General features: G+C 64.3%; 52 protein-coding genes (1 of these 52 only partly in view). 19 read left to right on the top strand and 33 right to left on the bottom strand.

Annotation, left to right across the window (positions count from 1 at the left end):
• Nucleotides 1-594: the 3' portion of a glutathione S-transferase family protein gene (locus tag ACHWUQ_RS03240; protein ID WP_312411260.1), read on the top strand. 90 nt of this gene lie to the left of the window's left edge; the window shows 594 of its 684 coding nt (coding positions 91-684); its start codon lies off the left edge, out of view; the stop codon is at nt 592-594.
• Between the two features lie 23 nt (nt 595-617).
• Here ACHWUQ_RS03240 and ACHWUQ_RS03235 read toward each other — a convergent pair whose 3' ends face one another.
• Both ACHWUQ_RS03235 and ACHWUQ_RS03230 read right to left on the bottom strand, forming a co-directional pair.
• A complete protein-coding gene (locus ACHWUQ_RS03235) occupies nt 618-1,664 on the bottom strand; it encodes a hypothetical protein (protein WP_373449804.1) in 1,047 nt (348 codons plus the stop codon).
• A 231-nt stretch (nt 1,665-1,895) separates the two neighbouring features.
• The gene (locus ACHWUQ_RS03230; RefSeq protein ID WP_369459644.1) at nt 1,896-2,843 is read right to left on the bottom strand and encodes a LysR family transcriptional regulator; all 948 of its coding nucleotides are present in this window, start codon (nt 2,841-2,843) and stop codon (nt 1,896-1,898) included.
• A 101-nt stretch (nt 2,844-2,944) separates the two neighbouring features.
• Here ACHWUQ_RS03230 and uraD point away from each other — a divergent pair, with 101 nt between their 5' ends.
• Together uraD and ACHWUQ_RS03220 are read left to right on the top strand one after the other, a co-directional pair.
• The gene (gene uraD / locus ACHWUQ_RS03225) at nt 2,945-3,490 is read left to right on the top strand and encodes a 2-oxo-4-hydroxy-4-carboxy-5-ureidoimidazoline decarboxylase (RefSeq protein ID WP_312530309.1); all 546 of its coding nucleotides are present in this window, start codon (nt 2,945-2,947) and stop codon (nt 3,488-3,490) included.
• Nucleotides 3,491-3,509: 19 nt separating this feature from the next.
• On the top strand, nt 3,510-4,487 hold the full coding sequence (locus tag ACHWUQ_RS03220; protein WP_394680335.1) for a Bug family tripartite tricarboxylate transporter substrate binding protein: 978 nt from the start codon (nt 3,510-3,512) through the stop codon (nt 4,485-4,487).
• Between the two features lie 78 nt (nt 4,488-4,565).
• Here the strand turns inward: ACHWUQ_RS03220 and ACHWUQ_RS03215 are convergent, their stop codons facing one another.
• Nucleotides 4,566-5,465, bottom strand: a complete 900-nt coding sequence (locus ACHWUQ_RS03215; RefSeq protein WP_394680334.1) for an amino acid ABC transporter substrate-binding protein — start codon at nt 5,463-5,465, stop codon at nt 4,566-4,568.
• 152 nt (nt 5,466-5,617) lie between these two features.
• Between ACHWUQ_RS03215 and ACHWUQ_RS03210 the strand changes: the two genes are divergently transcribed.
• Genes ACHWUQ_RS03210 through ACHWUQ_RS03200 form a run of 3 tightly spaced genes read left to right on the top strand, consistent with a single transcriptional unit; the run spans nt 5,618 to nt 8,238 of the window.
• Nucleotides 5,618-6,484, top strand: a complete 867-nt coding sequence (locus ACHWUQ_RS03210) for a MurR/RpiR family transcriptional regulator (RefSeq protein ID WP_239809595.1) — start codon at nt 5,618-5,620, stop codon at nt 6,482-6,484.
• A 9-nt stretch (nt 6,485-6,493) separates the two neighbouring features.
• Nucleotides 6,494-7,738, top strand: coding sequence for a multifunctional CCA addition/repair protein (locus tag ACHWUQ_RS03205; RefSeq protein WP_394680333.1), 1,245 nt, complete (start codon nt 6,494-6,496; stop codon nt 7,736-7,738).
• Complete coding sequence (locus ACHWUQ_RS03200; protein ID WP_394680332.1) at nt 7,738-8,238, top strand: rod shape-determining protein; 501 nt, start codon at nt 7,738-7,740, stop codon at nt 8,236-8,238. Before ACHWUQ_RS03205 ends, ACHWUQ_RS03200 begins: the two co-directional genes overlap by 1 nt.
• 4 nt (nt 8,239-8,242) lie before the next feature.
• On the opposite strand, the gene ACHWUQ_RS03195 is transcribed toward ACHWUQ_RS03200, so the two are convergent.
• From ACHWUQ_RS03195 to ACHWUQ_RS03185, 3 genes are read right to left on the bottom strand one after another with little or no spacing between them, the layout of a single operon-like run.
• Complete coding sequence (locus ACHWUQ_RS03195; protein ID WP_394680331.1) at nt 8,243-9,871, bottom strand: SpoVR family protein; 1,629 nt, start codon at nt 9,869-9,871, stop codon at nt 8,243-8,245.
• Entirely contained in the window at nt 9,868-11,139 is a 1,272-nt protein-coding gene (locus ACHWUQ_RS03190; protein ID WP_312411282.1) for a YeaH/YhbH family protein, read from the bottom strand. Before ACHWUQ_RS03190 ends, ACHWUQ_RS03195 begins: the two co-directional genes overlap by 4 nt.
• A gap of 56 nt (nt 11,140-11,195) precedes the next feature.
• On the bottom strand, nt 11,196-13,118 hold the full coding sequence (locus ACHWUQ_RS03185) for a PrkA family serine protein kinase (protein ID WP_239809599.1): 1,923 nt from the start codon (nt 13,116-13,118) through the stop codon (nt 11,196-11,198).
• Between the two features lie 503 nt (nt 13,119-13,621).
• On the opposite strand from ACHWUQ_RS03185, the gene ACHWUQ_RS03180 reads away from it, so the two are divergent.
• Nucleotides 13,622-15,559 (top strand): PhoX family protein, encoded by a 1,938-nt coding sequence (locus tag ACHWUQ_RS03180; RefSeq protein ID WP_394680330.1) that lies wholly within the window; start codon nt 13,622-13,624, stop codon nt 15,557-15,559.
• A 92-nt stretch (nt 15,560-15,651) separates the two neighbouring features.
• On the opposite strand, the gene trxC is transcribed toward ACHWUQ_RS03180, so the two are convergent.
• On the bottom strand, nt 15,652-16,089 hold the full coding sequence (gene trxC / locus ACHWUQ_RS03175; protein ID WP_394680329.1) for a thioredoxin TrxC: 438 nt from the start codon (nt 16,087-16,089) through the stop codon (nt 15,652-15,654).
• Nucleotides 16,090-16,157: 68 nt separating this feature from the next.
• Nucleotides 16,158-17,024, bottom strand: coding sequence for an endonuclease/exonuclease/phosphatase family protein (locus ACHWUQ_RS03170; protein ID WP_394680328.1), 867 nt, complete (start codon nt 17,022-17,024; stop codon nt 16,158-16,160).
• A gap of 120 nt (nt 17,025-17,144) precedes the next feature.
• On the opposite strand from ACHWUQ_RS03170, the gene ACHWUQ_RS03165 reads away from it, so the two are divergent.
• Together ACHWUQ_RS03165 and ACHWUQ_RS03160 are read left to right on the top strand one after the other, a co-directional pair.
• Entirely contained in the window at nt 17,145-17,597 is a 453-nt protein-coding gene (locus ACHWUQ_RS03165; protein WP_394680327.1) for a GNAT family N-acetyltransferase, read from the top strand.
• Nucleotides 17,598-17,776: 179 nt separating this feature from the next.
• Nucleotides 17,777-18,295 carry an AAA family ATPase gene (locus tag ACHWUQ_RS03160; protein ID WP_394680326.1) on the top strand — a complete coding sequence of 173 codons (519 nt, stop codon included), beginning with the start codon at nt 17,777-17,779 and terminating at the stop codon, nt 18,293-18,295.
• Between the two features lie 23 nt (nt 18,296-18,318).
• Here the strand turns inward: ACHWUQ_RS03160 and ACHWUQ_RS03155 are convergent, their stop codons facing one another.
• From ACHWUQ_RS03155 to ACHWUQ_RS03140, 4 genes are all read right to left on the bottom strand, one after another.
• A complete protein-coding gene (locus tag ACHWUQ_RS03155) occupies nt 18,319-19,026 on the bottom strand; it encodes an SDR family oxidoreductase (protein ID WP_394680325.1) in 708 nt (235 codons plus the stop codon).
• A 36-nt stretch (nt 19,027-19,062) separates the two neighbouring features.
• Nucleotides 19,063-19,263 carry a zinc-binding dehydrogenase gene (locus ACHWUQ_RS03150; protein WP_394680363.1) on the bottom strand — a complete coding sequence of 67 codons (201 nt, stop codon included), beginning with the start codon at nt 19,261-19,263 and terminating at the stop codon, nt 19,063-19,065.
• 41 nt (nt 19,264-19,304) lie between these two features.
• The gene (locus ACHWUQ_RS03145; RefSeq protein WP_394680324.1) at nt 19,305-19,940 is read right to left on the bottom strand and encodes a TetR/AcrR family transcriptional regulator; all 636 of its coding nucleotides are present in this window, start codon (nt 19,938-19,940) and stop codon (nt 19,305-19,307) included.
• A gap of 66 nt (nt 19,941-20,006) precedes the next feature.
• A complete protein-coding gene (locus ACHWUQ_RS03140; protein ID WP_394680323.1) occupies nt 20,007-20,897 on the bottom strand; it encodes a LysR family transcriptional regulator in 891 nt (296 codons plus the stop codon).
• Nucleotides 20,898-21,076: 179 nt separating this feature from the next.
• Here ACHWUQ_RS03140 and ACHWUQ_RS03135 point away from each other — a divergent pair, with 179 nt between their 5' ends.
• On the top strand, nt 21,077-22,168 hold the full coding sequence (locus tag ACHWUQ_RS03135) for an agmatine/peptidylarginine deiminase (protein WP_394680322.1): 1,092 nt from the start codon (nt 21,077-21,079) through the stop codon (nt 22,166-22,168).
• Nucleotides 22,169-22,569: 401 nt separating this feature from the next.
• Here ACHWUQ_RS03135 and ACHWUQ_RS03130 read toward each other — a convergent pair whose 3' ends face one another.
• From ACHWUQ_RS03130 to ACHWUQ_RS03075, 12 genes are all read right to left on the bottom strand, one after another.
• The gene (locus ACHWUQ_RS03130) at nt 22,570-23,403 is read right to left on the bottom strand and encodes a carbohydrate ABC transporter permease (protein ID WP_312530281.1); all 834 of its coding nucleotides are present in this window, start codon (nt 23,401-23,403) and stop codon (nt 22,570-22,572) included.
• A complete protein-coding gene (locus tag ACHWUQ_RS03125) occupies nt 23,400-24,299 on the bottom strand; it encodes a carbohydrate ABC transporter permease (protein WP_394680321.1) in 900 nt (299 codons plus the stop codon). The genes ACHWUQ_RS03130 and ACHWUQ_RS03125 overlap by 4 nt, the downstream gene beginning before the upstream one ends.
• Nucleotides 24,300-24,383: 84 nt before the next feature.
• Nucleotides 24,384-25,670, bottom strand: coding sequence for an ABC transporter substrate-binding protein (locus ACHWUQ_RS03120; protein WP_394680362.1), 1,287 nt, complete (start codon nt 25,668-25,670; stop codon nt 24,384-24,386).
• 86 nt (nt 25,671-25,756) lie between these two features.
• Nucleotides 25,757-26,782 carry an ABC transporter ATP-binding protein gene (locus tag ACHWUQ_RS03115; protein WP_394680320.1) on the bottom strand — a complete coding sequence of 342 codons (1,026 nt, stop codon included), beginning with the start codon at nt 26,780-26,782 and terminating at the stop codon, nt 25,757-25,759.
• A 158-nt stretch (nt 26,783-26,940) separates the two neighbouring features.
• A complete protein-coding gene (locus ACHWUQ_RS03110) occupies nt 26,941-27,135 on the bottom strand; it encodes a DUF2905 family protein (RefSeq protein WP_133855076.1) in 195 nt (64 codons plus the stop codon).
• 37 nt (nt 27,136-27,172) lie between these two features.
• Nucleotides 27,173-28,786: an amidohydrolase gene (locus tag ACHWUQ_RS03105; RefSeq protein WP_394680319.1), complete on the bottom strand. Its 1,614-nt coding sequence runs from the start codon at nt 28,784-28,786 to the stop codon at nt 27,173-27,175.
• Between the two features lie 357 nt (nt 28,787-29,143).
• Nucleotides 29,144-31,138, bottom strand: coding sequence for a BCCT family transporter (locus ACHWUQ_RS03100; RefSeq protein ID WP_394680361.1), 1,995 nt, complete (start codon nt 31,136-31,138; stop codon nt 29,144-29,146).
• Nucleotides 31,139-31,493: 355 nt separating this feature from the next.
• Complete coding sequence (locus tag ACHWUQ_RS03095; protein ID WP_313330817.1) at nt 31,494-32,396, bottom strand: ABC transporter permease; 903 nt, start codon at nt 32,394-32,396, stop codon at nt 31,494-31,496.
• Between the two features lie 38 nt (nt 32,397-32,434).
• Complete coding sequence (locus ACHWUQ_RS03090) at nt 32,435-33,460, bottom strand: ABC transporter ATP-binding protein (RefSeq protein ID WP_394680318.1); 1,026 nt, start codon at nt 33,458-33,460, stop codon at nt 32,435-32,437.
• A gap of 1 nt (nt 33,461) precedes the next feature.
• Nucleotides 33,462-34,589 carry an ABC transporter substrate-binding protein gene (locus ACHWUQ_RS03085; RefSeq protein WP_394680317.1) on the bottom strand — a complete coding sequence of 376 codons (1,128 nt, stop codon included), beginning with the start codon at nt 34,587-34,589 and terminating at the stop codon, nt 33,462-33,464.
• Nucleotides 34,590-34,825: 236 nt separating this feature from the next.
• Nucleotides 34,826-35,794 carry a TauD/TfdA dioxygenase family protein gene (locus tag ACHWUQ_RS03080; protein ID WP_394680316.1) on the bottom strand — a complete coding sequence of 323 codons (969 nt, stop codon included), beginning with the start codon at nt 35,792-35,794 and terminating at the stop codon, nt 34,826-34,828.
• A gap of 331 nt (nt 35,795-36,125) precedes the next feature.
• Nucleotides 36,126-37,199 carry a class I SAM-dependent methyltransferase gene (locus ACHWUQ_RS03075; protein WP_394680315.1) on the bottom strand — a complete coding sequence of 358 codons (1,074 nt, stop codon included), beginning with the start codon at nt 37,197-37,199 and terminating at the stop codon, nt 36,126-36,128.
• A gap of 78 nt (nt 37,200-37,277) precedes the next feature.
• Between ACHWUQ_RS03075 and ACHWUQ_RS03070 the strand changes: the two genes are divergently transcribed.
• From ACHWUQ_RS03070 to ACHWUQ_RS03045, 6 genes are all read left to right on the top strand, one after another.
• Complete coding sequence (locus ACHWUQ_RS03070) at nt 37,278-38,054, top strand: SDR family oxidoreductase (RefSeq protein ID WP_394680314.1); 777 nt, start codon at nt 37,278-37,280, stop codon at nt 38,052-38,054.
• A 26-nt stretch (nt 38,055-38,080) separates the two neighbouring features.
• Nucleotides 38,081-38,455: a dihydroneopterin aldolase gene (locus ACHWUQ_RS03065; protein ID WP_116926667.1), complete on the top strand. Its 375-nt coding sequence runs from the start codon at nt 38,081-38,083 to the stop codon at nt 38,453-38,455.
• Between the two features lie 4 nt (nt 38,456-38,459).
• Nucleotides 38,460-39,455: a tRNA 2-thiocytidine(32) synthetase TtcA gene (gene ttcA / locus ACHWUQ_RS03060; protein WP_239809616.1), complete on the top strand. Its 996-nt coding sequence runs from the start codon at nt 38,460-38,462 to the stop codon at nt 39,453-39,455.
• 133 nt (nt 39,456-39,588) lie between these two features.
• Nucleotides 39,589-40,314 carry a hypothetical protein gene (locus ACHWUQ_RS03055; protein ID WP_312411354.1) on the top strand — a complete coding sequence of 242 codons (726 nt, stop codon included), beginning with the start codon at nt 39,589-39,591 and terminating at the stop codon, nt 40,312-40,314.
• Nucleotides 40,315-40,324: 10 nt separating this feature from the next.
• Nucleotides 40,325-40,966: a histidine phosphatase family protein gene (locus ACHWUQ_RS03050; RefSeq protein ID WP_239809618.1), complete on the top strand. Its 642-nt coding sequence runs from the start codon at nt 40,325-40,327 to the stop codon at nt 40,964-40,966.
• Nucleotides 40,967-41,291: 325 nt separating this feature from the next.
• A complete protein-coding gene (locus ACHWUQ_RS03045; protein WP_239809619.1) occupies nt 41,292-42,248 on the top strand; it encodes a LysR family transcriptional regulator in 957 nt (318 codons plus the stop codon).
• 134 nt (nt 42,249-42,382) lie between these two features.
• On the opposite strand, the gene ruvB is transcribed toward ACHWUQ_RS03045, so the two are convergent.
• From ruvB to ruvA, 5 genes are all read right to left on the bottom strand, one after another.
• Nucleotides 42,383-43,450 carry a Holliday junction branch migration DNA helicase RuvB gene (gene ruvB, locus ACHWUQ_RS03040; protein ID WP_394680313.1) on the bottom strand — a complete coding sequence of 356 codons (1,068 nt, stop codon included), beginning with the start codon at nt 43,448-43,450 and terminating at the stop codon, nt 42,383-42,385.
• Nucleotides 43,451-43,491: 41 nt separating this feature from the next.
• Entirely contained in the window at nt 43,492-45,261 is a 1,770-nt protein-coding gene (locus ACHWUQ_RS03035; protein WP_394680312.1) for a trypsin-like peptidase domain-containing protein, read from the bottom strand.
• A 523-nt stretch (nt 45,262-45,784) separates the two neighbouring features.
• Entirely contained in the window at nt 45,785-47,020 is a 1,236-nt protein-coding gene (locus ACHWUQ_RS03030; protein WP_394680311.1) for a trypsin-like serine peptidase, read from the bottom strand.
• A gap of 653 nt (nt 47,021-47,673) precedes the next feature.
• A complete protein-coding gene (locus ACHWUQ_RS03025) occupies nt 47,674-49,149 on the bottom strand; it encodes a trypsin-like serine peptidase (RefSeq protein ID WP_394680310.1) in 1,476 nt (491 codons plus the stop codon).
• Nucleotides 49,150-49,225: 76 nt separating this feature from the next.
• A complete protein-coding gene (gene ruvA, locus ACHWUQ_RS03020) occupies nt 49,226-49,798 on the bottom strand; it encodes a Holliday junction branch migration protein RuvA (RefSeq protein ID WP_239812782.1) in 573 nt (190 codons plus the stop codon).
• A gap of 93 nt (nt 49,799-49,891) precedes the next feature.
• Here ruvA and ACHWUQ_RS03015 point away from each other — a divergent pair, with 93 nt between their 5' ends.
• The 3 genes from ACHWUQ_RS03015 to ACHWUQ_RS03005 all read left to right on the top strand — a co-directional run bounded on the left by ACHWUQ_RS03015 (nt 49,892) and on the right by ACHWUQ_RS03005 (nt 52,280).
• The gene (locus ACHWUQ_RS03015) at nt 49,892-50,839 is read left to right on the top strand and encodes a PhoH family protein (RefSeq protein WP_312411371.1); all 948 of its coding nucleotides are present in this window, start codon (nt 49,892-49,894) and stop codon (nt 50,837-50,839) included.
• A gap of 48 nt (nt 50,840-50,887) precedes the next feature.
• Nucleotides 50,888-51,346 (top strand): rRNA maturation RNase YbeY, encoded by a 459-nt coding sequence (ybeY, locus tag ACHWUQ_RS03010; RefSeq protein WP_313330832.1) that lies wholly within the window; start codon nt 50,888-50,890, stop codon nt 51,344-51,346.
• 181 nt (nt 51,347-51,527) lie between these two features.
• A complete protein-coding gene (locus ACHWUQ_RS03005) occupies nt 51,528-52,280 on the top strand; it encodes a sulfite exporter TauE/SafE family protein (protein WP_394680309.1) in 753 nt (250 codons plus the stop codon).
• A 24-nt stretch (nt 52,281-52,304) separates the two neighbouring features.
• Here ACHWUQ_RS03005 and ACHWUQ_RS03000 read toward each other — a convergent pair whose 3' ends face one another.
• From ACHWUQ_RS03000 to ACHWUQ_RS02985, 4 genes are all read right to left on the bottom strand, one after another.
• Nucleotides 52,305-53,207 (bottom strand): LysR family transcriptional regulator, encoded by a 903-nt coding sequence (locus ACHWUQ_RS03000; protein WP_312530247.1) that lies wholly within the window; start codon nt 53,205-53,207, stop codon nt 52,305-52,307.
• An 80-nt stretch (nt 53,208-53,287) separates the two neighbouring features.
• Entirely contained in the window at nt 53,288-54,451 is a 1,164-nt protein-coding gene (locus ACHWUQ_RS02995) for an acyl-CoA dehydrogenase family protein (RefSeq protein ID WP_230780867.1), read from the bottom strand.
• Nucleotides 54,452-54,517: 66 nt separating this feature from the next.
• Complete coding sequence (locus ACHWUQ_RS02990) at nt 54,518-54,901, bottom strand: cupin domain-containing protein (protein WP_394680308.1); 384 nt, start codon at nt 54,899-54,901, stop codon at nt 54,518-54,520.
• Nucleotides 54,902-54,956: 55 nt separating this feature from the next.
• Nucleotides 54,957-55,937: a tripartite tricarboxylate transporter substrate binding protein gene (locus ACHWUQ_RS02985; RefSeq protein WP_313330835.1), complete on the bottom strand. Its 981-nt coding sequence runs from the start codon at nt 55,935-55,937 to the stop codon at nt 54,957-54,959.
• Nucleotides 55,938-56,049 lie beyond the last annotated feature (112 nt).

Below are 56,049 nucleotides of genomic sequence, written 5' to 3'. Positions count from 1 at the left end.
GAAAAGCTGATCCGCTTTGACGGCTTTGACAGCCAGTCCGAGTTCAAGCGCACGATGACGGCCATCAGCCCCACCGGTACGGTGCCGCTGCTGCGCGATGGCGACATCAGCGTCTGGGACAGCCTGGCGATTGCCGAGTACGCGGCCGAGCAGTTCCCGGACAAGCAGCTCTGGCCCCAGGACAAGGCTGCCCGCGCCAGCGCCCGCAGCATCTGCGCAGAGATGCACGGGGGCTTCACCGCACTGCGCAGCGCTTGCCCGATGAACATCGAAGCCGATCTGGCCGAGGTCGGCCGGATCGTCTGGCGCGACAACGCCGCCGTGCGCAAGAACGTCGAGCGCCTGTGCAGCATGTGGAGCCACCTGCTGGCCCAGCATGGCGGGCCCATGCTGTTTGACCAATTCAGCATCGCCGATGCCTACTACGCGCCGGTGTGCTCGCGCCTCAAGACCTACCAGTTGCCGGTCCCCGGCGAGATTGCCGCCTATATCGAGCGCGTGCACCAATTGCCCGGCGTCAAGGCCTGGATCGATGCGGCGCTGGCCGAGCAGGATTTTGTCGCGGTGGACGAGCCCTACCGCGCCGAGCGCTGAGGGCCGCCAGCCTCTCCGTGGTGTCACAAAGCCTGCGGCCGGTACACCCGCGCATTCAGCGGGGCATTGACGCTGATGAGGTACGCAAAACGCTCGTCCTCTGGCAGCAAACGCTGGACCGCTTCAAACAGCTCGGCATGCGCCAGGTTCTGGCGCAGCAGCGCTTGCACCTGGGGCACATCGGCCGTCCACGCACTGCGGCGCAATGCGCGTTCTGCGACCTCGTCTGCACGCAGGTGCGCATAGACATAGACCAGACCATGGGCCATCGCCTGCCACTGCGCGGCCGATACCTGCCCGCTGCGCAGCACATGGTCTTGCAGCGCCTCTTCGGTGGCTGATTGCTGGCTCTCCCGTTGTGCATCGTAGACGGCCTGCCATTGTTGCTCGGTCAAGGTCGGCACGGTACTGCCCACGGCAGCGGCATCCTGCAACGCCATGCGCTTCCAGGCCTCCAGGCCGGGCATGGGTTGCGCCAGTTGAAAATCCATCATCTCCGCATACATGCGGGCATTGAGCTGGCGCAGATTTTTGGGGGTGGCAGCGACCACCGCAGAGGGCGAAGGCTGGGCCTCCAGCCACTGCGTCAGCTCCTGCATGGCCGTATCGCGCGGAAACTGGCGGTACTGGACATGGCGGGGATAGTGGTCGGCCTGGAACACCGGGTTGGTGCCCGCCCCCAGCGCGGCGCCCTCCCCATAAAACCGGATCACATCGGCAGAGAAATAGCGGTCCGCCAGCTCCAGCACCAAGGCCAGACTGCCGTTTTGCGCATGCGTGCCCGCCCAGATCTTGACACCAGGCATTTCATCCACCGTGTAGCGCCCGGCCGATGCATAACCGAGGGCCTTGCATTCCTCTATCACCTTGCGCACCTGCGGGTCGCTGAACTGCAGCTTGTCCAACTGCATCGTGATGCGCGCCACCACACCTTGCGGGGCGCTGCCCAGCGCCTGGGCGTGCCTGAGCATGCGCGAAAAATACCAGCGCATGCCGAACTTGAGCAGCACCCACAGACCGGCAAACGTCAATGCCATGGTCACCAGCACCACGCCAATGGTTGTCCACATAACCCCCCCTCCCTCTTTGTCATATGTTGGATCGGCCTCTGAGGCCAGCCCGGCAGCATAGCGAGGAAGTGCTGCTAATGCAAAGAGCTTATATGGTGGGTGAATACATCATGGCTCAAGCAGCGTCTGCAAGCCCCTCGGCCCCTGCGGCGGGATCGGCGACAACGGCGCGCAGCGAACCGCGCAGCGCAGCGCATGGCGCTGAGCGCCCTGCAGACTTTGAACGGGTTCCTAGACCGAAGTGCTGGAGTGACGGGGCTGGCGGGCCTGGTCCAGGCTGGCCTGCAAGGCCGCGATCAGCTGCTGGGCCACCAGCTTGACCACCGGGCCCGGCGGCCGGGTGGCGTCCACTGCCACGCTGATGTCCTGCGGCTCGGCGCCCTGGTCGCGAATGGGGATGAACACCAGCGCACCGGCCGCCAGTTCGGGCGCCACATCCAGCTCCGAGGTAAAGATCAGGCGCTGCCCGCCCAGCGCCAGCTGTTTGACCAGTTGCAGCGAATTGCTTTCGACAAAGCCCCGCGCATCCTTGAACAGCCAGCTGAACTGCGCCTCCAGCAGGCGACGGATGGTGATGGCGCGGCTTTGCAGCGCGATCGGGTAGGCGGTGGCCTCCTGAAAACTGACCGTCTTGCGCCCGGCCAGCGCATGGCCCGGAGCCACGACACAGCCCAGCGGCAGCTGGGCTTTCCACAGCACCAGCAGCTCACGGCGTGGCGCCAGGTTGAAGATGGCGGCCAGGTCGGCCTTGCCGGTCATCAACGCGGTCTCGGCGTCGTCGGGGGTGCTCAGCTCGACGGACAGGCTGACCAGCGGGTGCTCGGCATTGAGCGCCTCGACCAGCGCTGGCAACACGCCGGTGGCATGGCTGTCCATCGCCACCAGCGACACATGGCCCTGGTGGATGCCCTGAATGCGCCGCACCTCGGCCACCATGCGGGTCTCATCCTGGCGCCAGCGGCGGGCCATCGTGATCAGCGCATCACCGGAGGCCGTCAGCCGCATGCCGCGCGGCATGCGCTCGAACAGCGGAACGCCCAGCTCCTCCTCCAGCGCCAGAATCTGGCGGTTGATGGCGGAGGCAGCCACATGCAACTCGCGGGCAGCCTTCTGGATCGAGCCCGAGCGGGCCACCTGGTCCGCATAGCGCAGCGCGGTAGGTACAAGCGAATGGCGCATAAGGGGTCTCTCCGGAATGCCGCGATTGTACTAATTTTGCGCATGCATCATTGCCAAACCTATGATGGACGGCAATGCTCTGCAGCCCTAGCATGGCCTGCATGACACCTGCTGAACGCCTTGACTACCTCAACCATTGCAGCCCCGACGACTTCTGCGCAGCGATGGCCGACATCTGGGAGCATGCGCCCTGGGTGGCAGCGCAGACCGTGGCGCTGCGCCCCTTTGCCAGCGCCGATGCCTTGCACAGCGCCATGCTGGCCGTGGTCGCCGGTCTGGATGAACCGGCGCGCATCCGCTTTTATGCGGGCCACCCGGAGCTGGGCGGCGAGCTGGCCCGAACAGGGGCGATGAATGCCGCATCCACCGACGAGCAGGCCAGCCTGGGCCTGGGTCAGCTGCAGGCCGCCGAGGCCCAGCGTTGGGATGGTCTGAACCGCGCCTACCGTGAGCGCTTTGGCTTTCCCTTCATTCTCTGCATCCGCCAGCACAGCCTGGCATCGGCCTTGCTTGTGTTCGAGCAGCGCCTGGGGCACACCCGGCAGAGGGAGCTGCAACTGGCGCTGAACGAGATTGCGGCCATCAGCCGCCTGCGGCTCGCGCGTTACCTGCAGGAAGCCGATCCCGCCCCGGTCTGCACGCATTGACTTTTCAGGAGTGTTCACCATGCATCGTCGTCTCCACCTTATCAGCCTGGCCGCATCGCTGGGTCTGCTGGCCTTCAGCACGCAGGCGCAGACTGCCAGCTATCCGAACCACCCCGTCAAAGTGGTGGTCGCCCTGCCCGCAGGCGGCGGTGTGGACATGATCGCGCGCCTGGTGGGCCAGCAGCTGCAGGCCGGCACCGGCCAGCCTTTCATCGTCGACAACCGCGCGGGCGCCTCAGGCCGCATCGGCCTGCCGGCCGTTGCCAAGGCCAGCCCCGATGGCTACACCCTGATGGCCTCGCCGGCGTCCTTTCTGACCACCAACAAAAGCATCTTCAAGGACCTGCCCTACGACCCGCAGGCCGACTTTGCGCCTATCACCAAACTGGCGAACCAGGCCATGGTGCTGGTGGTCAGGGACCGCAAGAAATTCCCCAACGCCGCTGCCGTGCTGGCCGCTGCCAAGGCCCAGCCCACCGTCGTGACCTATGCCAGCTCGGGCGAAGGCAGCCCCCAGCATCTGGCGGCGCTGATGTTCGAGACCCGGGGACAGCTGCAGATGACGCATGTGCCGTACAAGGGCGGCGCCCTCGCCATCAACGACATGCTCGGCGGCAATGTGGACCTGCTGTTTGCGCCGTTGCCCGAAGCCCTGCCCCACCTCAAATCGGGCAAGCTCACGGCGCTGGCGCTGATGAGCGACAAGCGCTCGCCGTTGATTGCCGAGGTGCCAACGATGGCGGAGGCCGGCATTCCCGACATGGTGATGCAGACCTGGATCGGCCTGCTGGCCCCGGCGCGCACGCCGCGCCCGATTGTCGATGCGCTCAACCGCCAGGTGCAGGCCATCTTGCTGCGCGAAGACATCAAGCAGCAACTGCAGGACGTGGGCATGGAAGTGGCGCCCACGACGCCGGAGCAGTTCCAGCAAACCATTGCGCAGGAGATCAGCCTGCATGCACAGCTGGTCAAGGCCGCTGGCTTGGTGCCGCAATAACGCAAAAAGACCAGGGGACTGGCCCCTGATCCTGGTCTCTTGCTTCATCGCGGCCCGTGTTCAATCGCCAACGGACGCTCAGATTCCCTTGGATGAGGGGTTGGCAAAGGCATCACGCGTTTCGGCATTCAGCGGGTAGTTGATGTTGATGCCCTTGGGTGCAATCGGCGACATGAACCAGCGGTTGTAGAGCTTTTCCATCTCGCCCGATTGCATCAGGCCGGTGACGGTCTCGTCCACCAGCTGCTTGAAGGCCGGGTCGTCATTGCGCAGCATCAGGGCCTGGTTCTCGGTGCGCAGGCTCTCGCCAACGATCTCGTAGTTCTGCGGATCGCGCGCATTGGCGATCTGGCCGGCCAGCAGGATATCGTCCAGCACAAAGGCGGCAGCCTTGTCGCCCTGCACCAGCAGGAAGGACTCGGTATGGTCCTTGCCCGGCACATTGGTGATGTCGAGCTTGCTGGCACGGTCGGCCTGGCGCAGCAGGCGGAACGACGTGGTGCCGGTGGTGGTGGCCACCGACTTGCCCTGCAGATCGGCAATGCTCTGGATGCCCGAACTCTTCTTGACCAGCATGCGCACGTTGTAGCGGAAGATGTCCGGCGAGAAGGCCACCTGCTTTTGGCGCTCCACCAGGTTGGTGGTCGAGCCGCATTCCAGATCCACCGTGCCGTTTTGCACCAGCGGAATGCGGTTGGCCGACGTGACGGCCTGGTAGTTCACCTTCAGCGCCGGCAGCTGGAGCTTGGTTTTGACCGCCTCCAGGATGTGTGCGCAGATGTCCATGCTGTAGCCGATGGGCTTGAGGTTGGCGTCCAGGTAGGAGAAGCCGAACGAGGCCTCGCGGTAGCCCAGCGTGATGGCGCCCGAGCTTTTGATCTTGTCCAGCGTGCTGCTGCTTTGCGCCATCGCCGCCACGGACGCACACGCCAGCGCCGCCAGTGCCAGCGCGCGCTTCACACCCATTTTTCCTTGCATAACCATCATCCTCCTGGCACCCCATTGGTACCGGCCAGTGCCTTGCGGCGTTTCAGAACTTTTGCTCCTTTTTTATTTTTTTTGGATCATATGTTCCATATCGCACAATAGCTACCCGTGATTTCCCTAAATCTGAAGAAAGACCCGCCGCCATGGGCGTAATCGACCAACTGCGAGACCGCTTTGCCTCCCTGAGCCCTTCGCTGCAGCAAGTGGCGCGCTATGTGCTCGACCACCCCAACGATGTGGTGACCCAATCGATGCGCACCGTCGGCCAGCATGCGCAGGTGCCGCCCACCACCTTGGTGCGCTTCGCCCAGACCTGCGGCTTTGAGGGCTGGAACCCGTTCAAGCAGGCGCTGACCGCTGACATGGGCCTGGCCAGCGAGGCGGGCAACCAGTATGGTGAGCGGGCCCGCAGCCTGATGGGCCGCGCGCGCGACAAGCAGCTCACCGCCGAGATGTTTGCGATGCAGCGCAGCAACCTCGACCTGACCGAGCAGCACAGCGCAGCGCGCCTGGTGACCGCCGCCAAGCTGCTGGAAAAGGCCGGCCAGGTGCATGTGATGGGCATGCGCGCCTGCTTTCCGGTAGCCTTTTCGCTGGTCTATGTCTACCGCCTGTTTCGCCGCTCGGTGCATCTGCTCGAAGGCATGGGCGGCGTGCGCGAGATGCAGTTGCGCGCGATCGACCAGGGCGATGTGCTGGTCGCCATCAGCTTTGCGCCTTACTCGCAGGAGACCGTGCATGCGGTGGAACTGGCCCGTGCGCGAGGCTGCAAGGTGCTGGCCTTGACCGACAGCCTGGCCTCGCCGCTGTCCCTGGCGGCCGATGAAACCCTGCTGTTTGCCGTCAACAGCCCCTCCTTCTTTCCCTCCGTCACCGCTGCCCAGGCGCTGTCCGAATCGCTGCTGGAGGTGCTGGTCAGCCGCGCCGGGCCGCAGGCGGTGGCCCGCATCGAGTCGGCCGAGGGCGAGCTGCACGACAGCGGCGTCTATGTGCAGCCGGTACGCAAGTAAACTTGTGCGATGAAAACATATATGGTCGGCGGCGCAGTGCGGGACCGCCTCTTGGGACTGCCGGTGAATGACCACGACTGGGTGGTCGTGGGCTCCACGCCCGAGGCCATGCTGGCCCAGGGCTTTGTGCCGGTCGGCAAGGATTTCCCGGTCTTTCTGCATCCCCGCACGCATGAGGAATATGCGCTGGCCCGCACCGAGCGCAAGTCCGGCCGGGGCTACCGGGGCTTCAGCATCGCCACCTCGCCCGATGTGACCCTGGAGCAGGACCTGGCCCGGCGCGACCTGACGATCAATGCGATGGCCGCCCCCGTCGGCTGGAATGGCAGCGACCCGGTGACCGACCCCTATGGCGGCCAGGCCGATCTGCAGGCCCGGGTGCTGCGCCATGTGACCGAGGCCTTCCGCGAAGACCCGGTGCGCATACTGCGCCTAGCGCGCTTTGCCGCGCGCTTCCATGATTTCACCGTCGCCCCGGAAACCGTCGCGCTGATGCGCCAGATGGTGGCCGACGGCGAGGTCGATGCGCTGGTGCCCGAGCGCGTCTGGCAGGAGCTGGCACGCGGCCTGATGGAAGCCCGGCCCTCCCGCATGTTCGAGGTGCTGCGCGATTGCGGCGCCCTCGCCCGCCTGCTGCCCGAGCTGGACCGCCTTTGGGGCGTGCCCCAGCGCGCCGACTACCACCCCGAGGTGGATACCGGCATCCACGTGATGATGGTGCTGGACCGCGCCGCCCAGCTGGATGCACCACTGCCCGTGCGCTGGGCCTGCCTGGCGCATGATCTGGGCAAGGGCACGACGCCAGCCGATGTGCTGCCCCGCCATATCGGCCATGAGGAGCGCAGCGTCGACCTGGCCCGCCAGGTACAACAGCGCCTGCGCGTGCCCAGTGACTGCGCCGAGCTGGCGCTGGTGGTCGCCGCCGAGCACGGCAATATCCACCGCAGCCCGGGCATTGCAGCCGCTGCCGTCGTGCGCCTGCTCGAGCGCTGCGACGCGTTCCGCAAACCCGATCGCTTTGCGCAGGCGCTGCTGGCCTGCCAGTGCGATGCGCAGGGGCGGCTGGGGCTGGAAGACAAGCCCTACCCGCAACGCGCACAGCTGCTGCGCCTGCTGGCCGCCGCGCAAGCCGTCAGCACCAAGGAAGTGGCAGAACGCGCCGCCCGCACCGGCCGCCAAGGCGCCGAGATTGGCGCGATGGTGCATGAGGCGCGCTGCCAGGCAGTGGCACAGGCCTTGGCCGTGGAGGCCTGATGGCATTTGGCGACAGATGGGTACCTGCGCTGTATGTGCGCATTGCCCCTGATGCGGTAGAGATCCGCAGCAGCAACAGCGCTCTGGTATGGAGCGATGAGGCCATCATTGCGTTGGTTGCAAGCCCCAAAACCCAGATCCTGGCCCTGGGAGCGACAGCAAGATTGGCCGTGACACAAACTGCAGGTGCGTTTTTGTGCGAACCTTTTGTTCACCCACGCTGCCTGATCAGCGATTACTTGGTGGCTGAAGTGTTTCTGAAATATGCCATACGGTCCTACCGCAAGCGTACACAGCGCTGGTTCAGCCCTTCAGCACACTTGCTATTGCACCCTTGCCCTTCGCCTGCCCAGGCGGTTGGGCGTATGACCCAGGTCGAGCAACGCGCCTGGCGCGAGCTCGGTGAGCATTGTGGCGCCCGCAAGGTGGATCTGATTGACCCCCTGGCAGGCGAGGAAGATATTCAAAAACTGCTGCGAGATTGGCCCGCCCTCGGCTAATTCCTCAAGCCGGCGGTGCCGGCACCGAATGCAGCAGCACCGGCACATCGCCATCGCCATTGACGCTTTCCAGCTGCACGCCGAAGCCCCACAACCGCGCCGCGTGCTTCATCACTTCCTGCACATCGTCGGCCAGCGGCCGGCCCTGGTACTGGGTGTGGCGCAGGGTCAGGCAGCGGTCGCCGCGCAGGTTCACGTTCCAGACCTGGATATTGGGCTCGCGTGCGCCCAGGTCGTACTGCTGTGACAAGGTCTGGCGCAGGTTGCGGTAGCCATCCTCGTTGTGGATCGCGCTGACCAGCAGCTCGCGTTCGCTGGCATCGTCATGGATGGAGAACAGGCGCATGTCGCGCATCAGCTTGGGGCTCAGGTACTGGCCCACGAAGCTCTCGTCCTTGTAGTTCTGCATGGCATGGTGCAGCGCCGGCAGCCAGGGCGTGCCGGCCAGATCGGGGAACCAGCGCCGGTCTTCGTCGGTCGGGTGCTCGCAGATGCGCTGGATGTCGCGGTACATCGCAAAGCCCAGTGCATAGGGGTTGATGCCGCTGTAGGCACGGTGGCCGGCAGGCGGCTGGTAGATCACATTGGTGTGCGACGACAGCCATTCGATCATCACGCCATCGGTGAGCCAGCCCTCGTCGTACAAGGTGTTGAGCAAGGTGTAGTGCCAGAAGGTGGCCCAGCCCTCGTTCATCACCTGGGTCTGGCGCTGGGGGTAGAAGTACTGGGCAATCTTGCGCACGATGCGCACCACCTCGCGCTGCCAGGGCTCCAGCAGCGGGGCATTCTTTTCTATGAAGTACAGCAGGTTTTCTTCCGGCTCCTTCGGAAAGCGCTCATGGTGCTGCACCGGGCTGTTCTTGTCGGGGCGCGCAGGCAAGGTGCGCCACAGCTCGTTGACCTGCTGCTGGGCATAGGCCTCGCGCTGCTCACGCTCGGCACGTTCGCGCGCCAGGGTTTTCTTGGACGGGCGGCGGTAGCGGTCCACCCCCAGGTTGGCCAGCGCGTGGCAGGAATCGAGCCACTGCTCCACCGTATCCAAGCCGTGCTTTTCCTCGCACTGGGCGATGAAGTCGCGGGCATACACCAGGTAGTCGATGATGCTGCCCGCATCGGTCCACATGCCGAACAGGTAATTGCCTTTGAAAAAGCTGTTGTGCCCATAGGCCGCATGGGCAATCACCAGCGCCTGCATCGCGGTGGTGTTCTCCTCCATCAGGTAGCTGATGCAGGGGTTGGCGTTGATGACGATCTCGTAGGCCAGGCCCATATGGCCGCGGCGGTAGCGGCGCTCGGTGGCCAGAAACTCCTTGCCATAGCTCCAGTGCCGGTACCCCACCGGCATGCCAACGCTGGCATAGGCGTCCATCATCTGCTCGGCCGAGATCACCTCAAGCTGGTTGGGGTAGGTGTCCAGCCCGTAGCGCTCGGCGGTCTGCGCAATGGCAGCGTGGTAGCGCTCGATCAGCTCGAAGGTCCAGTCGCTGGGGTCGGGGAGCGGCTGCCGGGGCCGCTGGCCCGCAGGCCGGGGCGTGGCGGGCACATCGCGCTGCGAGCGGTCAGCGGACAATGGCACTTTCCAATGCGGGGAGCCCTTGCGCCGTGCAAGCACGGGGTATTGCGACGGATTCATACCGTGACCCCTTCCTTCTTGAACAGGTCACGGAACACCGGGTAGATATCGCCGGGCTCCGCCACCTTGCGCATCGCGAAATGCGGGAACAGCGGCAACAACTGGCTGTATTCCTGCCACAGGCTTTGCTCGTCGGGGGCCACCTGCACATAGGCAAAGTAGCGCGCCAGCGGCAGGATCTTGTCGGCCAGCAGGTTGCGGCAGTTGCCGCCATCGTCGCCAAAGTTGTCGCCGTCGCTGGCCTGGGCCACGTAGATGTTCCAGTCCGCCACCGGGTAGCGTGCGCGGATGACCTGGTCGAGCAGCACCAGCGCGCTGCTGACCACGGTGCCGCCGCTTTCGGTGGAATGGAAGAACTCGTCCTCGCCCACCTCGGCCGCCTGGGTGTGGTGGCGGATGAAGACGATCTCGATCTTCTCGTAGTGGCGGGTGAGAAACAGGTACAGCAGGATGAAGAAGCGCTTGGCCAGGTCCTTGCGGGACTGGTCCATCGAGCCCGACACGTCCATCACGCAGAACATCACCGCCTGGCTGCTCGGCTCGGGCACCTTGGTGCGGCTACGAAAGCGCAGGTCCAGGGGGTCGAGAAAGGCCACCTTGCCCATGCGCGCCTGCAACCCGGCAATGCGCTGCTGCAGCTCGGCCACCACTTCGCTCGTGCCATCGTCCTGCGCCAGCAGGTCTGCCAACGTATCCTGCAGGGCCTTGAGTTCACGGTTGGGCGCCTTGGTCAGCGCAATGCGCCGGCCCAGCGCGCCGCGCATCGTGCGCAGCACGGCCAGGTTGTGCGGGGTGCCGTCATGGCTGTAGCCGGCGCGGCGCGTCTTGTATTGCAAGGTACTGGCAATGTGGGTGCGCAGCAGGCGCGGCAGCGCCAGGTCTTCAAAGAACAGTTCCATGAACTCTTCCTTGGTCAACGTGAAGGTGAAGTCGTCTTCGCCCTCTCCCCCATCGCTGGCCTGCGAGCCACCACCACCGCCGGCCCCGCCCTGGGGCCGGGCGATGCGGTCGCCCCGCACATGCTCGGTATTGCCCGGATGCACGGTGTCGCGCACACCGCCAGGGCCGTGGTGGAACACCGGCTCCTGGATGTCCTTGCGCGGGATCGTGATAGTCTCGGCCTGCTCGATGTGGCGGATGTCGCGGTTGGCAACGGCGCGGCGTACCGCCTCGGAAATCTGCGCCTTGTAGCGGCGCACGAAGCGCTCGCGATTGCCCACCGACTTGTTCTTGCCGGAGAGCCTGCGGTCGATGATTTGCAATGCCATCTGTGCCCCCATCCATGAAGCGGCGCGTCCGGTGCCGGCGCGCCGTTCGGTCTGCTTCAGCTGCTCTTGCGCACGCGCAGGTACCACTCGCACAGCAGGCGCACCTGCTTGGGGGTGTAGCCCTTGGCTTCCATGCGGGTGACAAAGTCCTCGTGCTTGCGCGCATCCTCGGCGCTGGCCTTGGCATTGAAGCTGATGACCGGCAACAGCTCTTCGGTGTTGGAGAACATCTTCTTCTCGATCACCAGGCGCAGTTTCTCGTAGCTGGTCCAGCTGGGGTTCTTGCCCTGGTTGTTGGCACGCGCACGCAACACGAAGTTGACGATCTCGTTGCGGAAATCCTTCGCATTGGCAATGCCGGCCGGCTTTTCAACCTTCTCCAGCTCGGCGTTGAGCGCATTGCGGTCAAACACCTCGCCGGTGTCGGTATCGCGGTACTCGCTGTCCTGGATCCAGTAGTCGGCATAGGTGACATAGCGGTCAAAGATGTTCTGGCCGTACTCGCTGTAGCTCTCCAGGTAGGCGGTCTGGATTTCCTTGCCGATGAACTCGGCGTAGTGCGGCGACAGGTACTCCTTGATGTAGCTGGTGTAGCGCGTCTCCACATCTGCAGGGAACTGCTCGCGCCCGATCTGCTGCTCCAGCACATACATCAGGTGCACCGGGTTGGCTGCCACCTCGGTGCTGTCGTAATTGAAGACCTTGGACAGGATCTTGAACGCAAAGCGTGTGGAGATGCCGGACATGCCCTCGTCCACGCCAGCATAGTCGCGGTACTCCTGGTAGCTCTTCGCGCGTGGGTCGGTGTCCTTGAGGCTTTCGCCGTCATACACCTGCATCTTGCTGAAGATGCTGGAGTTCTCGGGCTCCTTGAGGCGGGTGAGCACCGCAAACTGCGCCATCATCTTCAAGGTGCCGGGCGCGCAGACCGCGCTGGCCAGCGAGGACTCGCGGATGAGTTTTTCGTAGATGCGCACCTCCTCGGACACGCGCAGGCAATACGGCACCTTGACGATGTAGACCCGGTCGAGAAAGGCCTCGTTGTTGCGGTTGTTGCGGAAGGCCTTCCACTCGCTCTCGTTGCTGTGGGCGAGCACCATGCCGTCGAAGGGTATGGCGCCAAAGCCCTCAGTGCCCTTGTAGTTGCCTTCCTGGGTGGCCGTCAGCAACGGGTGAAGCACCTTGATCGGCGCCTTGAACATTTCGACAAACTCCAGCAGGCCCTGGTTGGCCAGGCACAGGCCACCCGAGTAGCTGTAGGCATCGGTGTCGTCCTGGGCATAGTTCTCCAGCTTGCGGATGTCGACCTTGCCGACCAGGCTCGAAATGTCCTGGTTGTTCTCGTCACCCGGCTCGGTCTTGGCAATACCGATCTGGCGCGAGATGCTGGGGTAGCGCTTGACGACGCGGAACTGCCGAATATCACCGCCGTACTCATCGAGGCGCTTGACAGCCCAGGGTGAGAGCACATGGTTGAGGCAACGGCGCGGAATGCCAAACTGCTCTTCAAGGACCGGTCCGTCCTCGATCGGATCGAACAGCGCCAGCGGGGATTCATTGACCGGTGAGCCCTTGAGCGAATAGAACGGCACCTTCTGGATCAGGTATTTCAGGCGCTCGGCGATCGAGCTCTTGCCGCCCCCCACCGGGCCCAGCAGGTACAGGATCTGCTTGCGCTCTTCCAGGCCCTGGGCAGCATGGCGGAAAAAGCTCACGACCTGCTCGATGGAGTCTTCCATGCCGTAGAACTCGGCAAATGCAGGGTAGCGGCGGATTACCTTGTTCGCAAACAGGCGCGAGAGATGCGGATCGTTGCGGGTGTCGATCATCTCCGGCTCCCCGATGGCCGCCAGCATGCGGTGGGCCGCCCCCTCATAGACCATCGGGTCACGCTGGCACAGCGCAAGAAACTCGTCGAGCGACATTTCCTCCTCCCGCAGACGAACGTAGCGGGCGGCAGAGTTGCTGATGACATCCATACGACCTCCGTGGCGGCACCCAAGGGGCTGACCGTGCCGCAAACTTGTTAGGACCCCTCTGCAAAACTCTCTGCCATGGCCGCAATGCATCCATACCATTTGGCGAGGGTTTTGCAGAACCTCCCTAGGCAACCGTTATCGTGACTTGGTTTTAGCACCTTAGCGGCGCTTTGACCAGATCACTTTTCCTACACACGGATGACCACAATGCAGGCAATATTTCTGGTTACGGGGCCACTGCCTGCGCTGGCCCGTAAAGGGCAGGCTTCCCCTCGAGCGGCGCCGCTCCGCCTCGCGCCATGCGTGCAGGCCACAGCGGCGCTTGGCGGCTGAAGGCGGCAAGACGGCCCGCTCCTATCGTCATAAAAACGACACACCCGCGTCACACCCCTGCCATCGGCGCCGCCGATACTCCGTGCGCACCACAGAGCATGTTCGCCCGGATCTCTCATGGGCCTCTGTGGTGCATCCAACACGACATAACACCCCACGGAGTTACCGATATGAGCGCAGTGCTGACCTCGCGTCGCCGTCTTTTGCAATTTCTGGGCAGCGCACCATTGCTGCCTCTGTCCAGCTCCCTGTCGGCTGCAGGCCTGCTGACCGCCTGCGGCGGGGGTGGCGACGACGATGGCCCGACGGCGGCGTTCAAGTCGGTGAGCTTCTCCAACATGGCAGCGCCCAACCTGACCACCCCCGCAGCGATGGCCACCACCTCGACCAGCGCCGTGATGACCATCCTGTACGCCGACGACAGCAAGCGCGAAGTGGCGCTGGCCTACGAATCGTTCTTCGTCACCGGCGACATGGTGGCGGACGGCAAGGGCGGCAAGATCCTGGCCGGCGGCTACTACGACATCAACAACCAGCCGATCATCGACAAATCGGTGGCGGGCAGCGAGCGCCAGTTCTTCTCCGACTGCCCCGATGGCTCGTCGATCATCCAGGTCGCCGACGCCAAGGTGGACGGCGTCAAGGGCAAGCCCGTGTTTGCCGTCGTGCAGTTCGAGTACACCTCCAAGGACCAGTCCGGCGCCGATGCCTACGGCACCCTGCCTTCGCCGATCGCCGTGCTGACGCTGGACCAGGACCAGGACACGGGCAAGCTGAGCCTGGTCAAGTACCACAACGTCGACATGTCCAAGGCCCACGGCCTGTGGATCACCTGCGGCGCCAGCCTCTCGCCGTGGAACACCCACCTGTCCAGCGAAGAGTACGAGCCCGATGCGTTCACCGCTGCCAGCTCGGCCCAGTTCAAGGCCTTCAGCAAGCATGTGTACGGCAACGAGACCACGGCCAACCCTTACCACTACGGCCACCTGCCGGAGATCACCGTCAACAAGGACGGCACCGGCACGGTCAAGAAGCACTACTGCCTGGGCCGCATCTCGCACGAGCTGATCCATGTGATGCCCGACAACCGCACCGCGCTGATGGGCGATGACTACACCAATGGCGGCCTGTTCATGTTCGTGGCCGACAAGGAAAAAGACCTGTCCGCCGGCAACCTGTACGTCGCGCATTACACCGATGTGCTGACCGACACCTCGACCGCCAAGATGGAGTGGATCCACCTGGGCCATGCCACCAGCGCCGAGATCGAAGCGCTCGCTAACAGCCTCAAGCCGACCGACATCATGGAGTCGCTGACCGCCGACCCACAGGACCCCAGCTACACCGCGGTGTTCCTGGACGGCAAGGCCGCCTGGCTCAAGCTCAAGCCGGGTATGGAAAAGGCGGCCGCCTTTCTGGAAACCCACCGTTACGCCAACCTGGTTGGCGGCTCGATGGCCTTCACCAAGATGGAAGGCACCACCGTCAACATCAAGGACAAGGTCGCCTACTCGGCACTGGCCAATATCCAGACCTCGATGATCAACGGTGACAAGGCCTGGAATGCCAAGCACAACGTGACCTTCCCCAAGACCGTGAAGGCCGGCGGCGTGCTGGCCCACAACCTGGGCGGCGGCATCAAGGACCGCCAAGGCGCCACCATCAACAGCGAATGGGTGCCACAGCAGTCGCACATGCTGATGATGGGCGAGGACATTGCCGCGGACGCACTGGGCAACACCTCCAACCCCGACAAGATCGCCAGCCCGGACAACCTGAAGTTCTCCGAAAAGATGCGCACCTTGTTCATCGGCGAAGACAGCGGCAACCACGTGAACAACTTCCTGTGGGCCTATAACGCGGACACCAAGCAGCTGTCGCGCATCCTCTCGACCCCGGCGGGCGCCGAATCCACCGGCCTGCACGCTGTGGACGAGGCCAACGGCTGGACCTACATCATGAGCAACTTCCAGCACCCGGGCGACTGGAGCGCGCTGCACGCCAAGATCAAGGACCAGCTCGATCCACTGATCAACGCCAACTACAAGAACAAGTTTGGCGCCTCGGTCGGCTACCTGACCGGCAAGCCGCAAGCCGTGAAGCTGTAATCTGCCCACAGCGTGCGCGTGGCCACGCGCGCACGCGCTTTACAGACAACGATGCCATCCGGACGGATGGCATTTTTCATGGCCCTGCGCGACTACAAGACCGATTGCAGCCAGCGCACGATCTCACCGGGCGGCATCGCGCCGGAGATGCGTGCGGCCTCCTGCCCGCCCTTGAACACCACCATGGTCGGAATGCTGCGGATATTGAAGGGCTGGGCCACATGCGGATAGGCCTCGGTATCGAGCTTGGCAAAGCGCAGCCGGGGCTCCAGCTGTTTGGCGGCCAGTGCATAGCCGGGGGCCATCTGCAGGCAGGGGCCGCACCAGGGCGCCCAGAAATCCACGACGACAGGGATGTGGTTGCGCCCCAGCTGCTTGGCAAAGCTGTCGGCATCCAGCGCGACCGGTTCGCCGGTGAACAAGGGCTGGTGGCAGCTGCCGCAATCGGGCTGCTGGGCCAGCTGCGCGCGCTGCACGCGGTTGGTGGTATGGCAATGGGGGCACACGATGTGCAAGCTGTCTTCCGTCATGGGGCACTCTCCTGCTGCCCATCATAGGCAGACCCAGGAGGCGCAGGTGCAGGCCAAGGCCGCATATTTCAAGCCAGGGTCAGCAGCACCGGCTGGTGGTCGGACAGCTGCGTGGCGCTGTCGCTGTGCCAGGCCCGCACATGGCTGCTCAGGCTGCCGCTGACCAGCGCAAAATCGCAGGCCACTGGCGCGGGCCCCCAGGTGCGGTCAAACAGGCAGAAGGTGGGCGGCTGCGGCGCACTGCCATGCAGCAAGGGCCAGCTGTCATGCCACAGCGCGGATCCGTCGGTCTGCGCTGCAACCAGCGCGGCATAGGCGGGCTCGCCGGCGTGCATGTTGAAATCGCCACACAACACCGCATGCGGGGTGTGCACTGGCGTGGTGTAAGGCGTGGCCGCCGCTGCCGCACCGGGCAGGGCCTGCAGCTGCGCCAGCGCCTCCGCATGGATTGCCCGCAGCGCCTGCACCTGCGCCATGCGCTGGCGCGCACTGTGGTACTCCAGATGCGTGCACATCACCCGCACCAGGCCCAGGGCCGGGTCGCGCACCGTCACCACCAGGCAACCCCGGGGCATGCTGACCACAGCGGCCTCGGCCAGCCAGGGCAGGCGGTGCTGCGCCACCTCGGCCACCGGCAGGCGGGTGGCCACCACATTGCCAAAACTGCGGCGCTGGCCGCTGGCATCCACCCCATCGGTGGTGGCCGCAAAGAACAGCTGCCAGCCCGGCAGCAGTGCCTGCAGCTGCGCCACCTGGTCGCCCGGTGCGCCCGCCAGCCCGCCGTGGCCCACAGCCACCTCCTGCAGGCAAAGCACATCGATGCCGCCCGTGCCCGCGTCCTCGCCCATCGCCAACGCATGGCGCACGATGCGTGCCGGGTCAACCAGGCCATCGAGGCCGCAGCACCATTGCACATTCCAGGTCAGTATTTGCATGTGGAAAACTCTGTGGATAGCCGCGCCCGCTGGCGCCATCGCCCGCCATTGTGCAGCAGGGGCCAGGCGTTTTTCGTGTCAGCGCCCCAAGCCAGGCCCGAGCGCCCCTATAGTCGGACGATGCCCAAGCACCAAGATTCCTTTCAGATCCGCCCCGCTACCGTGGACGATGTCGCGGCCATGTTCCAGGTGCGCCTGGCCGTCACCGAGAACCGCCTGAACCGTGACGCGCTGGCCGCCGTCGGCGTAACCCCCGACTCCATTGCCGAGGCCATCCGCAGCGCGCCTTGCGCCTGGGTCGCCACGACCGAAGGCGAAGTCGCCGGCTTTGCGATGGTGGACCTGGACAGCGCCTGCCTGTCTGCGCTGTTTGTGCGCAGCAACCACGAAGGCCGGGGCATGGGCAGCGCCCTGTGCCAGGTCTGCGAGCAGGCCTTGTTTGCGCAGCATGAAGTGGCCTGGCTGGAAACAGCCAAAACCAGCCGCGCCGCGCGCCTCTACCGCCACCTGGGCTGGGGCAACGAGAGCGATATCGGCGATGGCGATATTCGCCTGACCAAGCGGCGCGATTGACGCCGCACACCGCTGCAGGCTGGCCGGGCTTCTGCTACATTGCGCTGATGGCTCTGTGCACCACCCCCCGAATTATTCGCATCGTCGAACCGACGGTGGGATAGCGCGCGGCCACGCAAGCATGCAACCCACCCTGGAGGTGGGTTTTCCGTCTCTGGGGTTCCCTTCAAGGAGATGGAATGAACACCACCCAAGCGCCTGATACCCCAGCCGGTAGCCCTAGCGGCACCCTGCACCTGCTCTGCGGAAAGATCGCGTCCGGCAAATCCACCTTGGCCCGGCAGCTGGCGGCGCAGCCCCGCACCGTGCTGGTCAGCGAAGATGCCTGGCTTGCCCAGCTCTACCCGGATGCACTGGTCTCGATCCAGGACTATGTGCTGCTGTCCGCCAGGCTGCGCGGTGCGATGCAGCCCCATATCGTGTCGCTGCTGCAAGCCGGCACTTCGGTGGTGCTGGATTTCCCGTCCAACACCACCGCCACCCGCGCCTGGGCGCGCAGCATCTTTGAAGCAGCAGGGGCGCCGCATGTGCTGCACTGGCTGCAGTTGCCCGACGACGAATGCAAGCGCCGCCTGCGGGCGCGCAATGCGTCGGGCGAGCATCCGTTTGAAACCAGCGATGCGCAGTTTGACCTGATCAGCCAGCACTTTGTGGCACCGTCTGCGGCGGAGGGCTTTCAGCTGGTGCTGCACGGCTGATACGCACCGCCAAGCACCAGGCCTCAGGCGCGCTGCGGCAGGTAGCTGGGCCTGTCCGCCGTCATTCCGCGTTTGACTTGCTGCGTCAAATCATCGGCCAGTACCTCGTCCAGCCCGGCTTCCAGCGCATCGAGCGTGCGGCTGACGATATCGGCCGGGCTGGACTTGGGGGCATCCAGCCCTCGGGTCAGGTCGGTATCGACAAAGGCCATGTGCAGGCCCAGCACCTGCGTCTTCTGGGGTGCCAGCTCGTAGCGCAGCGCATTGGTGAGCGACCAGGCGGCAGACTTGCTTGCCGAGTAAGCGGCGAGCTCACTGCCATTCACCCAGGAAGCAATCGACAAGACATTGAGCAAGCCACCACCGCCATGGGCCGCCAGCACCGGCGCAAAGGCCTTGCTCATGCGCAGCACCGCAAAGAAATTGGTCTCGAACATGCGCCTTGCCACCGCTTCGCTGTCTTCGGCGAGGAATCCGCCTGTCTGGGCAATGCCCGCGTTGTTGATGACCAGGGTCACATCGGGCGCCTGCGCCACCGCAGCCGCTACATCTTCGGGGTTGTTGACATCCAGCCGCAGCGGATGCACCCCCGCCTGGGGGCTGATATGGGCGGGATCGCGTGAGCCTGCATAGACCTTGCGGGCACCCCGGGCGAGCAACTCGCCCACAAAGGCCTGGCCAATGCCCCGGTTGGCACCGGTGACAAGAACGACAGCTTCAGCAATTTTCATGGAAATCTCCACATGGTTGTGAGGGTGAGAGAGCGCTCATTGGCGCTGGATGACGGCATGACCGGCCTCAACAGAGGCCAATGCCTCCGGGGTGCATCCGAAAGGGAAAACACGATCCACCAACGGACGGATGGCGCCGGACTCGATCAGCGCGGCGATCTCGCGCAGCTGCCAGCAGCGGCCAGCTCTTGTTGCCATGCCGATCCAGCGCCAGCGCTTGCAATTCGTATTTCGCATGATGCTCATCATATTAAAAATCAAAAAAAAGCAGCGCGCTGCTAGGCGCCGCTGTCAGGTTCGCGCTCCGTTGCCCGATCGGCTGGCAGCAATTGCTTCAGCGCCGCTTCGCGCAAGCTGTCCGCCAGCGCCGGGTCGTCCACCGCACGGGCCAGCAGCAGGCTGCCCACCATCGTGGACAAGCTCACCATCGCGCGCTCGTGGGCCTGGGCCTGGCCCCAATCGGGCGATTGGCGGGCGATCAGGTCCACCATTGCCTTGATGTGCTGGGTGGTCACGCGGCGCACTTCCGGGGCCTGGCGTGCAGTCTCGGAGCCCAAGGCGACCAGCGGGCAGCCCTGCTCGGGATGCGCCACATGGGCTTTGGACAGATAGGCGCGGAGCACGGCCTCCCAGGTCTGGCCAGGGACCGCCTGCGCAGCCACATCGGCAACCACGGCAGCAGATTCTGCACACGCCAGACCGGCAGCTTCGGCCAGCATCGCCTCGCGCGAGGCGAAATGCGCGTAGAAGGCCCCATGCGTCAGGCCGGCCTCTTTCATGATGTCGGCCACGCCCGTACCGCCATAGCCGCTGCGGCGGATGGCGCGCGCTGCGACGGACACAATGCGCTCATGTGTCGCCTGCTTGGCAGCTGCCCGGGTGTTGGAAGTGTCATTTCGCATGATTCTCATCATGCATAATTCCCTGACCCTGCGTGCCGCAGGGTGAATGCCGCGCAGCCGACAACATCCTGCATCCGGTCAACGTGGTGTGCCTTGTGCACCCAACCATTGGAAAACTTGCGACACCATGTCTGAGCGGGCAGGCCCTGAGACACCCGACAGCCACCAGGTGCTGCCCGGCAAGCGCGGGTAGCCCGGCAGTACCTGCAGCTGCCCGCTGGCCACGCTGCCCTCCACCAGCAGACTGGGCAAGCAAGCGATACCTTGCGCTGCCAACACGGCATCCAGCACCAGCCGCACATCGTCGTAAATGGCGCGCTTGCGAAAGGCTGCCAGCGGCCCCAGGAAAAGCGGCGCCGTGTCCTCTGCGGTGAGGCTCTCTTCCAGGCACACCACATCCGCATGCAGATGCTGCTGGGCCTGCGGAATACGGCCCAGCTTCTGGGCTGTACCTGCATCGGCCACCAGCAGCCATTCGTCTTGCAGCATCGGCAGTTCTTGCAAGCCCGGCTGCAACAGCGGCCGGTTGCTGATGGCGATATCGACATCGATCTCATCGACAAAGCGGGCGCTCTCATCGACCGATAGCACCAGGCTCAGCCCGGGCAGCAGCGCATGCAACTTGGGCAGCCGTGGCTGCAGCCAGCCGCGCAACAGCGGCGCGGGGCAGACCAGGGACACGAGGCCGGGATCGAGGTAGGTGCCAATGCGTTCCACGCCGCTGCGCAGCACGCTGAGCGAGCGCTGCACGCTGCGCAGCAGTACCTCGCCCGCAACGGTCAACTCCACGCCCCGCCCTGCGCGGCGAAACAAGGGCTGCATCAGCTGTTCTTCCAGCTGCTGCACCTGGTGGCTGATGGCAGACTGGGTCACATGCAACTCTTCCGCTGCACGCGAAAAGCTACCGAGCCGGGCAGCGGCCTCAAAGCCCATCAACAGCTTCATCGACGGAATACGCGGCGCTGACATATGAGAGATATTAATGAATCAGCGCAAATCTTATCATTTGATCTCATAGCTGCCGCCTTGCACAATGCGACCTGGTCCGAACCTTCGGCAAAAGCTCCAGACAGGCCACAGGAAAAGTGATGAAGACAGGTCAAGATGTAATGCGCAATGGCGCGCACGCCCCCATGGAAGCCAACACCATGCAACGACGACAATTTCTCTCGGCCGGCACCGGCTTGGTCACCGGAGGCGCGGTGGGCATGCCAGCGCAATACGCGTCTGCGGCAGACAGCCCATGGCGCATGCCCGATGAAGGCGATCGCCACACAGCCACCTGGATGGCCTTTGGTGCCAGTGACAAGATCTGGGGCCGGCGGCTGAAGGCGGGTGCACAGTCCAACCTGGCGCTGATCGCACAGACCATTGCCCAGCTGGAGCCCGTGCAGATGCTGGTCAGCGCACAAGACTACGACCTGGCCGCGCGGCTGTGCGGCAGCAAGGTCCAGTTGCTGGTGCAAGACATCGATGACCTGTGGATGCGTGACACCGGCCCGGTATTTGTCAGGAAGGCAGGCGGCGGGCTCGCCGGGGTCGATTTCAACTTCAATGGCTGGGGCCGCAAGCAATCCCACCGCAACGATGCCCAGGTCGCGGCCTTTGTCGCCCGTATGGCAGCGGTGCCTCTGCTGAAAAGCAGCCTGGTCCTGGAAGGCGGCGACATTGAGGTGGACGGCCAGGGCACCGCCATCATCACCGAGAGCTGCGTGCTCCATGCCAACCGCAACCCGGGTGCCAGCAAGGCGCAGTGCGAGCAGGAGCTGCACAGGGTGCTGGGCATCGACAAGGTCATCTGGCTGCCCGGCATTGCCGGCCTCGACATCACCGATGGCCACACCGACTTCTACGTCCGCTTCTGCGCGCCCGGGGTCGTGGTTGCCGGTTTTGACAACGATACGTCCTCGCCGGAACATGCCGTCACCGAGCGCCACCTGGCTATCCTGCGCAAGGCGACCGATGCGCGTGGCCGCCGCTTGCAGGTGCTGCGCATGCCGGGGCCCGACAATATCAGGCCGCAATATGCGAACAAGGACTTTGCGGCCGGCTATATCAACTTCTATGTCTGCAATGGCGCGGTGATCTGCCCCGAGTTTGGCGACAGCTGCGCTGATCGCAATGCCCGCGCCATCTTGCGTGAGCAGTTTCCCGGGCGCGAGATTTTGCAGCTCAATATCGATGCCATTGCGGCGGGCGGCGGCGGCATCCACTGCACCACGCAGCAGCAGCCGGCCTGAGTGGGACCGCGCCTGCCCCGGCTACACCAGCGCCGGGGCATCGCCGCGCAGCGGGAAGACATGGCCCTCGCCGTCCACCGCATTGCAGGCGCGAAAGCCCGGCACCGCCCAAGCGGCTTGCAGCAGCGCGCCGCCCAGGCTGCCTGCGATGGTGCCCGCACCGGCCAGCGAAGGTAGGGCGACAAGAAATTTCAGCGCCGCGTTCTCGCGCCACGGAGGCGGCGTGATGGCGCGGCGTTCTTGTGCGGATGCGCTCGGCGCTCTCGGCAGAAGCGGGGGCCTATCGCCCCAGCTGCAATGCCGCAGATGCCAGCGCCACCCAGGCCGGCAGGCGTTTGCCAGCCCGATCCTTTGCGGACATTGACGGCTCGCTGGAACGTACTTCCCCCAAGAGCGCCGCCTTACTTGATCCCTGCCCGCATAAAGCTCTGCACAAACTGGCGCTGGAACAGGATGAAGCCGATCAGCAGCGGCGCCGAGGTCATCAAAGTCGCCGCGGTGATGGTGGACCAGTCCACGCCCTGCTCCACGCTGGAGAACACCTGCAGCCCGACGGTGAGCGGGCGCGATTCCACGCTGTTGGTGATGATCAGCGGCCAGAGAAAATTGTTCCAGTGAAAGCTCACCGACACCAGCGCAAAGGCGGTGTAGACCGGCCGGGCCAGCGGCACATAGACGCGCCAGAGAATCTGCAAGGTGCTGGCCCCTTCGACACGCGCGGCCTCGTCCAGCTCTTTGGGGATGCCCATGAAGGTCTGGCGCAGCAGGAAGATTGCAAAGGCCGAGGCAAAGTACGGCAGGCCAATCGCGAACAAGGTATCGACCAGACCGAGCCTGGCCATGGTCTGGTAGTTCTCCACCAGCAGGATGTCGGGCATGATCATCAGCTGCACCAGCACCAGCGCAAAGGCGATGTTCTTGCCCCGGAACTGGTAGCGCGCAAACGCAAAGGCCGCCAAGGTGGACAGCAGCAACTGCGCCGCCAGGATGAGAGCCACCAGCAAGCTCGTGTTCAGAAAGTAGCGCGCAAACGGTGCGGCATCCCAGGCCTTGCGGAAGTTCTGCAGGGTCCAGGGCGCCGTCAGGTCAAAGCGGATCGCGTAGTCGCTGGGGTGGAAGGCCGTCCAGAACGCATAGGCCAGCGGCAGAATCCACAACAGCGCCAGCAGCCAGGCGGCAACGGTGTCCAGCCAGGTATGGCGGTAGATGACGGCAGGGGCTTGGCTGCGGCTCATTGGTAGTGCACCTTCTTGTCCAGCACAAAAAACTGGAACAGCGCCACGCTGGACAGTACGACCACCAGCACCACGGTAATGGCCGCTGCATAGGCCGTGTCCCAGAACTTGAAGCCCACCTCATACAGGTGGTAGAGCAGCAAGGTGGTGGCATTGTCCGGGCCGCCCCGGGTCAGGATGAACACATGGTCTACCAGACGGAAGGCATTGATCACCGCATTGACCAGCACGAACACCGTGGTCGGCATCAGCAGCGGCCACTGCACCCGGCGGAAGAAGTACCAGCGCGAGGCACCCTCGATCGCGGCTGCTTCCTTCAGGCTGGGGTTGAGCGTTTGCAGCGCTGCCAGGTAGAAGATCATGAAAAAACCGGCTTCCTTCCACACCGCCACCAGGGTGATCGCCCCCAGCGCGGTGGACGGGCTGCCCAGCCAGTTGTGCGACGGCAGGCCCAGCGCGCCGGTGACCTGCTCCAGCAGGCCGTACTGCGGCGTGTAGAAGAACAGCCAGATATTGGCCACCGCAATCATCGGCAGCACCGTGGGCGTGAAATACGCCATGCGCACAAAGGTGCGGCCTGCGATGCGCTCGTTCACCCAGACGGCCATCAGCAGCGCCAGGCCGATGGAGGCGGGAATCGTGGCCGCCGCAAACCAGAGGTTGTTGCGCACCGCCTGCCAGAACACCGGGTCCTCGGCCATGGCCTGGTAGTTCTCGATGCCCACCCACACTGCGGCACGCGCGCCCTTGGGGGTGGAGTAAAAGCTGTCGATCAAGGTCGCCACTGCGGGCCAGTGGGTGAAGGCGACCAGCAGCACCAGCGCAGGCAGCAGCAGCAACCAGGCGTGGATGCTGCGCTGGCCGCTGCCGGCCATGGACGAGGAAGAAGCGCTCATGCGTTGGGTGTCTCTCAATGGGGCGGGATGGTTCCCCCACGCTGCCCCGGCATGGCCTGCAAGCGGGCCACGCCGGTTACGGCTTTACTGGTAGCTGCGCAGGATGCGGTCGGCCTCCCGCTGCGCATCCTTCATCGCCTGCGCCGAGGTCTTGGTGCCGTTCAGCGCAGCCTGCACCGCGTCGTTCAGCACCTTGGTCACGCGCTGGTTGTCATGCGTGGAGAACTCGGCCACCGAGACGGGCAACTGGTCGCGGGCGACCAGCGCCTGCGGGAACTCCTGCCCGTATTTCTTCAGCGCCGGCGTGTCATAGGCCGCAGGCGATACGGCCACATAGCCGCTGTCCATGCTCCACTGCGCAGCGCGCTCGGGCTGGGTCACCCACTTGGCAAATTCGAAAGCGGCCTGCTGCTGCTCCTTGGGTGCCTTCTTGAAGATGTAGAAGTTGCCGCCACCGGTGGGCGAGCCGCCCTTGCGCACATGGCCGGCGATCTGGCCAACCCCGAAATCGAACTTGGCATTGGCCTTGATATTGGTCAGGTTGCCGGTGGTGGTGACGATGATCGCGGCCTTTTTTTCCAAAAAGTCCTTCGGCGTCGTGCCCCACTCGATCACGCCCTTGGGGTGCACGCCTTCCTTGGTCAGGTTGACCCAGTAGTCCAGCGCCTCGATCACCTTGGGGTTGTCGAAGCTGACCTTGGTACCCGCCTCGTTGGCCAGCAACACATCATTGGGGGTGGTCAGGGTTTGCAGCATCCAGTAGGCAAATCCGGTCGATGGGATCTGGATGCCGTACTGGGTCACATTGCCGCTGGCGTCTTTCTTGGTGAGCTTCCTGGCCGCCTCGCTCAGCTCCTTCCAGGTGGCAGGGGCCTTGTTCGGGTCCAGGCCGGCCTCCTTGAAGGCGTCCTTGTTGTAGTACATCACCACGGTGGAGCGCTGGAAAGGCACGCCCCAGGTCTTGCCACCCGTCTGGCTGTTGGCCATGAAGGCGGGGTAGAAGCCCTTGAGCCAGGCCTTGTCGGCATCGGTGTTCGCGAAGTCGTTGATCGGCACGATGGCGTCGTCGTCGATCAGCGTGAACATGTCGGTCGACAGCAGCACCGAGGTGGCCGGTGCCTTGCCCGACTTGTTGGCGGTGAGCGCCTTGACAATGGTTTCCTGGTAGGTGCCCGCGTAGATCGGCGTGATCTTGTACTGCGGATGCGCCTTGTTGAAGTCATGGGCGTAGCCGTCGATCACCTTGGTGATCGGGCCGCCCACGGCCACGGGGTAGTAGAAAGGCACTTCCAGCGGATCGGCCGCATGCGCGAGGCCCGCACCCAGGCTGAGCATGGCGGCGGCCGATGCGGCCAGGGTCTTCAAAAACATATTGCGTTGCACGGAATCACTCCTCGGGTTGAGCGCCTGCCTGCAGGCGCTGCTCAAACAGACCAGTCAAAGAAAAATGGGTCGCCTCAGGCCATGCGCAGGCCATCGGCATCGAAGAAATGCATGTCTTCCGCACGCCAGGCCAGGCGCAGCGCCTGCCCCACGGCCGCTGCCTGCTGGCCGGGTGCGCGCACCGTGATCTGCTCGCTGCCAATCGCGCAGCGCAGCACTACATCGGCGCCCAGGTATTCCAGGCCGATCACCTGCGCATCTACGCCTTCGGCTGCCAGGCACTGCACCGCCTCGGGCCGCAAGCCCAGTGCCGCAGCACCGGCCGGCGCCGGCACCTGCACCTGGCTGCCGGCAATCGCGCCATCGCTGAGCCGCAGCAAATTCATCGCCGGTGTGCCGATAAAGCGTGCCGCAAAGGTGCTGGCGGGGCGGGCGTACATCTCGCGCGGGGTCGCGCATTGCTCGACCCGGCCCTGGTGCAGCAGCACCACCTGGTCGGCCATGCTCATCGCTTCGGTCTGGTCATGGGTGACATAGACAACGGTCAGCCCCAGGCGCTGCTGCAACTCGCGCAGCTCGGCACGCATCTCCTGGCGCAGTTGGGCGTCCAGGTTCGACAGTGGCTCATCCATCAGGCAGACATGGGCCTGCGCCACCAGGGCCCGGCCCAGCGCCACGCGCTGCTGCTGGCCACCCGAGAGCTGGCCCGGCTTGCGGTCCAGCAGGTGCGCCAGTCCCAGCAGCCCGGCCGCATCCTTCAAACGTTTTTCGGCCTCGGCCTTGGGCACCTTGCGTACCGCCAGGCCAAAGCCAATATTCTCGGCCACCGACAGATGCGGAAACAGCGCATAGTTCTGGAACACCATCGCAATGCCGCGCTGCGCCGGTGGCAGCTGCGTCACGTCGCGCCCTCCAATCAGCACCTGGCCGGCGCTGGCCGTCTCCAGCCCGGCAATGATGCGCAGGGTCGTCGATTTGCCGCAGCCCGAAGGGCCGAGCAGCACGCAAAAGCTGCCCGGCGCGATCTGCAGATCGACCGAATGCAGTGCTGTGGTGCTGCCCCAGGATTTGGCAACCTGCCGTAACTCAATGCTTGACATCGCGCCAGTGTATGAAAGCGGGATGACAATTTGTTTACAAGCTTTCCCTTAGCTGACAAGCCGCTCCAGCGAAAGCGAAGCATCCACTCCCTGGATTCGCTTACAACCATGACAATGCTGCGGCGCAGCACCGTCGCTGCACCTCCACGGGAAATTATTTACAGCCAGCGTGCAATCCCGGCCGCCAGCAGGCTCAGCACCACGGTCGTCGCAATCGGCAGCCACAAGGTCCGGCCAAACAGCCGGATCTCAAAATCCCCCGGCAGCCGCCCCAGCCCCAGCTTGCGCAGCAGGGCCGCAAAGCCATTGAGCAGTATCAGTGCCAGGAAGACCACGATCAGCCAGCGGATCATCGCAGCACCTCCATCGGGTTAAGGGCCAGAGCGCTCATCATGCGGCGCAGTACACCTGCTCGCCGGCAATCCAGGTCTCCTGCACGCGCAGGCTGCCAATGTCGGCGACGGGCACCGTGAAGATATCGCGGTCCAGCACCGCAAAGCTGGCTTCAAAGCCGGGGGCAATCTGGCCGAGCCGGCCCTCGAACGGCGACAGGCTGGCCGCGCGTGCGGTGTAGAGCAGCAGGGCCTGCGGCACGGTCAGCGCCTGGCTGTCCACAATGGGGGCGCCGTTGTAGGCGCGGCGCTGTACGGCGGCCTGGATGGAGACAAAGACATTGTCCGGATCGGCCCAGGTGGTGGCCGGCGCGTCGGACGACAGCGCGATATGGTCGATCTCCTCGTAGAAGGTCTTGAGCGCATAGGACTGGTCGAACTCCGATGCCACCAGGTTTTCGGTATAGGCCTCGTACTCGGCAAACATGAAGATGATCTGCGTGGCCACGCCCCACTGCATCGGCATGGCGTTCATCTGCGCAATCTGCGCGGGCTTGAGCAAGGTGGCATGCTCCAGCCGCACGGAGGGCACGCCGGCGGGCAGCCAGGGCTTTTTATCGGCAAAGAAGTCGATCACCAGCTGCAGGGCCGCATCGCCCATCGCATGCACGGCCATCTGCGCGCCGTTGGCCACCGACCATTCGTAGGCCTGCGCCAGCGCCGCGCTGCTGAGCAAGGACATGCCAAACAGGCTGCCCGTGTGCTTGTAGGCACAGCTGCACCAGGCCGTCTTGCCGGAGATGGAGCCATCAGCAAACAGCTTGATGCCAGCGATCTTGACCCGGCCATTTTTTTGCGCGGCCTGCAGCCCTGCCAACAGGTCGCCCTTGCAAGGCTCCCAGGAAAAATACAGCGCTGCCTGCTGCTTGAAGCCGGCTTGGGCAGCATCGCGGTAGACATCGAGGTGGTGGAAGGGCTGGGTGAAGGCCATCATGTCGGTCACCGCGACGATGCCGCGCTCGCTGAAGCGCTGCGAGGTGCGCGCCAGGCTGCCCACGGCCTGAGGATAGTCCAGCACCGCCTTGGCCCGCTGCACCACACTGTTGGCCGCCAGCTCGGTCAGCACGCCATTGGGCGTGCCATCGGCATCGCGGCCAAAGTGGCCACCAATGGGGTCGGGCGTGTCCCTGCCAATGCCCGCCAGCGCCAGCGCACGGCTGTTGCAAATGCCCGAGTGGCAATCGGAGCGGCCCACATAGACCGGCTGCGTGGCCGACACCCGATCCAGGTCATGGCGCGTGGGCGTGCGCCCTTCCTTCAGCTTGGACTCGTCATAGCCCCAGCCCTCAATCCAGTCATTGGGCCCGAGCCCCGCCTTGGGGTGCTGCTTCAGCGCCGCAATCAAGCCCGGAATGTCTTCGACCAGCGGCACCGTGCAAGGCACCGCATCGACGATCTGCGACAAGAACGTGGGATGCGTATGCACATCCACAAACCCCGGCACCACCGTCCGCCCCTGCAAATCCACCTGCCGATCCGCCACCGGCTGCGCCGCATCGCCCACATGCCCCACCCAGCGCACCACCCCACCCTCCACTACAAAAGCCGTCGCGAAATCGCTCTCGCTGCGGCCGGTAAAAACATGGGCGTGGGTGAACAGACAAGAGGACATGACAAGGAGCTGCAAAAAGCAAAGGCGGCAAAGAAGCCGCCATTGTCCGCGATTGGAAGGAGACCCGCCCCGCTCCGCTGTACCGCAAGCGCCGTATGGTCTCCCAACAGCGAACCAAGCAGCGAGCGCAGCCCTTGAACCACCACCTTCAATGGCGAGATGGGCGCGCAGGCGCGACGCCGGGGGCGCAGACAATACGCCTGTATGGCAAGCCCCCGCAACAAAGCCTGCGCGCCCATATCGCCACCCCAAAACGAGAACTATCTACGCCCCCGCCAAAGAAGGCGCCGCCAGAGCAGTCACCCCACAACAAATAGCCAAGAAAAAGGCCATCCAAAGGTGGCCAGAGAAGAACATTTACACCGGGTCTGTGTGTCCTGGTGCTCGGTTCAAGAGTTGCGTCCGCTTGTCTGCGCTGAGTGAGAGATAGCGCTCGTACTGGCGGAGAATATCGGCGATAAGCTCCTCGCTGCGCAAATACTGCACGTCATACCCCGACCGCCCATCTTCAAAGAAGGTAATGGGCTCGTACATATAACGCCGCTCCTTGCTGCCCGCACTCTCGCGCACCGTGAAGGTGGGTATCGCGCGGCGCACCGTACGCACGCCGTAGACAAAGTCGCGCAGCTTCTCCACCGGCACCACCAGGCGTACTTCGCTGTCGCCCTCGCCCTCCAGGCTTTCATGCACATGCGCCTGCAGTCCGCGCTTTTGCATCTCGGCGGCCACCTCATGCATCGCAGGCAAAACGGTGGCGCGCAAAAAGCGCTGCACATCCGCCTTGAGCGGCTGGTGCACGATCTGCTCCAGGCGCTTGCGCCAGTGCTGGCCGCTCCAGAAGTTGGTGGCAGGCGCCAGGTCGGGGGAGTAATGGGCCAGGTCGGCGACCATGCCGCGCCACAGGCCGATGCACAGCACCAGCATGATTACCGCCACCGGCAAGGCGGCCACCAGTGTGACAGCCTGCAGCGCGCCCAAGCCGCCGGCGAGCAGCAGCACGATCGAGGTGACGCCCAGCAGCACACACCAGAACAGGCGTTGCCACACGGGCGATTCGTTGTTGCCGCGCGAAGCGATGGAGTTGACCACCAGCGCGCCCGAGTCGGCCGACGTGATGAAGAACACACCGATCAGCAACACCGCCAGCCACGACACCGGTTTGACCCAGGGCAGGTACTCGAAGAAGCGGAACAGCAAGGCATCCACATTGGTCGCGGTCTGCGCGAGCGCGCCGGCGGCGACATGGGTGTCCGTCCAGATCGCACTGTTGCCAAACGCGGTCATCCACAGCAGGTTGAAGGCGGTGGGCACCAGCAGCACGCCGATGACAAACTCACGCACCGTGCGGCCGCGCGAGATGCGGGCGATGAACATGCCGACAAAGGGCGACCAGCTCACCCACCAGGCCCAGTACAGAATCGTCCAGCCGCCAAACCAGCCCTCTTCGCGCGACGGCGCATAGGCAAAGGTGCGCAGCGACATGCCCAACAGGCCCTGCAGGTAGTTGCCGATGTTCTCACTCAAGGCCTTGAAGATATGGGCCGTGGGGCCGGCGATCACGACAAAGCTCAGCAGCAGCACCGACAGCAGCATGTTGAACTCGCTCAGGCGCCGCACACCTTTGTCGACGCCCAGCAGGGCCGACAGGCTGGCCAAGGTCACCACCACCACAATGATGGTCACCAGCACCCCAGAGGTGTCGGTGTTCCAGCCCGTCAGGGTGTGCAGACCTGCAGCCATCTGGCGTGCGCCATAGCCCAGCGTCGTCGCAATACCGGCGATCGTGCCGACCAAGGCAAACGCATCCACGCCATGGCCGATGGGCCCGTTGATGCGGTCGCGCAGCAGCGGGTACAGACCCGAGCGCATGGTCAGCGGCAGGTTGTAGCGAAAGCCGAAATAGGCCAGCACCAGGCCCATCGTGCCGTAGACGGCCCAGGCATGGAAACCCCAGTGGAAGAACGTGGCCTCCATCGCCTCGCGGGCGGCGGCGGGCGTGCCCGGCTCCTGCGTGGCGGGATTGAGGAAATGCTGCAGCGGCTCGCCCACGCCAAAGTACATCAGGCCAATGCCCATGCCGGCGGCAAACAGCATCGACGACCAGGAGACAAAGCTGAACTCGGGCTTGGCATCATCGGGCCCCAGGCGGATATCGCCATAGCGGCTGGCGGCCAGCACGACCAAAAACAGCAGGAAGGCGCTCAGCGCCATCACATAGAACCAGTCAAAACTGGCCACCACCCAGCGCTGCGCGCCAGAGAACAGGCGGTCCGCTGCATCGGGCGCGAGCACGCAGACGAGCAGCAAGGCGGTAAGCACCAGCAGTGCCGGTATCACCACCGGCAGTGACATGGTCGAGTGCTGGCTGCTCTGCGGCGCCGGCGCAGCAGGCCCTGAGGCAGGTGCGCCCGGGCCTGGCGGGGTGCCAGCCTCAGGCGCTACCGCCGGATCGGGAGAAGAGTTGGTCATAGGTATACCCGTTGGGAGCACGCCCCGTCCGTCGCAGGCGCGCCGCAGAAGCCTTCCAGCCCCCCATGGGCACGGCAAGGCACTGCAAAACCTATCAGTATGCAATAAGTGATTGTGCAAATACTATGCCGCAGATCAGCCAATCTTCAACAATCGCCACCGTCTTACAGCAGCAGCGCTGCTGGCACGGGGGGCGGCGTTGGGCTGACGCCACAGACCAGGCAGCCCCCTTAGCTGCTCAGCGCTGTACACCCCAGCGCTTGACGGTCACCCGTTCGAGTTGGTGGAAGCCCAGGGTCTCGACCAGCAAGCCGATGATGATCACCAGCGCCAGCCCGGCAAACACCTGGTCGGTGTAGAGCTCGTTGCGGCTTTGGAAGATGTACCAGCCCAGTCCGCCCTTGCCCGAGGATGCACCGAACACCAGCTCGGCGGCAATCAGGGTGCGCCACGCAAAGGCCCAGCCAATCTTGAGCCCTGACAGGATCGACGGCAGCGCTGCAGGCACGAGGATCTGCAACACATAGCGCGCGCCGCGCAGGCCGTAATTGCGGCCAGCCATGCGCAAGGTCTCGGGCACGGCCTGGAAACCCGCATAAGTGGCTAGCGCCAGCGGCCACAGCACCGAATGCACCAGCACCGCCAGCAGGCTGGCCTGGCCCAGGCCCAGCCAGAGCAGTGCCAACGGCAGCAGCGCAATGGCGGGCAAGGGGTTGAACATGCTGGTCAGGGTGGTCAGCACATCGCGCCCCCACTGGCTGGAAACCGCCAGCACGGTCAGCAGCAGGGCCCCGGCCACGCCCAGCAGGTAGCCCTGCAGCAGGATGCCCAGCGACACCGCCGCCTTGCCCAGCAACTCGCCATTGGCCAGGTCGCGCAGCAAGGTCGCAGCGGTCTGGCTGAAGGTGGGCAGCAGCAGGTCGTTGTCCTGCCAGCGGGCAGCCAGCTCCCAGATGATGGCCAGCACCACCAGGATGATGGCCTTGCGCAAGGCCGGATGCTGCAGCAGGCGCTTGGCCAGCGGCAGACGGCGCGCCGTCAGCTGCTGCGGTACATCGGGCAGCGGGTATTCGGCTTCGGGCCGCACGGGGGCCTGGGCCTTGGCAGCGCCAGGCCAGGCAGAAACGGGGGTGGATGCCATGCGGAACTCCTGGTTGCGGCAGGTTGCGGCTGGTCGCCTCAAGCCACGCGGCGCAAGGCCTGGGCTGGGGCTGGTTGCGGGCTGGCACTGGCGGTTTCTGTGCTGGGGCCGCCCGCCCGGTCTTCGTCGAACAACAGCCGGTGGATGCGCTGGTGCGCGGCTTCAAACTCGGCACTGCCGCCGCTGGCCAGGCCAAAGGCATGGGCATTGATTTCTGCCCGCAGACGCCCGGGGTGTGGCGACAGAATGGCGACGCGGCTACCCACGACGAGCGCCTCCTCGATCGAATGGGTGACAAACACGAGGGTAAAGCGCAACTCGTCCCACAGCGCCATCAGCTCCTCCTGCATGCGCCTTCTGGTCAACGCATCCAGTGCGGCAAAGGGCTCGTCCATCAGCAGCACCTGCGGGTGCATCGCCAGCGCACGGGCAATGGCCACGCGCTGCTTCATGCCGCCTGACAGCTGGTGCGGGTGCACATCGGCAAATCGGCCCAGCCCCACCTTGTCCAGGTAGAGGTCGGCGCGCTCGCGCGCCTCGGCCTTGCTGGTGCGGCGCGAGGCGAGCAGCGGAAACATCACGTTCTCGCGCACGGTCTTCCACGGTGGCAGCTGGTCAAACTCCTGGAACACCATCACGCGGTCCGGACCCGGGCCTTGCACAGGACTGCCGCCCAGGCGGATCTCCCCTTCGCTGACCGGCACAAAACCCGCCATGGCCTTGAGCAAGGTCGACTTGCCGCAGCCCGAGGCCCCCAGCAGCACAAAGCGCTCGGCGGCATGCACCTGCAGGCTTACCTGGTGGGTGGCGCGCAGCATGCGCTCTTCCGTCACGTAGTCGATGCTGACCTGGTCCACCTCCAGCAAGGCTGCGCCCGCTTTCACGGCGTGGCTGGGCAAGGCCTGGCTGTGCGCTGTCGAGGGGACAGGGTGTGCACGGCTGACCAGGCGGTCGGCCAGCTCGGCCTCCGCCAGACTGGCATAGGGCTCGGCGGCGCTGCGCAGCCAGCTGCCCCGTGACAGGGCGACATCGCCATCCTGCGCAAAGACATGGGGCCAGCGCATATCAGCTCCCTCCGGAGATACGGGCGTCGTCGAAGAAATAATCACGCACCGATTCAGGCTTGGTCTTGATCACGCCCACCCGCTGCAGGAACTGGCCCAGACCCACGGTGTTCTGCGGCTGGATCGTGAACTGCACCTGCGGGTTCTTGATGATCTGCAGGATCAGATTGCGGTCCACCTTGCCGCCGCCACCGCTCTTGAGGAAGATGTCAGCCGCCTGCTCGGGATGGGCCTGGACAAAGCGGGCCGATTCATCGAGGGCATCGACAAAGGCGCGGTAGGTCTTGGGGCTTTCCTGGCGGAACTTCTCGGTGGCGTAGAGCACGGTGGACGATGCGGGTCCGCCCAGCACCTCGTAGCTGTTGAGCACAATGCGCGCATTGGGGTTGCCGGCCAGCTCCACCTCCTGGAACGGCGGATTGCCAAAGTGGGCGGTGATCTCGGTGCCACCCTTGATGATGGCCGCTGCGGCGTCGGGGTGTGGCAGCGCCACCTGCAGCTTGTCGAGCCGCTGGTAATGCTGCTCACCCCAGAGCTTGGCCGAGGCATATTGCAGCACCCGCGACTGCACCGACACACCGACCGCCGGTGTGGCAATGCGGTCCTTGTCGGTGAAGTCGGCAATCGTCTTGACCTGCGGGTTGTTGCTCACCAGGTAATAGGGGAAGTTGCCCAGCGAGGCCACCCCCTTGACGTTCTGCTTGCCCCTGGTGCGGTCCCAGAGGGTGAACAGCGGCGCCACACCGGCGCCGGCGATGTCGACATTGCCCGAGAGCAGCGCATCGTTGACCGCCGGCCCGCCGGAGAACTGCAGGTAGCTGACCTTGATATCGACGCCCTGGGCCTTGCCCTGCTTTTCGATGAACTGCTGGTCCTGCGCCACATTGAGCAGCAGGTAGACGATGCCGTACTGCTGGGCAATGCGCAGCTGACCTTCTGCGGCCTGCGCGCTGCCCGCGCCTACGCCCCACAGGGCCGCCGTGGCGGCCAGCACTGCGGCCGCATGTTTACCAGCCTGTCCCAGGCTGCTGCGGCGCTGGCTGGCAACGCAGGGGTTGGCCACAGCGTGGGGGGTGACGGAGTCTTTGGCCGGCGGCTGGCTGCGCGCCCAGGGTGAATGGAAGGTCATGGTGCTCAATGAAATAGGGGGATCGGAGGATCGAATCGGGGCCGCATGTCCGCACCGCAGCACCCCTGGAGGCAGGTGGCTGCGGTGCCGTTGCGGGAGGCTGGCGTCAATCGCCGCTGACGGTGGGGCAGGCCGCGCGGCCGCAATGGCCTGGGCTGGCGGTCAGCGACAGGCGGCAGCCAGGGCCAGCGACAGCAGAAACAGCGTTTGGCGGCGCTGTGGGGTGTGGGCGGCGCTCATACCGGCACATCCCCTTCGATTGTGGTGCGGTAGAGCTTGCGGCGCTGGCCGGCCGGAACACCGGTGGCCAGATGCAGCACGGCGCGGTTGTCCCAGAACACCATGTCCCGGTCACGCCAGTGGTGGCGGTAGACAAACTGCGGCTGGGTGCTGTGGGCGAACAGCTCGGCCAGCAGCGCGGCAGAGCGGGCTTCGGGCAGGCCCAGGATGCGGGTCGTGAAATGCTCGCTGACAAACAGCGACTTGCGCCCGGTCTGCGGATCGGTACGCACCACCGGGTGCACAGCAGGCTTGACCTCGGCAATCTGCGCGGCGCTCAGCGCGGGGCGGAAGGCATTGCGCTCGCGCAGTGCCTCGTATTTCAGCAGATAGCTGTGCTCTGCCTGCAGGCCCACCAGCTGTTGCTTGAGGGTGTAGGGCAGTGCCTCGTAGGCGGCCACCTGGTCGGCAAACAAGGTATCGCCGCCGACATCGGGCAACTCCTGCGCATGCAACAGCGATCCCATCGCCGGTTGGGGTTTGTAGGACAGGTCGGAATGCCAGTACGCGCCGGCATCGCCCAGGCCCACCGGCTGGCCGTTTTCGATGATGTTGGAGACGATCAGGATCTCGTCATGGTCGGCCAGCTGGTAGTTGCGCAGCACATGGCGCTGCAACGGGCCGAAGCGGCGGCTGAAGGCAATCTGCTCAGCCGGTGTGATGCGCTGGTTGCGGTAGACCACCACGCTGTGGTCCTGGTGCGCCTGCTGCAGCCGGGCAAAATCCTCCGGGCCCAGCGGGCAGGACAGGTCCAGACCCACGACCTCCACGCCCAGACGGGTCTGGGCCCCAGCGGGCTGCTGGATCGGGCGCAGGCTGAAGGCCTGGGTGCTGCCAGTGGCGCCCCCCGCCTGACTGGCGCTGTCGGGCACCGGACGGCGGAAGAAGAAGGGGTGGGCAGTCAGAACATCAAACAGCGCGGACATGGCAGCTTTCCTTGGCGGACCAGTGATAAGCCCAATGTAGAAGCCCTGCCACGAACAGAAAACGAATGAAAACGCGTATCTTTATGCGAAAACCGATGAAGGGCGGGAGGGCGCTGCCGCGTTACGCGCCGTCATGAGGCTGTCACGCAGCGCTGCGATGATCGACGTCTGTCGGTGCAGCACAAGCCAGCCTTGCATGCCCAGTGCCGGGCGCGACCAGACCGGATGCGCCCGGCAGCGGTTATGTGTCAGGGCTTGGCACCGGCAGCCATCTTTTTGCGGCCCGCCTCTGCCGGGCCAGTCCAGCCCCGCTCTGCGCTGGCGCCAGTGGTTACAGCCGGTGCATGCGGTCGCCTTGCAAAAAACCGGCCGGGTCCCACGGGGCCACGCCCTTGCTCAGCAGGATGGCCTTGAAGAACTCACCCATCTCGTGCTCCATCATCAGCTTGGCCGCCTTGCTGCGGGCAATCACTTCGAGCTGGTCGAGCTTGGCAGCCAGACCGCAGTTGATCAGGAAATGGGCCTGGCTGGTATAGCCCAGCACATCCATGCCGGCATCCTGGGCCGCCACGGCAATGCCGGTGAAGTTCACATGGGCGGTGATGTCCTTCAGGCCCACCAGCACCAGCGGGTCACTGTCGACCTGGTGCAGGTGGTGGCAGACCAGGGTGCCCATGTGGCGCTGCGGGTGGTAGTACTCGGATTCGCCAAAGCCGTAGTCGATCAGCAGCACCGCGCCCCGGCTGATGCGGTCGGCCAGGGTCGCCACAAAGGCCTCGCCCTGCGGATGGATCTCGGTCAGGTACTCGGCCTCCTGCGGCAGCTCCGGCTCCAGCGGCGGGCGCAGGCTGGTGGGGCGCTCTGCCCAGCCAAAGCGGATATCGTCCCCATCGGCACTGGCGACGACCACGCCGCGCTCCTGCCATACGCCCTGCTGGCGCAGCAAGAGCTTGACCGGCATCGCATCGAGCACCTCGTTGCCGACGACCACGCCCTGCATCTGCGCGGGCAGGCTGTCGGCCCACTGCACCTGGCCGCCAAAGCGGGCCAGGCGCTCTTGCTGGCGCAGGCGCAGGCTGCCCGAGACATCGACAATCGTGTAGCGCGTGCAAGCGGGGCCCAGCGTGGACAGCAGCTGCTCGGCCAGGGCGCCGGTGCCGGCGCCAAACTCCCAGACCTCGCTGGTCTGGGTATGGGCAAAGGCATCCTGGACCTGGGCGGCCACCAGCTCGCCAAACACCGGCGACAGCTCAGGGGCGGTGACAAAGTCGCTGCCCTCCTCGGGCATCACGCCAAACTTGCTGCGGTCATTGGCGTAGTAGCCCAGGCCGGGCTCGTACAGCGCCATGCGCATGAAGTCATCAAACGGGATCCAGCCGCCAGCCTGGGCAATAGCCTCAGCCATGCGCCTGGCCAGCACAATTGTTAAACTAGAGGGTTCTGTATTCACCCCCCTATTGTCGCCGCTTGCCGCACGCTTGCCATGCCAATGCCTTCTTCGACCCCACGCACCGTACTGGTCACCGGCGCTGCCAAGCGCCTGGGACGGGTGATTGCGCTCGGGCTGGCACGCCATGGCTGGCAGGTGGCCGTGCACTACCGGGGCTCGGCCGCCGAGGCCGCGCAGACTGCCGCCGAGTGCGCCGCGCTGTCAGGCCTGAGCGGCCATTTTGATGCGGATTTCGAGGACGAGGCCGCGGTGCGCGGCTTGCTGCCCCGGGTGGTGGCCCATTTCGGCCAGGTCGATGCGGTGGTCAACAGCGCCTCGCTGTTCGAGCACGACGGCGCCGCCGATTTTGGCTATGCCGCACTGGAGCGCCATCTGCGCAGCAACACGGCCGCACCCATCGTGCTGGCCCAGCTGCTGCACCAGCATATCTGCCAGCGGGGCAATGAGGCCCAGGGCGTGGTCGTGAACCTGCTGGACCAGAAGCTCTGGAACATGAACCCCGACTTCGTCAGCTACACCTTGAGCAAGGCGGCGCTGGAGGCGGCCAACACCTTGCTGGCCCAGGCGCTGGCGCCGCGCCTGCGCGTGGTGGGCGTGGCCCCGGGTCTGACCCTGACCAGCGACTACCTGAGCCCCGAGAAGTTCGAGGCCCTGCACCGCATGAGCCCGCTGGGGCGCTCTTCCACCGCAGAAGACGTGGCAGCCACCGTGCGCTTTGCGCTGGACAACCGCTCGATCACCGGCACCAGCCTGCTGGTGGACGGTGGCCAGCACCTGATGCGGTTCGACCGCGATTTTTCGATGATGTAGCGGCTCTTCGCTGCCTTGCTGCTTTTATGACGACATTTGACACCGGGTTGCAAACCCTGAGCTTGACGGGCCTGCGTTTTGATGCCAATTTAGGCATCCTTGCCCACGAGAAGACTGCGCCGCAACCCATCTTGGTGGATGCGGAGATCAACATGGGCCAGCAGCCGCTGGCGCCCAGCGATGACGACATCATGCACGTGCTGGACTACCGCAAGGTGCGCCAGATCATCATCGATGAATGCACGGCAGAGCACGTCAACCTGCTCGAGACCCTGATCGGCAAGGTCGCCCAGCGGCTGATGCAGTTGCCCAATGTGCGCGGCGTTCGCGTGAAGATCGCCAAGCTAGAGATTTTTGACGATTGCGAAGTTGCAATCCGCACCGAAACCGGACAATGGTGAACCTATGAATGCCCCCACCGATACCGCACTCCTCCAGCCCCAGCCTGCCGCCGCGAACGCTTGGGACTTCGATGACGCCGCTGGCGACGATGCACAGGCATCGGCCTCCAACGAGAAGCGCCTGAAGATCCAGCGCGAGAACCACAAGCTGGAAAAGCGCCTGTGCCGTGAAGTGGCGCGCGCCATTGGCGACTACAACATGATCGAGGACGGCGACAAGGTGATGGTCTGCATGTCCGGCGGCAAGGACAGCTACACCCTGCTCGACATCCTGATGAAGCTGCGCGCCCGCGCGCCGATCAAGTTCGACCTGGTGGCCGTGAACCTGGACCAGAAGCAGCCCGGCTTTCCCGAACACGTGCTGCCCGAGTACCTCCAAAGCGTGGGCGTCGACTTCCACATCGAGAACCAGGACACCTACAGCGTCGTCAAGCGCGTGGTGCCCGAGGGCAAGACCACCTGCGGCCTGTGCTCGCGCCTGCGCCGCGCCATTCTGTACAAGGTGGCCGACCAGCTGGGCTGCAACAAGGTGGCGCTGGGCCACCACCGCGACGACATCGTGCAGACCCTGATGCTCAACATGTTCCACGGCGGCATCATGAAGGCCATGCCACCCAAGCTGGTGAGCGACGACGGCAAGCATGTGGTGATCCGCCCGCTGGCCTATGTGCCCGAGAAGGACACTGAGCGCTGGGCCCAGTACCGCGACTTCCCCATCATCCCCTGCAACCTCTGCGGCAGCCAGGAAAACCTGCAGCGCCAGATGATTGGCGACATGCTGCGCGAGTGGGACCGCAAGCACCCCGGCCGTGTGAACAACATGTTCCGCGCGCTGCAGCACGTGGTGCCCACCCACCTGGCTGACCCCAAGCTGTTCGACTTCCAGAACGCCAAGCCCACCGGCATCGCCGATGAAAACGGCGACAAGGCCTTCGACCACGACGACCTGCCCACCAACCCCTCGCTGCCCGCAGGCATGCAGGTGGTGCAATTGGGTTGATATCCATTGATTGAGAGCCATGCAGCCCAGCTTGTCGCCCCTGACTGACAGCCGCTGCCGCTCCAAGCGTTTATCGTTGAGCGTCTGCGCTGTGTCCTTATGGCGCAGCGCTTTTTTTTCGGGAGATCGCACGATGTTTCCATCCATCCACACTGCGGACCATTGGCGAGCGCTGCGACGCCTGGCAGGGGTCGCGGTGGCCGCTTCCGCCAGCTTCTGGCTGGCCGGATGCGCTGGCGTGCGCACCATCGACAGCGATGTGCAGAGCTACTCGACACTGCAGCAAGTCCCCTCGCCCCCGACCTACCGGCTGCAGCTGCTGCCCTCCCAGATCGCCCTCGGCCCCCAGTTCGACACCGTGGTGCAACAGGCCCAAGCCTCGTTGGCCGGGGTGGGCCTGCGCCGCGACGACCGCCAGGGCAGCGTGATCGCGCAGATCGATGTCCAGGCGCGTTACATTCCCGACAGCTGGCTGATGCCCGGCAGCCCCTACAACCCCTATGGCGGTTGGGGCATGGGGCCCGGCTGGGGATGGGGATGGGGCTGGCGCGGCGGCATGATGTGGCGCGACACCGGCCCCTCGCTGCACTACCGTGCGGTGCAGCTGACCTTGCGCGATGTCCAGACCCAGCAGGTGGTCTACGAGACCTCGGCCCGGTACGAGGACGTCTGGGTCGATGACCAGGTGATCTACCGGATCCTGTTCGACTCGGCGCTCAACGGCTTTCCCAAGCCGCCGCAAGGGCCACGCCGCGTCAGCACCACGGTTGGCGCGCCCTCCGCTGAACAGCCCGCACCCGCCCCTGCTGCCCCTGCAGCCAGCTCCGCTCCCGCAACGTCCAGCTCCAAAACCCCCTAACAAGGAACGCATGCACAGCACCCAGATCATTGCCATTCGCCACGGGGAGACCGATTGGAACCTGGCCGCCCGCATCCAGGGCCATACCGATATACCGCTGAATGCCACCGGCGAGCGCCAGGCGCAGCGCCTGGCACAGGCGCTGGCTGACACCCCGCTGGCCCACATCTACAGCAGTGATCTGCAGCGCGCGCTGCACACCGCCCAGGCGCTGGCGCAAGCCAATGGCGCGCCGCTGAGCACCCATGCCGCCCTGCGCGAGCGCAGCTTTGGCGACTACGAGGGCGCACGTTTTACCGAGATCGAGGCGTCCGACCCGCCATCCGCGCTGCGCTGGCGCAAACGCGACCCGGTCTTCGCCCCGCCGCAAGGCGAATCGCTGCAGGCACTGCAGGCCCGCGTGGCGCAGGTCGTGGCCGAACTCGCTGCCCAACACCTGGGGCAGCAGATCGCGTTGGTCGCCCACGGCGGCGTACTCGACAGCCTCTACCGCCTGGCCACCCGCCAGGGCATCCAAGCACCCCGCACCTGGGAGCTTGCCAATACCAGTGTTAACCGCCTGCTCTGGACACCCGACACCGGATTGACGCTGGTGGGCTGGGGAGACACCAGCCATCTACAGACCCAAGGGCTGGACGAAGCCACGCACTAGCCGCTGTCTGCGCGCCTCCTCGACGAACCTCTTGTCACTTTTTTGCATCACTGCAAGCCGCCGGATGGCGCCATTCCGGCGCTGCTGCGCGTGGTTGCCAAGCTGGGCCTTCTGCAATGACACAAACAAATGAAACGCAATGCCCCATAGAGTCGATAAAATACCAAGGTATGTCAGCATTCACTCCTAAACACTGCTGATCGAGTGACATTTAATTACTTTTAGAATTCACTAATTGCTTGATCATTATTAATAGTAGTGAGACCATCTATAGACGAGTTCAATGACTCTTCTATGAGATTACTAAAAAGGTATTGACCGTTATATGCCAGACGCCGAGCTGACCCGTAAACCCCTGCCTACCCCCTCGCTGCGGCAGCTGAGCTGCTTCAAGGAAGTGGCGACGCACCGCAGCTTCAGCCGTGCCGCGCAGGCGCTGTCGATGAGCCAGCCGGCGCTGTCTTCTGCGATCCGCGAGCTGGAAACGCTGCTGGGTACTGCGCTGTTTGACCGCAGCACGCACCATGTCCGCCTGACATCGGCCGGCGAAGCCGTGCGTCCGCAGGTGGAGTGGATGATCAACAACTTTGTGCAAGGTGTGCAAGATCTGCAGCAGTTGCTCAAATACCAGGCCGATACCGTGCGCATCAGTTGCATCCCGTCCACCACCCACCTGCTGGCCCCCTGGCTGGCGATCTGGCAGCAATCCCACCCCATGGTGGATCTGCAGCTGCACGATATGCGCAATGACGACCTGCTCGCATCCGTTGCCAACGGCAGTTCGGACATCGGCCTGGGCCTGGAATTCACTGTGCCGCCTTCGGTCGAGACGCAGTTCGTGACCGAGGACGAAGTGATGGCGGTCATCCCCGCCAAGCACCGCCTCGCCCAAAAGACCGACCTGCGCTGGGCGGACCTCAGTGACGAGCCGCTGGTCGTGCTCTCACGCGGCAGCACCTACGAGATGATCGTCTCGGTACTCGAGCAGCAGGGCGTGGGCACCAGCCACACCGAAACGCTGAGCTATACCGAATCGCTCTACGCGCTGGTGCAAAGCGGCCTGCGCATCGGCCTGCTTTCGCGCCTGTACACACAGGGGCACCATGGCGATGACTGGGTGACCCTACCGCTCAAGGGCCCGCTGCTGTCACGCCGCATCTGCCTGATGACGCGCGCCGCCAACGGCAGCCGCCGCGCCATTGTCCAGGAATGCTGGGATTACCTGCGCGAGAACATGGGCAACGACGCTCCGCCCAGCAAGCGCAGCGCCAAGGCCGCTTGAGCCCGTTGTGCCGGGGCCTTGCCCTCTGCAGCGTACGGAATGTGTTGAACGCACCGAGCGCCGGCGCCCCACCCCGCTGGGGGCGCTGAGCCAGGCGCTCCCGCCACGAAGCCCCAGCAATGGGGCTTCTTGCATTACACCAGTGCAGCCTGGCCCGGCCCACCGCCCACCAGGCCCAAGTGGCGGTACGCCGCCTGCGTCGCCATGCGGCCGCGGGGCGTGCGCTGCAAAAATCCCTGCTGGATCAGGTACGGCTCGATCACATCCTCGATCGTGCCCGGCTCCTCGCCAATGCTGGCGGCGATGTTGTCCAGCCCTACCGGCCCGCCGTCAAAGCGGTGCACCACCGCTTCAAGCAGCTTGCGGTCCATGATGTCAAAACCCAGCGGATCCACATCCAGCATGGCCAGTGCGCGGCTGGCCATCTCCTGGGTGATGCGGCCATTGCCCTTCACATCGGCGTAATCGCGCACCCGGCGCAGCAAGCGGTTGGCAATGCGTGGCGTGCCGCGTGAGCGGCGGGCAATCTCCAGGCCGCCCTCGTCATCGATTGGCGTGTTCAGCAGACCGGCGCTGCGCATCACAATCCTGGTCAGCTCTTCCGTGGTGTAGAACTCCAGCCGTGCGACGATACCAAAACGGTCGCGCAGCGGATTGGTCAGCATGCCTGCGCGCGTGGTCGCCCCCACCAGGGTAAAGGGCTGCAGATCGAGCTTGATCGAACGCGCCGCCGGCCCTTCGCCGATCATGATGTCGATCTGGTAGTCCTCCAGTGCCGGGTAGAGGATTTCCTCGACCACCGGCGACAGACGGTGGATTTCGTCGATAAAGAGCACATCGTTGCGCTCCAGGTTGGTCAGCAGCGCGGCCAGGTCCTTGGGCTTTTCCAGCACCGGGCCACTGGTCTGGCGCAGGTTCACACCCAACTCCGAGGCGATGATGTGCGACAAGGTCGTCTTGCCCAGTCCAGGCGGGCCGAACAGCAGCACATGGTCCAGCGCTTCGCTGCGCTTTTTCGCTGCGCCGATGAAGATTTCCAGCTGCTCACGTGCCTTGACCTGCCCCACATACTCATCGAGCTGCTTGGGGCGCAAGGCGCGCTCGAGCACCTCCTCTTGCGAAGAGGACTGGCTTGCGGAAATCACGCGGTTATCAGGACGGGGAGCGGGCGCGGCGGCGAAGGAATCGGTATGGATAGTCATGGGTCAATGCAGGCATGGCCAGGGCGGTGTGCAGGGGTTCCCTAGGGCGCATCCCACACATAATAAGCCAGTCCGTCATACAACAACCCCGCATTGGCCAGCCAGGCATCGCGGGCCTGGATCCGCATGCTGTAGTGGTGCACGCCTGGCACATATTGGTAGGCGCGGTAGACAGGCACAACCCCGTCTCCCGGCTGCGCGGGCGACCACCAGGCAATGCCGTCGTAGTTCCAGCGGGGGTGGTAGGTCTGCACAAATTGCCGCTCAGCATCGCTGGTCGTGTAGAAATGGGCGCCCACCTCGGGATTGAAATAGCGGTGGACGGGAACCAGACGGTCATGCGCATGGCCCGCAGCATAGAAGGCGATGCCGTCGAAAACGACGTCATCGGAGAGCACCGCAATCACCCAATCACGCTCCTGCACAGACACGGTATAGAACGCTCCGCCCGAGCGCAGCACCTGGAAGCGGTACACGGGCAGCTGCAGATCGCTGTTCACTGCCGCGCCGGCACCCAACCAGGCGGCAAAGCTCGCGAACGCCTGGTCCAGCCGGCCATACACCGCCCGCCCGTCCTTGGCGGCGCACCAGATGTCACCGCCCGTCAGGGTCGCCGTCAGCCGGCCACCGACAAACAGGGCCGAGCCGCTCGAGCCCCCTTCGATACCACCCTGGCTCCAGCGCACATGGTAGAAGCCGCCATTGCTCAGCGTTTGGGCGCTGCAATCCAAGCGGCTGCTGGCATCGTTCACAGTGCAGGCAGTGTCATCCTCGGAGGTGCCGGCAGCCAACATCATCAGATCCCCGTGCGGGTGGTGCAGGCCTGCCACAGCAGTGCCTGCCGGCAGCGCGGTGGCGTCCCAGCCCGCAAACAGCGCACCGGCGGGTGGTGCCTCATTGAGCTGCAGCAAGGTCATATCATTGGCGCTGCTCGATGCCAGCCAGCGCGCTGCACTGAAGCGCTCGGTGTGGCCCGCAAACAGCTGGTTGCTGTTGCACGACTGCGAGTAATAAAACCAGGAGGTCTGCACGGTGGATGCGGCCGCCTGGTCTCCCACACAGTGGGCAGCCGTCAGCACATAAGGGGTCAGGTCCTGGCGGGGGTTGTTGACAAGGGTGCCGGTACACTGGAATGTGCGGCCCTGGTTCACATAGAAGATTCGGATGACGGCGTCACGCTGGTCGAGCAGCGCATCCTGGCAGTTCACGTCCCCCTGGCAGGCATTGGGACGGCGCTTTTCCGTCGGCACGGCGGCATCGGACAGTTTCAGCAGCTCGCTGGCGCTGGGCGGCACGACGATCTGGGAGAGCTGGGGCATCGCCCATTGCAGGCTGCTGGTCGGCAACGCGGCCGGCAGCAGGATCTCCAGCACCGGCGCCGGCCCCACATCAGGGGTCCACCAGGTGCGCTTGCCGGTTTGTGCGTCCGCAACCAGCCGCTCCAGCAGCGCAGCGCCTGTCACTTCATAACTGACAGCGGCCTCGGGCGATGCATAAAGCCGGAATACAGCCATCGCTGGCAATGCGGAAAACTCCAGTCCCAGACGCAGGCCATAAGCATCAGCAGCCACCCATTGAAGGGCGGCCACTTGCTGTCCCGACGGCAAGGCGTTCCACTGCAGCAGATGCGTTACCTTGTCATCAGAATCCATCGCGTCCAGCGCACGCGCCACGCCTGTCTGGCGCACGCCACCCTCATCGGGCGCCAGCGCCTTGCTGCCTTGCCAGAGTGGCAACACAACGGGAACGACAGCAGAGGCCGAGAGGGCGGTGGCTTGCTTGGTCAGGGCACTGCCTGGGCTGGATGGCATTCTGCGCGCATCCACCTGCCAACTGGCCTGGGCCCAACCGCAGGCCCCCGCAATGACCAGGGCCGACACGAGCCGCAGCCCATGACAAGAAAGGGCGGCCTCGCAACGGGACACAATGCGACAGGACATGATGGACTCCCCGCTGTGCGACAAGCAAAGTTCCTGACCAACACAACGACTGATCAGAGAAAAGCCAATCTAGAGCAAGCACTCACATCAAACAAGTCTATCGGCTAGTACAAAAACAAAACATTTGTTAAATTTGACTTATGAACTGCAATTTGCAAAAGCCTTGCAGTCGGCCGCTCCAACTGGGGCCTGTCCGGGCACTGACCTGTCAGGAGGGGCCCACCCCCACAGATGCCCCGCCGAGAATCCACGACCGTCCATCAAGCATGGGGAGTTCACCGCATCGGAGCGATGGATCAGAAAAAACCTGCCCTATCACAGGCAGGTTTTGCCGATGAGCGGCCCCGCCAACAAGCATCCCTCAACGGCTGGAAGGGCTTCTGTCATCCAGGCTTCACAGCGCGTTTTCAGGCGCCAGCCAACGCGATGCACCTTCGGCAAAGAACAGGTCCAGCCGTCCATAGAAATTGAAGCCCATCAGCGCGGTGCAGCTATGGGAGCCGCCCCACAGCGTACCCACCACGCGGTCACCGAGGAACAGCGCTGAGCCGCTGCTTCCACCCTCTGCGGCACCCTCAGTCATGCGCACCCTGTAATAACCGCCGTTCGCATCGCCCACCTGGCACTGGAAGGTGGTTTCGCTATCACTCTCACATGCGGCGTAGTTATCCACCATACCGACGTGGTACTTCAGCAAGCCGCCTCTAGGATGGTGCAGGCTGTGGATGGGCGCGTCGATGGGAAGGAGATTTTCATCCCAGCCCGCAAAAGTCACACCGGCAGGCGGTCTCTCATTGAGTCTGAGCAATGTCGAATCGGTCTTGTCGGTGGCAAGCAGCAAAGTAGCGCCTCCGTGCCGGGTGGCATGGGGACGTGCCACCCCGGAATCGCAACTGGTGGAGCGGTAGAACCAGCGGGTCTGTAACGAGGAGGCCGCTGATTGCTCTGAAATGCAATGGTTGGCGGTCAGAAAGAAAGGAACGAAATTATTCCTGGTGTTGTTCAGCAAGGTACCGGTACACAGGTAGGACAAACCGTCCGGTCGGGTATACAGCATACGGGCCACCGCGTTGCGCAGGACCGGATGCGCAGTGCTGCAAGTGGCATCCAGTTGGCAGCTCTCAGACTGGGTGGTCCCCGGCTGGGGCATGTCTGCCCATTCCGCGTCGGTCGGGAGCGACAGGTTCTGGTAGATGTGCGAGACCAGCGGAACCGACATGCGCAAGGCTTCCGGGGCCGTGCCCACTGGCAGCACCACTTCTACCGTCGCATCACCTGCACCCACCTCTGGCGTCCACCAGGTATTGGCAGCAGCGCCCGTCTCACCGGCCTGCTTGTTGAGCGCCAGCAGCGCATTGATCTCGGCGCCATCGTGCTCGATGATGGCATCGGGATGCTCCTGGCTGTAGACGCGCAGCAGCGCCCCATCCGGCAGGCGCTCAACCAGAACACCAGCACGCAAGCCATAGGCGCCCGGCGACTGGATGTTGATGGCCGCCACCAGCTCGCCGCCGGGCAAGGCAGCCCAGTCCAGCGCTGAACTGGTTTGCGCCACCGAGCTGGTAGCGGCCACTGGACGCGCGGCACCAATTTGCAACGCCGGTCCGGCGGCCTGCGTGCCCGCCAGCATCTCTTCCTCATCCAACGCAGGCAGCACCACAAAGCGTGTTCGCACTGCGGCGCCCAAGGGCACTGGAGCGGCTTGCGCTGATTCATCAGCCGCTTCAGGGGCCACGATCGAATCCACGCCAGACCCCGTAGGCTGCGCCACCGCCAGGCCTGTCAGGCAAAACAGGCCACATATTGCATATTTCGAGTATTTCATGGTGAATCCACTCCATATCAACTGCTATTAAAAACGCCTGCAAACTGCCGAATTGCTGTTTGCCTCTTTATTTTCAAAGGCGAATTTAAAAACCAATAGTGCCCTCCGTAATTTAAACAACGGCAGGTAACCACTAAAGAAGCAAGCGTTCACTCTTGCCAAGAGCAAATAGCGACCCACAAAAAGAAACTCTTCCACCGCCCCTATTTTTCCATTATCCCCATTGAATACCAAGCAAAATCACGCCCAGCTTTCAGAGAGCGCTCTTCCATTAGCCACAGCCAAAAATCTCCATTAACCAGTAAAGCACTCAGAATGAAGAGCACCCCAATTCCGAGGTGCTGTTAATCAGAAAAATTTACGCAAGAAATTGCCAATAAAAAAACCTGCCGTTTCACGGGCAGGTTTTTAGCGGTCAGAGACTCGCGGCGAGAGCGCCGCGGCCCGGTGGGAAGCGATCAGCTTGCCAGCCAGTTCCAGATGCGGTCGCTGAATACCTTGTCAAAACGGCCGTAGTAGTCGGATGCGTTGGGCGCCAGGCAGCTGGCGCCGCCACCGTACAGGTTACCGACGACGCGGCCATTGCGGAACAGCGAAGAGCCGCTGCTGCCGCCTTCGGTGGTACCTTGGCTCCAGCGCACGCTGTAGAAGCCGCTGTTCGCATCACCGGTACCGCAGGTGATGGCATTGCCACTGCCTGCAACACAGTTCATGTAGCCCACGACAGAACCCACGCTGTACTTGAGCAGGTTGCCACCGGGGTGGTGCAGACCGTAGACAGCGTCGCCCACCTGGCCGGCAGTGCGGGCGTCCCAGCCTGCCAAGGTCACGCCCACGGGAGGCATCTCGTTGAGCTTGAGCAGCGCCGAGTCGGTCGTGCTGGTTGCGTAGAGCAAAGTCGCACCTGCACTGCGCAGGGCCGCATTGGCGCCGGGCACGCCGGAGTTGCAGCTGCTGGAGCGGTAGAACCAGCTGGTCTGCATCGACGATGCCGAGGACTGGGTCGAGATGCAGTGGTTGCCGGTCAGGAAGTACGGCGCAAAGTCACCCTTGGTGTTGTTCAGCAAGGTACCGGTGCACAGATAGGACTTGCCATCAGAGCGGGTGAACACCATGCGCGCCACGGAATTGCGCTCGGTCTGGTAGCTGTTGGTGCAAGAAGCATCGAGGTTGCAGCTGGCCGAGGTATCGGCCTTGGCGGTTTCTGCCAGTTCGGCCTCGGTCGGCAAGGACAGGTTCTGGTAGATGTGCGAGACCACGGGGATCGAGATGCGCAGCGCATCGGCGCCGGTACCGGCTGGCAGCACCACTTCGACAGTGGTGTCACCGGCGCCAACATCAGGCGTCCACCAGGTATTGGCGGCCGCACCCGTCTCGCCTGCCTTGCGGTTTTGCGCCAGCAGTGCGTTCACTTCAGCGCCGCTGCGCTCAATGATCGCATGGGGGTGTTCCTGGCTGTAGACGCGCAGCAGCGCTGCATCGGGCAGGCTGTCCACCAGCACGCCGGCGCGCAGGCCATAGGCGCCGGTCGACTGGATGTTGATGGCCGCGACTTGCTGGCCATTGGCCAGCGAGCTCCACTGCAGTGCCGACTGGGTCTGCGCCACCGTGCTGGTGGCCGCCACAGCACGCTGCGTGCCAATCTGCTGGGCGGGGCCGTCGTCGCTGGCCACGGTCTTTTCCGCCTCCAGCTCGGGCAGCAACACAAAGCGGGTCTGTACCGCAGCACCCAAGGATGCAGGCGCCGCCGCCGCCGATTTGATGGCCGATGCCGGCAGCACGACCGAGTCCAGCACATAGGCCTTGGGCTGGGTCACGCCACCGTTGTCGTCATCGTCGGAACCAGAGCCGCCGCCGCAGCCCGCCAAAGCCAGGGCCGCAGCCACGCCCGTGGTCCACAACAGACCGGGCACTGCATACTTGGAATATTTCATGGATTCGTCCACTCCGTGTTGATTGGTATTGATAGTGACACTCGACCAAGCTGTTGCCCGGTCGCCTCTGCGCGAGTCATTTTGCCAGCGCTTTCAAAGCCTGCTTGATACCGTCCGTTACGCTGATGTCGGCAGGTAACAACTTCAGAGCGGCAGCCGCATCCTTGTCGCTGTAACCCAGCGCGACCAGCGCTTGCAAAATGTCGGCCTGTGCATCGTTGACCGCCGCCGTACGGGCGCCCATGTCCGCGCCCAGTTTGCCTTTGAGCTCCAGCAGCAGGCGCTCGGCGGTCTTCTTGCCGATGCCGGGCACCTTCACCAGCCGCCCCGCCTCCTGCAGCGACACGGCCTGCGCCAGATCGGTCACGCCCATGCCACTGAGGATGGACAGCGCCGTGCGCGGGCCCACGCCGGTGATCTTGATCAGTTCGCGGAAAGTCTGGCGCTCCTCGGCCGTGCCAAACCCGTACAGCAGCTGCGCATCCTCGCGCACGATAAACTGCGTCAGCAGCGTGATGGTTTCGCCAACGGACGGCAGGTTGTAGAAGGTGCTCATCGGCACCTGCACCTCATAGCCCACACCATGGCAATCCACCAGTACCTCGGGTGGCATCTTTTCCACCAGTGTTCCGCTCAATCGGCCTATCATTTGTATCTTTCCTTGTAGCTTGTCTGCGGCCACCCCGATGTGCGTCGCGTGCCCGCCTGCAAGCATACTGAATTTTTCAACGGAATTTGCCGCGTGATCCTGCGCCATACCTTTACGCCCCACAACAACAACCGCATTGCCAATCTCTGCGGCCCTGCCGATGCGCATCTGCGCCAGATCGAGAACCATCTGGGCGTCAAGATTGCCCATCGCCATGAGCAGTTCAAGATCGACGGCCCCAAGGCTGTGGCCAACGAGGCACTGGAGCTGCTGGAGGCGCTGTATGAGATGGCCGATACCCCCATCAGTGAAGACCAGATCCAGCTGATGATGGCAGGTGACAGCGAACTGATGGCCGCGCCCGAAGACGCGATCGTGCTGAATACGCGCCGCGCCGATCTGCGCGCCCGCACGCCCAACCAGGCCGGCTACCTGGAGAACATCGCCGCGCACGACATCACCTTCGGCATTGGCCCGGCCGGCACCGGCAAGACCTACCTGGCCGTGGCCTGCGCCGTCGATGCGCTCGAGCGCAGCCAGGTGCAGCGCATTGTGCTGACCCGCCCAGCCGTCGAAGCCGGTGAACGCCTGGGTTTTCTGCCCGGTGATCTGTCGCAGAAGGTCGATCCCTATCTGCGCCCGCTGTACGACGCGCTCTACGACCTGATGGGCTACGACAAGGTGCAAAAGGCCTTTGAGCGCAACGCCATCGAGATCGCGCCGCTGGCCTTCATGCGCGGCCGCACGCTCAACAACGCCTTTGTCATTCTGGATGAGGCGCAGAACACCACGCCCGAGCAGATGAAGATGTTCCTCACCCGCATCGGCTTTGGCGCCAAGGCCGTGGTGACCGGCGACGTGAGCCAGATCGACCTGCCCAAGGGCCAGCTGAGCGGCCTGATCGACGCCGAACGCGTGCTCAAGCGGGTCAAGGGTATTGCGGTCAACCGCTTTACCAGCGCCGATGTGGTGCGCCATCCGCTGGTCGCGCGCATCGTGGACGCCTACGACAAGCAGCGCCGCCCGGCCCGCGGCGACTGAGCCCAGCCCACACGCCCCACCTCTGCCACCCCACCGATCCACAACAACATGGCATTGAACCAACTCACCCTGTCGCTGCAATTTGCCCGCTTTGACGGCGTGGCCGAGCACCGCGCCGCCCTGCCCCGGGGCCAGGTCACGCGCTGGATTCGCCATGCGCTGGCCGATGATGCCGAGATCACCGTGCGCATTGTCGATACCGAAGAAGGCCAGGCGCTGAACCGCGAGTACCGCCAAAAGGACTACGCCACCAATGTGCTGACCTTTGACTACCAGCAGGAGCCCACCGTGCTGGCCGATCTGGTGCTCTGCGCACCCGTGGTGGCGCGCGAGGCCAAGGAGCAGAACAAGTCGCTGCAGGAGCACTATGCCCACCTGCTGGTGCATGGCGCCTTGCACGCCCAGGGCTGGGACCATGAAACCAGCGAGCAGGATGCCGAAGAGATGGAAGCCTACGAGACGGCCATCATGCAAGAGCTGGGCTTTGCGGATCCGTACCAGAAGTAAGCAGCGCAGCGCTGCATCCAAAGATGAACATCGCGCATTGGGCGCTTCTGCCTCAACGCAATACTGACTTTTGAGCGACTAATCAAACGGTATTTCGGCGCCATTCCTACCTAGAATCCTCCTCACAAAGGCCATGCAGGCAGCGCACGCCGCTGCTGCAGCGCCCATAACAGGAGGAGACATGCTCGACACCCCCATCTTGCTCGCAGCCGCCTTTGTGGCCGGCGCGCTCAATGCCGTCGCGGGAGGCGGCAGTTTTCTGACCCTGCCGGCGCTGGTATTTACCGGTGTGCCGCCGGTGGTTGCCAATGCCACCGGCACCGTCGCGCTGCTGCCGGGCTATGCGGCCGGCGCCTGGGGCTTCAAGGACGATATGCAGGCCCCACCCGGCCTGTCTATGAAGGCGGTGATACTGCTCGCGCTGCTGGGTGGTGCCGTGGGTGCCGGCTTGCTGCTGGTCACGCCTGAGGCGGCCTTCCGCAAGATCGTGCCCTGGCTGCTGCTGGCGGCCACCGCCATGTTTGCCTTTGGCCCGCAGCTGCGCCAATGGGCCATGGGCGCGCAACATGGTGCCACGCCATCGCGCAGCAAGGCCGCGCTGGGCATGCTGGCCGTCTCTGTCTATGGCGGCTACTTCAATGGCGGCCTGGGCATCCTGCTGCTTGCGCTGCTGGGCTTGCTGGGCCAGACCAACCTGCATGCGATGAATGGCACCAAGAACCTGGTCTCTGCGCTGCTCACCGCCATTGCTGTGGCCATCTATGCCGCCGGTGGTGTCGTGCAGTGGCAGCCCGCGTTGCTGATGATGGTGGCCGCCACCTTGGGCGGCTACCTGGGCGCCCGGGTGGCACGCAAGATTGCGCCGCAGTGGCTGCGCGCCGGCATTGTGATTACTGGCTTGGTCATGGCGGTGCTGTTCTTCTTGAAAGCCTAGCCGGGTACTCGTAGCCGGGGGCTCCTAGCCGGCTGAACCTGTCCTCGGCGCCTTGATCACGTCGATCAGTGCATCCAGCGCCGCCGAGCGGCTTTGCGGGTGCCAGACAAAGGCGCCCGCCGTCAGCGCCGTCTGCCCATGGTTGCTGTGCAGCGGCACATAGCGCACACCGGCCATGCCGGCCCGCTGCATGCAGGAGGGCACCAGCGCCACGCCCTGGCCGATGGCGACCAGCGAAATAACGGCCAGCCACTGCCGCACCGCATGGCTGGTGCGCGGGTGGATGCCGGCGTTGTGCAGGCAGGCGATCACATTGTCGTAATTGGCCGGGCTGACATCGCGCACAAACATCACAAAGCGCTCATGGGCGAGGCTGCGCAGGTCCAGGCTGGCCTGCTGGGCCTGGGGATGGTTCTCTGGCAGGCAGCACACGAGTGTATCCGGCGCCAGCGGCCACAGCTCCAGCCCTGGCGCGGGCGTGATGATGTTCACAAAACCGCCCTGCAGCTGGCCGCGCAGAATGGCCGCCTGCTGCTCGGTGGTGGACATCTCGTGCAAGGTGATGTCGATATCGGGCCGCTGCTGGGCAAAGGCCTGCATCACATGGGGCAGGTCGCGGTAGATCATCGAGCCGGTCACGCCAATGTCCAGCTGGCCCTGGCGCCCCTGGGCCACATTGCGCGCCACATCGGCAGCGCGCTGGATCTGGCTGAGCACCTGGCGCGCCTCGATCAAGAAAGCGGCGCCCGCATCGGTCAGCCGCACCTGCTTGGCATCGCGCTCCAGCAGCCGCACGCCCAAATCTTCTTCGAGCGATTTGATGGCCACCGACAGCGGCGGCTGGGTGATGGCCAGGCGCTGGGCGGCACGGCCAAAATGCAGCTCCTCGGCCAGCACCACAAAATAACGCAGCAAATGGGTCTTCATCTGCGTATCATGCCCCAGCCAGTGCGGGCTGGCCGCACGCCGCAGTGGATGGCCCGGCACTGCGCTGCCCATGGCGCCGCCTAGTAGGACTTGGGCAGGCCCAGCACCTTCTCTGCGATAAAGCACAGAATCAGTTGCGGGCTCACCGGCGCCAGGCGCGGAATCCAGCTCTCGCGCATCAGCCGCTCGACATGGAACTCCTTGGCGTAGCCCATGCCGCCATGGGTGAAGATCGCGCTCTCGCAGGCCTTGAAGCCCGCTTCCGCCCCCAGGAACTTGGCCGCATTGGCCTCGGCCGCGCAAGGCTGGTGGCGGTCATACAGCCAGGCCGCCTTCATCGCCAGCAAGAACGCGGCTTCCAGCTCCATCCAGCGCTCGGCCAGCGGGTGCTGGATGCCCTGGTTCTGGCCAATCGGGCGGTTGAACACCTCGCGCTCACGGGCGTACTGCGTGGCGCGGCCCAGCGCGGCGCGGCCCAGGCCAATGGCCTCGCAGGCAATCAGAATGCGCTCGGGGTTCATGCCATGCAGGATGTATTCAAAGCCCCGGTTCTCCTCGCCAATGCGGTCCTCTACCGGGATGCGCAGCCCATCGATGAACAGCTGGTTGGTGTCCACGCATTTGCGGCCCATCTTGGCGATCTCATGCACCTCGATCTTGCTGCGGTCAAAGTCGGTATAGAACAGCGACAGGCCTTCGGTGCCCTTGCATTCCTCCACCGGCTTGGTGCGCGCCAGCAGCAAGATCTTGCTGGCCTGCTGCGCGGTGGAGATGAAGACCTTCTGCCCATGCACCACATAGTGGTCGCCATCGCGCACCGCGCGGGTCTTGAGCTTGAGTGTGTTCAGCCCCGTGTTGGGCTCGGTCACGCCAAAGCAGGCCTTGTCCTTGCCGGCAATCAGCGGCGGCAGCATGCGCGCCTTTTGCTCCTCGGTGCCATAGACCACCACCGGGTGCAGGCCGAAGATGTTCATGTGCACCGCAGACGCACCCGACAGCCCCGCGCCGGTGGCCGAGATCGTATGCATCATCAAGGCCGCCTCGGTGATGCCCAGGCCGGCACCGCCATAGGCCTCGGGCATTGCAATGCCCAGCCAGCCGGCATCGGCCAGCGCACGGTAAAAGTCTTCCGGAAAAGCGCCATCGTTGTCACGGGCATGCCAGTAGTCGGCATCAAAAGGCGCACAGACTTTCTCGATGGCATCGATGATCTGTTGCTGCTCTTCGGTCAGGGCGAAATCCATGGTGTTGCGGTCCTCAATATCCAATCAGTGGCGCCGTGCCTTGCACGGCGCCGGTCACAGTGCAGCTCAGGCCGGCCGGCGCACCCGCTCGGGGTTCTCGCCATAGGGCGGGCTGTAGATCACCAGCAGCTTGGCGGGCGTATCGCTGGTGGTCTGGAAGCTATGCATCTTGTCGGCCGGGAAAAAGCAGGTATCGCCCGGCACCATCTCAAAGCTTTCGCCCTCCACCTCGACATGGGCCGTGCCCTCCAGCAGGTAGCAGGCCTGTTCCATGCCGGGGTGGGCATGGGGCAGCGCGCCGCCGCCCTTGGCAATCTCGCCCAGCACCACTTCCATGTGCTGGGCGCCCACATTGGCCTGGCTCACCAGGCGGCGGTTGAAGGTTCCGGTATGGTTGGCCGGGCTGTAGGCCTCCACCTCGGAGGCACGGATCAGGTAGCGCGAAGTCATCGTGTGGCAGTCATTCTGTAAGAGTTAACAAAGGCGTCGGAGACAGAGCCCAGACTTATTGCGCTGGGATATCGGCCTGTTTGACCAGGCGCCCCCAGTACGCCAGTTGCTCGCTCACATACTGGGCAAACTCCTGCGGGGTCTTCGTGGGCCAGACTTCAAAGCCAATCTGTTCGAGCTGCTTTTGCACGGCCTCATCGGCCAGCACCGCCTGCAAGGCGCCATTGATCTTGTTGACCACCTCCGGGGGCGTGCCGGCTGGCGCAAAAATGCCGTTCCAGGAGGTGATGTCAAAGCCCGGCAAGGTCTTGCCGATCGGCGGCACATGGGGAAGGATCTTGCTGCCCTTGGCAGCGGTCACGGCCAGGGTGCGCACCCGGTCGGTCTTGAGCATGCTCCAGCCCGATCCCAGGTCCACCACATACATCTGCACCTGGTTGCCCATCAGGTCGGTCAGCGCCTGCGGGCTGGACTTGTAGGGCACGCCAACGATATCGGTCTTGGACAGAAAGCGCAGCGTCTCGGACGCCACCAGCGAGGTGCTGTTGGGCGTCGCGTACGAGAGCTTGCCCGGGTTGGCCTTGGCATAGTCGATCAGCGTCTGCACCGAATCGGCCGGCACCGACGGGTGCACCGCCAGCGCAAACGGCAGCTCACCCACGCGGGCAATCGGCGTGAAGTCCTTGATCGGGTCGTACTTCAGGCTTTTGACCAGCCAGGGGTTGGCCGAGTGCGAGGTGTTGGTGGTCATGAACAAGGTGTAGCCATCGGGCTTGGCCTTCGCCACCAGGCCTGCGGCAATCTGCGCATTGGCGCCTGCGCGGTTGTCCACAATCACCGGCTGCTGCAGGCGCTCACCCAGCTTCTGGCCCACGGCCCGGGCCACCGCATCGGTACCGCTGCCTGCGGCAAAGGGCACGATCATCGTGATCGGTGCATTGGGGTAGCTGCCCTGCGCCGCGCTGGCATAGGCGGCTGTTGTTACCGTGGCTATCGCGGTCAGGGCCAGCGTGGCCCACCATTGGCGTCGTTGCATGTCTTTGTCTCCTTTTTTTAGTCGAGCCTCCAGGGATCCTCTGCAAAACCCTCGTCAAGCGGGATGGACGCGGATCGGGATGAGGCGCAAGGCGTCTTTTGCAGTCAATAGC

Source organism: uncultured Comamonas sp., assembly GCF_964277875.1.
In the GTDB taxonomy this organism is placed as follows: domain Bacteria; phylum Pseudomonadota; class Gammaproteobacteria; order Burkholderiales; family Burkholderiaceae_C; genus Comamonas; species Comamonas sediminis.
Note: the sequence above shows the minus strand (reverse complement) of the source record. Positions and strands in the feature narration are given on the sequence as shown.

Bases quoted from the DNA above. Each gene is read 5' to 3' on its own strand.
- ACHWUQ_RS03205 (WP_394680333.1), top strand. From the start codon at position 6,494: ATGAAAACATATATGGTCGGCGGCGCAGTGCGGGACCGCCTCTTGGGA.
- ACHWUQ_RS03115 (WP_394680320.1), bottom strand. From the start codon at position 26,782: ATGTCAAGCATTGAGTTACGGCAGGTTGCCAAATCCTGGGGCAGCACC.
- trxC (WP_394680329.1), bottom strand. From the start codon at position 16,089: ATGACGGAAGACAGCTTGCACATCGTGTGCCCCCATTGCCATACCACC.
- ACHWUQ_RS03090 (WP_394680318.1), bottom strand. From the start codon at position 33,460: ATGCGCTGGCCCCATGTCTTTGCGCAGGATGGCGATGTCGCCCTGTCA.
- ACHWUQ_RS03155 (WP_394680325.1), bottom strand. From the start codon at position 19,026: ATGAAAATTGCTGAAGCTGTCGTTCTTGTCACCGGTGCCAACCGGGGC.
- ACHWUQ_RS03165 (WP_394680327.1), top strand. From the start codon at position 17,145: ATGCCCAAGCACCAAGATTCCTTTCAGATCCGCCCCGCTACCGTGGAC.
- ACHWUQ_RS02985 (WP_313330835.1), bottom strand. From the start codon at position 55,937: ATGCAACGACGCCAATGGTGGGCCACGCTGGCCCTGACCGCGATAGCC.
- ACHWUQ_RS03070 (WP_394680314.1), top strand. From the start codon at position 37,278: ATGCCAATGCCTTCTTCGACCCCACGCACCGTACTGGTCACCGGCGCT.
- ACHWUQ_RS03130 (WP_312530281.1), bottom strand. From the start codon at position 23,403: ATGAGCCGCAGCCAAGCCCCTGCCGTCATCTACCGCCATACCTGGCTG.
- ACHWUQ_RS03195 (WP_394680331.1), bottom strand. From the start codon at position 9,871: ATGAATCCGTCGCAATACCCCGTGCTTGCACGGCGCAAGGGCTCCCCG.
- ACHWUQ_RS03095 (WP_313330817.1), bottom strand. From the start codon at position 32,396: ATGGCATCCACCCCCGTTTCTGCCTGGCCTGGCGCTGCCAAGGCCCAG.
- ACHWUQ_RS03110 (WP_133855076.1), bottom strand. From the start codon at position 27,135: ATGATCCGCTGGCTGATCGTGGTCTTCCTGGCACTGATACTGCTCAAT.
- ACHWUQ_RS03035 (WP_394680312.1), bottom strand. From the start codon at position 45,261: ATGCCATCCAGCCCAGGCAGTGCCCTGACCAAGCAAGCCACCGCCCTC.
- ACHWUQ_RS03185 (WP_239809599.1), bottom strand. From the start codon at position 13,118: ATGGATGTCATCAGCAACTCTGCCGCCCGCTACGTTCGTCTGCGGGAG.
- ACHWUQ_RS03045 (WP_239809619.1), top strand. From the start codon at position 41,292: ATGCCAGACGCCGAGCTGACCCGTAAACCCCTGCCTACCCCCTCGCTG.
- ACHWUQ_RS03120 (WP_394680362.1), bottom strand. From the start codon at position 25,670: ATGTTTTTGAAGACCCTGGCCGCATCGGCCGCCGCCATGCTCAGCCTG.
- ACHWUQ_RS03050 (WP_239809618.1), top strand. From the start codon at position 40,325: ATGCACAGCACCCAGATCATTGCCATTCGCCACGGGGAGACCGATTGG.
- ACHWUQ_RS03085 (WP_394680317.1), bottom strand. From the start codon at position 34,589: ATGACCTTCCATTCACCCTGGGCGCGCAGCCAGCCGCCGGCCAAAGAC.
- ACHWUQ_RS03170 (WP_394680328.1), bottom strand. From the start codon at position 17,024: ATGCAAATACTGACCTGGAATGTGCAATGGTGCTGCGGCCTCGATGGC.
- ACHWUQ_RS03150 (WP_394680363.1), bottom strand. From the start codon at position 19,263: ATGCGAAATACGAATTGCAAGCGCTGGCGCTGGATCGGCATGGCAACA.
- ACHWUQ_RS03145 (WP_394680324.1), bottom strand. From the start codon at position 19,940: ATGATGAGAATCATGCGAAATGACACTTCCAACACCCGGGCAGCTGCC.
- uraD (WP_312530309.1), top strand. From the start codon at position 2,945: ATGACACCTGCTGAACGCCTTGACTACCTCAACCATTGCAGCCCCGAC.
- ACHWUQ_RS03190 (WP_312411282.1), bottom strand. From the start codon at position 11,139: ATGGCATTGCAAATCATCGACCGCAGGCTCTCCGGCAAGAACAAGTCG.
- ACHWUQ_RS03100 (WP_394680361.1), bottom strand. From the start codon at position 31,138: ATGTCACTGCCGGTGGTGATACCGGCACTGCTGGTGCTTACCGCCTTG.
- ttcA (WP_239809616.1), top strand. From the start codon at position 38,460: ATGAATGCCCCCACCGATACCGCACTCCTCCAGCCCCAGCCTGCCGCC.
- ACHWUQ_RS02990 (WP_394680308.1), bottom strand. From the start codon at position 54,901: ATGACTTCGCGCTACCTGATCCGTGCCTCCGAGGTGGAGGCCTACAGC.
- ACHWUQ_RS03140 (WP_394680323.1), bottom strand. From the start codon at position 20,897: ATGTCAGCGCCGCGTATTCCGTCGATGAAGCTGTTGATGGGCTTTGAG.
- ACHWUQ_RS03000 (WP_312530247.1), bottom strand. From the start codon at position 53,207: ATGAAGACCCATTTGCTGCGTTATTTTGTGGTGCTGGCCGAGGAGCTG.
- ACHWUQ_RS03125 (WP_394680321.1), bottom strand. From the start codon at position 24,299: ATGAGCGCTTCTTCCTCGTCCATGGCCGGCAGCGGCCAGCGCAGCATC.
- ruvB (WP_394680313.1), bottom strand. From the start codon at position 43,450: ATGACTATCCATACCGATTCCTTCGCCGCCGCGCCCGCTCCCCGTCCT.
- ACHWUQ_RS03080 (WP_394680316.1), bottom strand. From the start codon at position 35,794: ATGTCCGCGCTGTTTGATGTTCTGACTGCCCACCCCTTCTTCTTCCGC.
- ACHWUQ_RS03075 (WP_394680315.1), bottom strand. From the start codon at position 37,199: ATGGCTGAGGCTATTGCCCAGGCTGGCGGCTGGATCCCGTTTGATGAC.
- ACHWUQ_RS03160 (WP_394680326.1), top strand. From the start codon at position 17,777: ATGAACACCACCCAAGCGCCTGATACCCCAGCCGGTAGCCCTAGCGGC.
- ACHWUQ_RS02995 (WP_230780867.1), bottom strand. From the start codon at position 54,451: ATGGATTTCGCCCTGACCGAAGAGCAGCAACAGATCATCGATGCCATC.
- ruvA (WP_239812782.1), bottom strand. From the start codon at position 49,798: ATGATAGGCCGATTGAGCGGAACACTGGTGGAAAAGATGCCACCCGAG.
- ACHWUQ_RS03065 (WP_116926667.1), top strand. From the start codon at position 38,081: ATGACGACATTTGACACCGGGTTGCAAACCCTGAGCTTGACGGGCCTG.
- ACHWUQ_RS03220 (WP_394680335.1), top strand. From the start codon at position 3,510: ATGCATCGTCGTCTCCACCTTATCAGCCTGGCCGCATCGCTGGGTCTG.
- ACHWUQ_RS03055 (WP_312411354.1), top strand. From the start codon at position 39,589: ATGTTTCCATCCATCCACACTGCGGACCATTGGCGAGCGCTGCGACGC.
- ACHWUQ_RS03135 (WP_394680322.1), top strand. From the start codon at position 21,077: ATGCAACGACGACAATTTCTCTCGGCCGGCACCGGCTTGGTCACCGGA.
- ACHWUQ_RS03235 (WP_373449804.1), bottom strand. From the start codon at position 1,664: ATGTGGACAACCATTGGCGTGGTGCTGGTGACCATGGCATTGACGTTT.
- ACHWUQ_RS03215 (WP_394680334.1), bottom strand. From the start codon at position 5,465: ATGCAAGGAAAAATGGGTGTGAAGCGCGCGCTGGCACTGGCGGCGCTG.
- ACHWUQ_RS03105 (WP_394680319.1), bottom strand. From the start codon at position 28,786: ATGTCCTCTTGTCTGTTCACCCACGCCCATGTTTTTACCGGCCGCAGC.
- ACHWUQ_RS03030 (WP_394680311.1), bottom strand. From the start codon at position 47,020: ATGCTGGCGGGCACGCAGGCCGCCGGACCGGCGTTGCAAATTGGTGCC.
- ACHWUQ_RS03180 (WP_394680330.1), top strand. From the start codon at position 13,622: ATGAGCGCAGTGCTGACCTCGCGTCGCCGTCTTTTGCAATTTCTGGGC.
- ACHWUQ_RS03005 (WP_394680309.1), top strand. From the start codon at position 51,528: ATGCTCGACACCCCCATCTTGCTCGCAGCCGCCTTTGTGGCCGGCGCG.
- ACHWUQ_RS03210 (WP_239809595.1), top strand. From the start codon at position 5,618: ATGGGCGTAATCGACCAACTGCGAGACCGCTTTGCCTCCCTGAGCCCT.
- ACHWUQ_RS03200 (WP_394680332.1), top strand. From the start codon at position 7,738: ATGGCATTTGGCGACAGATGGGTACCTGCGCTGTATGTGCGCATTGCC.
- ACHWUQ_RS03025 (WP_394680310.1), bottom strand. From the start codon at position 49,149: ATGAAATATTCCAAGTATGCAGTGCCCGGTCTGTTGTGGACCACGGGC.
- ybeY (WP_313330832.1), top strand. From the start codon at position 50,888: ATGGCATTGAACCAACTCACCCTGTCGCTGCAATTTGCCCGCTTTGAC.
- ACHWUQ_RS03230 (WP_369459644.1), bottom strand. From the start codon at position 2,843: ATGCGCCATTCGCTTGTACCTACCGCGCTGCGCTATGCGGACCAGGTG.